Annotated in this window: 46 protein-coding genes and 1 riboswitch (1 of these 47 cut by a window edge); of the genes, 23 read left to right on the top strand and 23 right to left on the bottom strand. The window is 72.8% G+C overall.

Features of this window, described 5'->3' with window-relative positions:
* From ACIQTO_RS09015 to ACIQTO_RS09000, 4 genes are all read right to left on the bottom strand, one after another.
* Nucleotides 1-621, bottom strand: the 5' portion of a protein-coding gene (locus tag ACIQTO_RS09015) for a carbohydrate kinase family protein (protein WP_402384900.1). 306 nt of this gene lie to the left of the window's left edge; 621 of the gene's 927 nt are visible here — the first part of the coding sequence; it begins with the start codon at nucleotides 619-621; the stop codon falls past the left edge of the window.
* A gap of 106 nt (nucleotides 622-727) precedes the next feature.
* Nucleotides 728-2209 carry an MFS transporter gene (locus ACIQTO_RS09010; protein WP_402385249.1) on the bottom strand — a complete coding sequence of 494 codons (1482 nt, stop codon included), beginning with the start codon at nucleotides 2207-2209 and terminating at the stop codon, nucleotides 728-730.
* A gap of 378 nt (nucleotides 2210-2587) precedes the next feature.
* Nucleotides 2588-4291 carry a DUF885 domain-containing protein gene (locus ACIQTO_RS09005; protein ID WP_402384898.1) on the bottom strand — a complete coding sequence of 568 codons (1704 nt, stop codon included), beginning with the start codon at nucleotides 4289-4291 and terminating at the stop codon, nucleotides 2588-2590.
* Nucleotides 4292-4355: 64 nt separating this feature from the next.
* Complete coding sequence (locus tag ACIQTO_RS09000) at nucleotides 4356-5045, bottom strand: rhomboid-like protein (protein WP_402384895.1); 690 nt, start codon at nucleotides 5043-5045, stop codon at nucleotides 4356-4358.
* A 172-nt stretch (nucleotides 5046-5217) separates the two neighbouring features.
* Between ACIQTO_RS09000 and ACIQTO_RS08995 the strand changes: the two genes are divergently transcribed.
* A complete protein-coding gene (locus ACIQTO_RS08995) occupies nucleotides 5218-5952 on the top strand; it encodes a TetR/AcrR family transcriptional regulator (protein WP_402384893.1) in 735 nt (244 codons plus the stop codon).
* A gap of 127 nt (nucleotides 5953-6079) precedes the next feature.
* Here the strand turns inward: ACIQTO_RS08995 and ACIQTO_RS08990 are convergent, their stop codons facing one another.
* From ACIQTO_RS08990 to ACIQTO_RS08955, 8 genes are all read right to left on the bottom strand, one after another.
* The gene (locus tag ACIQTO_RS08990; RefSeq protein ID WP_402384890.1) at nucleotides 6080-6931 is read right to left on the bottom strand and encodes a fumarylacetoacetate hydrolase family protein; all 852 of its coding nucleotides are present in this window, start codon (nucleotides 6929-6931) and stop codon (nucleotides 6080-6082) included.
* 383 nt (nucleotides 6932-7314) lie between these two features.
* Nucleotides 7315-8529 (bottom strand): serine/threonine-protein kinase, encoded by a 1215-nt coding sequence (locus ACIQTO_RS08985; RefSeq protein ID WP_402384887.1) that lies wholly within the window; start codon nucleotides 8527-8529, stop codon nucleotides 7315-7317.
* A 93-nt stretch (nucleotides 8530-8622) separates the two neighbouring features.
* Nucleotides 8623-9612, bottom strand: a complete 990-nt coding sequence (locus tag ACIQTO_RS08980; protein ID WP_402384885.1) for an ABC transporter substrate-binding protein — start codon at nucleotides 9610-9612, stop codon at nucleotides 8623-8625.
* A gap of 42 nt (nucleotides 9613-9654) precedes the next feature.
* Nucleotides 9655-10407, bottom strand: coding sequence for an amino acid ABC transporter ATP-binding protein (locus ACIQTO_RS08975; protein WP_402385246.1), 753 nt, complete (start codon nucleotides 10405-10407; stop codon nucleotides 9655-9657).
* A gap of 20 nt (nucleotides 10408-10427) precedes the next feature.
* On the bottom strand, nucleotides 10428-11456 hold the full coding sequence (locus ACIQTO_RS08970) for an amino acid ABC transporter permease (RefSeq protein ID WP_402384882.1): 1029 nt from the start codon (nucleotides 11454-11456) through the stop codon (nucleotides 10428-10430).
* A gap of 40 nt (nucleotides 11457-11496) precedes the next feature.
* Nucleotides 11497-12447 (bottom strand): ABC transporter substrate-binding protein, encoded by a 951-nt coding sequence (locus ACIQTO_RS08965; protein WP_402384879.1) that lies wholly within the window; start codon nucleotides 12445-12447, stop codon nucleotides 11497-11499.
* 73 nt (nucleotides 12448-12520) lie between these two features.
* Nucleotides 12521-13024, bottom strand: coding sequence for a GNAT family N-acetyltransferase (locus ACIQTO_RS08960; RefSeq protein ID WP_402384876.1), 504 nt, complete (start codon nucleotides 13022-13024; stop codon nucleotides 12521-12523).
* Entirely contained in the window at nucleotides 13021-14190 is a 1170-nt protein-coding gene (locus tag ACIQTO_RS08955) for an LLM class flavin-dependent oxidoreductase (RefSeq protein WP_402384874.1), read from the bottom strand. The genes ACIQTO_RS08960 and ACIQTO_RS08955 overlap by 4 nt, the downstream gene beginning before the upstream one ends.
* A gap of 652 nt (nucleotides 14191-14842) precedes the next feature.
* Here ACIQTO_RS08955 and ACIQTO_RS08950 point away from each other — a divergent pair.
* The 3 genes from ACIQTO_RS08950 to ACIQTO_RS08940 all read left to right on the top strand — a co-directional run bounded on the left by ACIQTO_RS08950 (nucleotide 14843) and on the right by ACIQTO_RS08940 (nucleotide 20302).
* A complete protein-coding gene (locus ACIQTO_RS08950) occupies nucleotides 14843-15877 on the top strand; it encodes an amino acid ABC transporter permease (protein WP_402384872.1) in 1035 nt (344 codons plus the stop codon).
* Complete coding sequence (locus ACIQTO_RS08945) at nucleotides 15874-17784, top strand: FAD/NAD(P)-binding protein (RefSeq protein WP_402384869.1); 1911 nt, start codon at nucleotides 15874-15876, stop codon at nucleotides 17782-17784. Before ACIQTO_RS08950 ends, ACIQTO_RS08945 begins: the two co-directional genes overlap by 4 nt.
* 232 nt (nucleotides 17785-18016) lie before the next feature.
* The gene (locus ACIQTO_RS08940; protein ID WP_402384866.1) at nucleotides 18017-20302 is read left to right on the top strand and encodes an FdhF/YdeP family oxidoreductase; all 2286 of its coding nucleotides are present in this window, start codon (nucleotides 18017-18019) and stop codon (nucleotides 20300-20302) included.
* Between the two features lie 81 nt (nucleotides 20303-20383).
* Here ACIQTO_RS08940 and ACIQTO_RS08935 read toward each other — a convergent pair whose 3' ends face one another.
* Nucleotides 20384-22012, bottom strand: coding sequence for an NlpC/P60 family protein (locus ACIQTO_RS08935; protein WP_402384863.1), 1629 nt, complete (start codon nucleotides 22010-22012; stop codon nucleotides 20384-20386).
* 336 nt (nucleotides 22013-22348) lie between these two features.
* Here ACIQTO_RS08935 and ACIQTO_RS08930 point away from each other — a divergent pair, with 336 nt between their 5' ends.
* Nucleotides 22349-23530, top strand: a complete 1182-nt coding sequence (locus tag ACIQTO_RS08930) for an anion permease (RefSeq protein WP_402384860.1) — start codon at nucleotides 22349-22351, stop codon at nucleotides 23528-23530.
* A gap of 26 nt (nucleotides 23531-23556) precedes the next feature.
* Entirely contained in the window at nucleotides 23557-23811 is a 255-nt protein-coding gene (locus ACIQTO_RS08925) for a hypothetical protein (RefSeq protein WP_402384857.1), read from the top strand.
* Nucleotides 23812-23914: 103 nt separating this feature from the next.
* On the opposite strand, the gene ACIQTO_RS08920 is transcribed toward ACIQTO_RS08925, so the two are convergent.
* Nucleotides 23915-25465: an MDR family MFS transporter gene (locus tag ACIQTO_RS08920; RefSeq protein ID WP_402384855.1), complete on the bottom strand. Its 1551-nt coding sequence runs from the start codon at nucleotides 25463-25465 to the stop codon at nucleotides 23915-23917.
* 221 nt (nucleotides 25466-25686) lie between these two features.
* Entirely contained in the window at nucleotides 25687-26145 is a 459-nt protein-coding gene (locus ACIQTO_RS08915) for a MarR family winged helix-turn-helix transcriptional regulator (RefSeq protein WP_402384852.1), read from the bottom strand.
* Between the two features lie 111 nt (nucleotides 26146-26256).
* Here ACIQTO_RS08915 and ACIQTO_RS08910 point away from each other — a divergent pair, with 111 nt between their 5' ends.
* The gene (locus tag ACIQTO_RS08910) at nucleotides 26257-27300 is read left to right on the top strand and encodes an ABC transporter permease (protein WP_402384849.1); all 1044 of its coding nucleotides are present in this window, start codon (nucleotides 26257-26259) and stop codon (nucleotides 27298-27300) included.
* A gap of 45 nt (nucleotides 27301-27345) precedes the next feature.
* Here the strand turns inward: ACIQTO_RS08910 and ACIQTO_RS08905 are convergent, their stop codons facing one another.
* The 5 genes from ACIQTO_RS08905 to ACIQTO_RS08885 form a co-directional block, all read right to left on the bottom strand.
* A complete protein-coding gene (locus ACIQTO_RS08905; RefSeq protein ID WP_402384847.1) occupies nucleotides 27346-28560 on the bottom strand; it encodes an ROK family protein in 1215 nt (404 codons plus the stop codon).
* A 140-nt stretch (nucleotides 28561-28700) separates the two neighbouring features.
* Complete coding sequence (locus tag ACIQTO_RS08900; RefSeq protein WP_402384844.1) at nucleotides 28701-29222, bottom strand: GtrA family protein; 522 nt, start codon at nucleotides 29220-29222, stop codon at nucleotides 28701-28703.
* Nucleotides 29223-29312: 90 nt separating this feature from the next.
* The gene (locus tag ACIQTO_RS08895; protein WP_402384841.1) at nucleotides 29313-30755 is read right to left on the bottom strand and encodes a hypothetical protein; all 1443 of its coding nucleotides are present in this window, start codon (nucleotides 30753-30755) and stop codon (nucleotides 29313-29315) included.
* Nucleotides 30756-31081: 326 nt separating this feature from the next.
* Entirely contained in the window at nucleotides 31082-33490 is a 2409-nt protein-coding gene (gene lon, locus ACIQTO_RS08890; RefSeq protein ID WP_402384839.1) for an endopeptidase La, read from the bottom strand.
* A gap of 153 nt (nucleotides 33491-33643) precedes the next feature.
* A complete protein-coding gene (locus ACIQTO_RS08885; RefSeq protein ID WP_402384836.1) occupies nucleotides 33644-34432 on the bottom strand; it encodes a rhomboid-like protein in 789 nt (262 codons plus the stop codon).
* 547 nt (nucleotides 34433-34979) lie between these two features.
* Here ACIQTO_RS08885 and ACIQTO_RS08880 point away from each other — a divergent pair.
* The 7 genes from ACIQTO_RS08880 to ACIQTO_RS08850 all read left to right on the top strand — a co-directional run bounded on the left by ACIQTO_RS08880 (nucleotide 34980) and on the right by ACIQTO_RS08850 (nucleotide 45700).
* Nucleotides 34980-35717 carry a response regulator transcription factor gene (locus ACIQTO_RS08880; protein ID WP_209411241.1) on the top strand — a complete coding sequence of 246 codons (738 nt, stop codon included), beginning with the start codon at nucleotides 34980-34982 and terminating at the stop codon, nucleotides 35715-35717.
* A 78-nt stretch (nucleotides 35718-35795) separates the two neighbouring features.
* Nucleotides 35796-36926, top strand: a complete 1131-nt coding sequence (locus tag ACIQTO_RS08875) for a sensor histidine kinase (RefSeq protein ID WP_402384833.1) — start codon at nucleotides 35796-35798, stop codon at nucleotides 36924-36926.
* Nucleotides 36927-37287: 361 nt separating this feature from the next.
* A complete protein-coding gene (locus ACIQTO_RS08870) occupies nucleotides 37288-41037 on the top strand; it encodes a multifunctional oxoglutarate decarboxylase/oxoglutarate dehydrogenase thiamine pyrophosphate-binding subunit/dihydrolipoyllysine-residue succinyltransferase subunit (protein ID WP_402384830.1) in 3750 nt (1249 codons plus the stop codon).
* 257 nt (nucleotides 41038-41294) lie between these two features.
* Nucleotides 41295-43292, top strand: coding sequence for a serine/threonine-protein kinase (locus ACIQTO_RS08865; RefSeq protein ID WP_402384827.1), 1998 nt, complete (start codon nucleotides 41295-41297; stop codon nucleotides 43290-43292).
* Nucleotides 43293-43362: 70 nt separating this feature from the next.
* A complete protein-coding gene (locus ACIQTO_RS08860; protein WP_380576384.1) occupies nucleotides 43363-43542 on the top strand; it encodes a DUF6104 family protein in 180 nt (59 codons plus the stop codon).
* Between the two features lie 207 nt (nucleotides 43543-43749).
* Nucleotides 43750-44664, top strand: coding sequence for a DUF4097 family beta strand repeat-containing protein (locus ACIQTO_RS08855; protein ID WP_402384824.1), 915 nt, complete (start codon nucleotides 43750-43752; stop codon nucleotides 44662-44664).
* A 1-nt stretch (nucleotide 44665) separates the two neighbouring features.
* A complete protein-coding gene (locus ACIQTO_RS08850) occupies nucleotides 44666-45700 on the top strand; it encodes a PadR family transcriptional regulator (protein WP_402384821.1) in 1035 nt (344 codons plus the stop codon).
* A 79-nt stretch (nucleotides 45701-45779) separates the two neighbouring features.
* Here ACIQTO_RS08850 and ACIQTO_RS08845 read toward each other — a convergent pair whose 3' ends face one another.
* Nucleotides 45780-46742: a zinc-binding dehydrogenase gene (locus tag ACIQTO_RS08845; RefSeq protein WP_402384818.1), complete on the bottom strand. Its 963-nt coding sequence runs from the start codon at nucleotides 46740-46742 to the stop codon at nucleotides 45780-45782.
* A gap of 86 nt (nucleotides 46743-46828) precedes the next feature.
* Nucleotides 46829-48025 (bottom strand): NADP-dependent malic enzyme, encoded by a 1197-nt coding sequence (locus tag ACIQTO_RS08840; protein WP_402384816.1) that lies wholly within the window; start codon nucleotides 48023-48025, stop codon nucleotides 46829-46831.
* 594 nt (nucleotides 48026-48619) lie between these two features.
* Between ACIQTO_RS08840 and ACIQTO_RS08835 the strand changes: the two genes are divergently transcribed.
* The 5 genes from ACIQTO_RS08835 to ACIQTO_RS08815 all read left to right on the top strand — a co-directional run bounded on the left by ACIQTO_RS08835 (nucleotide 48620) and on the right by ACIQTO_RS08815 (nucleotide 53444).
* Complete coding sequence (locus ACIQTO_RS08835) at nucleotides 48620-49546, top strand: ABC transporter substrate-binding protein (RefSeq protein ID WP_402384814.1); 927 nt, start codon at nucleotides 48620-48622, stop codon at nucleotides 49544-49546.
* Nucleotides 49547-49999: 453 nt separating this feature from the next.
* A complete protein-coding gene (locus ACIQTO_RS08830; protein ID WP_402384811.1) occupies nucleotides 50000-50926 on the top strand; it encodes an ABC transporter substrate-binding protein in 927 nt (308 codons plus the stop codon).
* A 36-nt stretch (nucleotides 50927-50962) separates the two neighbouring features.
* Nucleotides 50963-51937, top strand: coding sequence for an amino acid ABC transporter permease (locus ACIQTO_RS08825; RefSeq protein WP_402384808.1), 975 nt, complete (start codon nucleotides 50963-50965; stop codon nucleotides 51935-51937).
* Nucleotides 51934-52734, top strand: a complete 801-nt coding sequence (locus tag ACIQTO_RS08820) for an amino acid ABC transporter ATP-binding protein (protein WP_402384805.1) — start codon at nucleotides 51934-51936, stop codon at nucleotides 52732-52734. Before ACIQTO_RS08825 ends, ACIQTO_RS08820 begins: the two co-directional genes overlap by 4 nt.
* 110 nt (nucleotides 52735-52844) lie before the next feature.
* Complete coding sequence (locus ACIQTO_RS08815; protein WP_402384802.1) at nucleotides 52845-53444, top strand: CGNR zinc finger domain-containing protein; 600 nt, start codon at nucleotides 52845-52847, stop codon at nucleotides 53442-53444.
* On the opposite strand, the gene sodX is transcribed toward ACIQTO_RS08815, so the two are convergent.
* Nucleotides 53441-53881, bottom strand: a complete 441-nt coding sequence (gene sodX / locus ACIQTO_RS08810; RefSeq protein WP_402384799.1) for a nickel-type superoxide dismutase maturation protease — start codon at nucleotides 53879-53881, stop codon at nucleotides 53441-53443. The genes ACIQTO_RS08815 and sodX overlap by 4 nt on opposite strands.
* Nucleotides 53882-54066: 185 nt before the next feature.
* On the opposite strand from sodX, the gene sodN reads away from it, so the two are divergent.
* The 4 genes from sodN to ACIQTO_RS08790 all read left to right on the top strand — a co-directional run bounded on the left by sodN (nucleotide 54067) and on the right by ACIQTO_RS08790 (nucleotide 57668).
* On the top strand, nucleotides 54067-54462 hold the full coding sequence (sodN, locus tag ACIQTO_RS08805) for a superoxide dismutase, Ni (RefSeq protein ID WP_063347853.1): 396 nt from the start codon (nucleotides 54067-54069) through the stop codon (nucleotides 54460-54462).
* 103 nt (nucleotides 54463-54565) lie between these two features.
* A riboswitch (cobalamin riboswitch) is annotated at nucleotides 54566-54685 on the top strand.
* Between the two features lie 103 nt (nucleotides 54686-54788).
* Nucleotides 54789-55865: a FecCD family ABC transporter permease gene (locus tag ACIQTO_RS08800; RefSeq protein WP_402384796.1), complete on the top strand. Its 1077-nt coding sequence runs from the start codon at nucleotides 54789-54791 to the stop codon at nucleotides 55863-55865.
* Complete coding sequence (locus tag ACIQTO_RS08795; protein ID WP_402384794.1) at nucleotides 55865-56665, top strand: ABC transporter ATP-binding protein; 801 nt, start codon at nucleotides 55865-55867, stop codon at nucleotides 56663-56665. The genes ACIQTO_RS08800 and ACIQTO_RS08795 overlap by 1 nt, the downstream gene beginning before the upstream one ends.
* A 10-nt stretch (nucleotides 56666-56675) precedes the next feature.
* The gene (locus tag ACIQTO_RS08790) at nucleotides 56676-57668 is read left to right on the top strand and encodes an ABC transporter substrate-binding protein (RefSeq protein ID WP_402384792.1); all 993 of its coding nucleotides are present in this window, start codon (nucleotides 56676-56678) and stop codon (nucleotides 57666-57668) included.
* Nucleotides 57669-57671 lie beyond the last annotated feature (3 nt).

Raw genomic sequence — 57671 nt, 5'->3', positions numbered from 1 at the left:
GCCCATCACCTCCGCGTGACGGCCCCGGCAGCCGGCCACCGAGAGGAAGACCAGGTCGGAGCCGAGCGCGTAGTCCCGGTGATGGGGGTCCCGGCCGTCCCAGTCGTGCAGATCGGTGGAACTGGTGCGGCCGAGCCGGTGCAGGTCCGGGTACATGTCGCGGTTGTGGCTGGTGATGGAGAGGTGCACGTGCCGGCTGCGCTCCACGTACGGCAGGTAGAAGGCGCGGGGCAGGCGCAGGTCGGCGGGGTGGCGGCCGTCGAAGAAGGAGAACCGGCGGCCGGCGGCGTCGACCAGGTTGACCGCGCGCGGGGTGCCGTGCGGCGAGACCAGGTGCGCGAACGGCAGGCCCACCCGGGCGTACTCGGCGAGGATCAGCTCGGCCTGCGGATCGTCCCCGAGGTAGTCCAGGAAGGCCGTACGCAGGCCGAGGTGGTGGGCGCCGAGGGCGACGCCGTTGCCGGTGTGGGCGACGTAGTCGCGGACCGGCCCCACGTACTGCGAGTCGGCGTCCGGGACCTCCAGCCGGTCGACCCGGACGATGGTGTCGACGCCGGCCCCGCCGACCACGAGCAGGTCGAACGCGGGCCCGGCCGGGCCGGACGACTCGGACTCCGACACGGCGGCGCCTCCTTGACTCCCTGGTGGTGGCCAGGAGTCAAGCAGGCGCCGGAGGGTGACTGCAAGACCTTGCGGCAAGTTTCAGGAGATGCCGGCGGGAGGTGGGTCAGGAGGCGCGTTGCCGCTGCCCCGGCGTCACCGCCCCCGCCTTGGCCGGCGCACCCGCCTTCGCCGCACCCGCCTCGGCCGACGCGGCCCCGGGCACGGCCTCCCCGGTGGCCTCGCCGGGCGCCGGACGGTGGTTGATCATCAGGAAGGCGATCAGCGCCGCCGTCAGCAGGATGCCCATCGCCACCCAGGTCGCGACCACGTACCCGTGCACCGCGCCCTGGGCCTGCACCTGGGGGTTGCCGGCGATCCGGGTGGCCAGATACGTGGCGGTGGCACTGGCCGCGATGGTGTTCAGCAGCGCCGTACCGACGGAACCGCCCACCTGCTGGGCCGAGTTGATGGTGGCCGACGCGGCGCCGGCCTCGTTCCGGGCGACCCCCAGGGTGGCCAGGCTCATCGCCGGCATGAACACCAGGCCCATCCCGAAACCGAGCAGCAGCTCGGCCGGGAGCACCATGCCGGCCCAGGGGCTGTCCACCTTCATCTGGGTCAGCCAGGCCATCGCGGCTCCGGCGAGCAGCAGCCCGGGCACGATCAGATTGCGCGACGGCACCCTCGTCATCAACCGGGCCGCGAAGCCGGTCGAACTGATCACGATGGCGGCCGTCATCGGCAGGAAGGAGACACCGGACATCACCGGCGAGAAGTGTTTGATCACCTGCAGGTAGTAGGTGAGGAAGAGGAACAGGCCGAACATGCCGACCATGGCCAGGCCGACCGAGAGCGCGGCACCGCCGCGGTTGCGCTCGCCGACGATGTGCAGCGGCAGCAGCGCGTGCGCGGTGCGCCGCTCCACCATGACGAAGACCACCAGCAGGAGCGCGCCGAGCACCAGCGAACCCAGCACCAGCCAGTCCACCCAGCCCCGGCTGACCGCCTCGCTCGTACCGAAGACGATGGCGAGCAGGCCGCCGCAGCCCAGGAACGCGCCGGGCAGGTCGAGTTTGACCCGGCGACCCTTGGCGACGTGGTCCGAGGTCAGGATGGAGAAGGCGGCGAAGGCCGTCGCGATGGCGATCGGGGTGTTCACGAACAGGCACCAGCGCCAGTTCAGGTACTCGGTCAGCAGGCCGCCCAGGAGCAGGCCGATCGCGGCGCCGCCGCCGGCGATCGCACCGAAGACGCCGAACGCCGTACTGCGTTCCCGTGGATCACTGAAGGTGGTGGAGAGCAGACCCAGCGCCGACGGGGCGAGAAGTGCGCCGAAGGCGCCCTGGAGGGCACGGGCCGCGAAGAGCATCGGCGCCCCGGTGGCCCCGCCGCCGATAGCGGAGGCGAGGGCGAACCCGAGCAGGCCGATGATGAAGACGCGTTTGCGGCCGAAGAGGTCGCCCAGCCGGCCGCCGAGGAGCAGCAGGCCACCGAAGGCCAGCGTGTAGGCGGTGATCACCCACTGCCGGTTGGCGTCGGAGATCCCGAGGTCCTTCTGGGCCGAGGGCAGGGCGATGTTCACGATGGTGATGTCGAGGACGATCATCAGCTGGGCGATGGCGATGACCGCCAATGCCCACCAGCGGCGACTGTCCGCCGCCCTATGACCGGTGGCAGGTTGGGCAGACACTGGGGGAGCCTTCCGCAGGGGATTCGGAGAGGTCGCGCAGTCGCCTTCAAGCCAAACTCGCCGCGCGGCGAATGGCAAGGAAAAAGCTCACCAAATCGTACGAATTGGGACCAATGAACCACCGGCCCGGGACCACGGGACCAGGCCCGCCCGGGCAGCGGAGGCCGGCCGCGCGGGCCCCCGGGTGTCCCCGCCACCCGGGGGCCGCCGTGCTGCCGCCGGCCGACGCCGTGCCGTGCCGTGCCGGACAGGGCCGGACAGGGCCGTGCTGTGCCATGTCGTGCCGGACAGGGCCTACAGCGCGGCCAGCTCCGCGACCAGGTCGTCCAGGCCCAACGAGCCCTGCGAGAGCGCCGCCATGTGCCAGGCCTTGAGGTCGAACTCCTCGCCGCGCGCCTCGTGCGCCGCCCGGGCCGCCGCCCGGCCGCGCAGCCAGGCCCGCTCGCCCAGCTTGTAGCCGATCGCCTGGCCGGGCATGCCCAGGTAGCGGACCAGCTCGCTGTCCAGGACCTCCGCCGACAGCCCGCAGTACCGGCCGAAGAACTCCCGCGCGGCGTCCGGCAGGACGGGCTCGCCCGGCCGGTACGGGGAGTCGGCGGGGAAGTCCAGCCCGGCGTGCATGCCGATGTCGACGATCACCCGCAGCGCGCGCATCATCTGGGCGTTGAGGTAGCCGAGCCGGTGGCCCGGGTCGGTGAGGTAGCCGAGCTCGTCCATCAGGCGCTCGGCGTACAGCGCCCAGCCCTCCAGGTTGGCGCTCACCCCGCCGATGCTCACCTGGTAGGTGGAGAGCCGGTCGGAGACGTAGTTCCACTGCGCCAGCTGGAGGTGGTGGCCGGGAACGCCCTCGTGGTACCAGGTGGAGACGAGGTCCCAGACCGGGAAGCGCTCCCGGCCGATGGTCGGCAGCCAGGTCCGTCCCGGGCGGCTGAAGTCCAGCGAGGGCGAGGTGTAGTACGGCGCGGCGGCGCTGCCGGCCGGGGCGATCCTCGACTCGACCCGGGTGACCGGCTCGGCCAGGTCGAAGTGGGTGCCCTGGAGGTCGCGGATCGCCCCGTCCATCAGGCCCTGGAGGTACTCACGGGTGGCCTCGGCGCCCTCGACGGCGGGGCCGTCGGTTTCCAGCCACTTCATCGCCTCCATCGGCGTGGAGCCGGGCAGCACCTTCTCCGCCTCCGCCTCCATCTCGGCGAGCAGGCCGTGGAACTCCTGCCAGGCCCAGCCGTACGCCTCGTCCAGGTCGAGGTCGGCGCCGGTCCAGTAGCGCACGAAGCGGCCGTAGCGCTCGCGCCCGGTGGTGTCGGGGGTGCCGGCGGCGGCCGGGCCGTAGACGTCGCGCAGCCAGTCGCGCAGGCCGGCCACCGCCTCGGCGGCGGCCGCGGCGGGCCCGGCCAGGCCGGCCCGCAGGCCCTCGGGGGCCTGCTGGACGAACACCCCGAACCAGCCGGCCGCGTCCCCCTCCAGCCACTCGCCGAACTGCTCGACCATGGTGGACACCTGGCGGGGGCCGGAGAGCAGGCCGCGCTCGACGCCCGCGGCGAGGGTCTCCCGGTACTGCTCCAGCGCGACGGGCACCCGGGCCAGCCGGCGGCCGATCACCCCCCACTCCTGCTCGGTGTCGGCGGGCATCAGGGTGAAGACGTCACGCACGTTGTGGACCGGCGAGGCCAGGTTGCGAACCGCGCGGTAGCCCTCCCCCGCGTCGTGGACGGCGAGCCCGGCGGTGAGCCGCTCGCGCAGCAGCCGGGCGCAGCGGCGCTCGGCCTCGTCCTCGGCGGCTCCGGCCCGCTCCGCGTCCGCGAGCCGGGCGAGCGTGCGGCGGCCGAGCTCGGCGAACGCCTCGTCACCGGCCGGGGAGAGGTCGGGGAGGCGGTCGTCGTCGAGGTTGAGCCCCAGGTACACCGCGGTCAGCGGGTCGAGCTCGGCCAGGGCCTGCACATAGTCGTCGGCAATACGGCGCGGGGTGGTGCCGCCGGAGCTGATCAGTTCTTCAACCATCCGGACATCATTTCGCGGCCCGGGCCGATTGCAAGCCCCTACCCTGTGGCATGGACCGGCCATTTCAAGCACCCGCCCGGTGCTCCCGTCGGCGCCTGAACAGCAGGGCCGGGTCCCAGGTGGGCCGGCCACGGGCGAACCGGAAGAAGCCGAGGCCGATCAGCACCGAGCAGAAGTGTCCGAGGTCCGTGAAGGTGTGCGAAGTGATCAGCGGTACCAGGTAGAAGACCAGCACCCCGCCCCCGTACAGCAGGCGCCAGTGGCCGGCGAACCGGTACGTCAGCACGGCGACCACCCCGGCCAGCGCGTACGAGACCCCGACGTCCACCGTGCCGGCCAGGCTCTCCTGCAGCCGGCCGTGCAGGATGCCGCGGGCGACCACCCCCTCGCTGACCAAGGTGGCCAGCACGTGCGCGGTGGCGGCCACCGTGAACCAGCGCAGCGTCCCGATCCAGCGCTCGGCATTGGCGTGGAAGAGGCTGAACAGCACGAAGTAGAGGAGAAAGCTCGACTGCTCCGTCCAGAGCGCGCTGGCCACCAGGACGTGCAGCGGGTCCGAGCGCAGGTTGTCCAGATTGGTCGAGCGGGCGGCCAGGAACCAGTCCAGGTTCGCCGGGTTCATCCGCGCCACCACGAAGCTGGTGACCGCCAGGACCAGCAGCCACACGTACGTCCCGGGCGCCGACCGGATCCACCTCAGGACCGCCCCCGGCACCCGGCGCACGGCGGCCGTCCACTGCTCTGCCCGCGCCATCCGGCGGCCCTCCTCGAAGCGGCGGAGACGATCCGTCCCATCCTCGGCGGCCGGCCGGCCGCGGGACCGCTCCGACCCGCCGGTGGCGGGCCGGCCCGACCGCAAACATCCGTTCGGGAAGATCGGTGCAGGCAAGGATCCGATCGGACCGGCGCCCATTACGCTGGCCGCCATGGAAGCCAGCTCAGCGCCCGTCCCACCCTCCCCCGAGGCCCGTCCGCGGCGTAGCGGGTACCGGCGGCTGCCGGTCCAGCAGCGCCGGGAGCAGCTGATCGCGGTGGCGCTGGAGCTGTTCGCCTCCCGGCCACCCGACGAGGTGAGCCTGGACGACGTGGCGGAGGCCGCCGGGGCCTCCCGCCCCCTGGTGTACCGGTACTTCGCGGGCGGCAAGCAGCAGTTGTACGAGGCCGCGCTGCGCACCGCGGCACAGGAGCTGACCAGCCGGTTCACCGTGCCGCTGGCCGGCAGCCCGACCGAGCAGCTGTCCTCCGTCCTGGAGAGCTACTTCGCCTTCGTGGCCGAGCACGACGCCGGGTACTCGGCCCTGCTGCGCGGCGGCTCGGTGGTGGAGACCCAGCGCACCTCGGCGATCGTGGACGACGTCCGGCGGGCGGCGCTCAAGCGGACCCTGCGCCACCTCGGCGTCCGCGAGGCCGGGCCGCGGCTGACGCTGCTGGTGCGCTCGTGGATCGCGGTGGTCGAGGGCACCTCGCTGAGCTGGCTGGACGAGGGCCGCGCGCTGCCGGTGGGTGAGCTGCGGGAGTGGCTGGTGGACCAGTTCATGGCGATGGCCGCGGCGACGGCGCTGCACGATCCGCAGACGGCGCGGGTGCTGAGCGCGCTGCTGGCGCTGGAGGGGCCGGACGCTCCGCGGGCCGCCCGGCTGCGGGAGGTGCTCACCGGCTGAGGCGCGGGGGCGCGGCGGATGCGGCGCGCTGCCCGGTGGTCGCGGCGCCCGGTGGCCGGCCGGGGCCGGGCCCGCCCGCGCGACCCCGACCCGACCCCCGTGCCCGGGGTCGGGGCGGGCCCGGGCGTCAGGCCTTGCCGAGCACCTGGCGCTGGCGGCCCAGCCCGTCGATCTCGATCTCCACGACGTCCCCCGGGATCAGGAACGGGGTGCCCGGGTGGCCCAGGGTGACGCCGGCCGGAGTGCCGGTGACGATCACGTCGCCCGGCTCCAGCACCAGGAACTGGCTGACGTAGCGGACGATCTCCAACACCGGGAAGATCATCTGCGCGGTGGAGCCGTCCTGCCGCTGCTCACCGTTGACCCAGAGCCGCAGCCCGAGCCCCTGCGGGTCGGCCACCTCGTCGGCGGTGACCAGCCAGGGGCCGAGCGGGGTGAAGGTCTCCGCCGACTTGCCCTTGTCCCACTGGCCGCCGCGCTCCAGCTGGAAGGCCCGCTCGGTGACGTCGTTGGCGATCGTGTAGCCGGCGATGACCCCGGCCGCCTCCCGGTGGCCCTCCAGGTACCGGGCGGTGCGGCCGATCACGATCGCCAGCTCGGCCTCGTAGTCGGTCTTCTCGCCGCCACGGGGCACCAGCACCTCGTCGTACGGGCCGACCACGGTGTTGCTGGGCTTGAGGAAGATCACCGGCTCGTCCGGGATCGCCGCGCCGGCCTCGGCGGCGTGGTCCCGGTAGTTGAGCCCGATCCCGACCACCTTGCCCGGCCGGACGACCGGAGCGCCGACCCGCTGTCCGGCGATGTCGGTCACCGGCAGCAGGCCGGCGGCCGCGTCGCGGGCCAGCGCGGCCGGGTCGAGCCCGGCCAGGAAGGCGCCGTCGATGTCCCGGGCCCGGCCGGAGAGGTCGTACGCGGTGCCGTCCTGGCCCAGCGCGATCGGGCGCTCGGCGCCCGGTGGTCCGACACGGAGGAGCTTCATCTGAGCGTCACCACCACTTTCGTCTCAGCTCGCCGGGGCGGCCGCACACACCGCACCGGACTCTTGTTGCGAGGTATATCAACGTCTGCCGCCCGCGAACCAGACAGCACAGGTCGGCGAATTCCTATCAATTCCCACAAGCGGGGACGGCACCGAATCGGGCGCCCGTACGGTTGACAGCCCCGGCCGGGCCGGGCCGCCCGCCCGGCGCAGGGCTCCGCCGTGGGCGAACGGTCCCGCGCCCGGGGTGACCGCGCGGGTGAGCGGCGGTTCGCCCGGGGCACGGTGACGAAGGCCGGCGGCCCGCGCGGGCTCGCCGAACCTCCGCCGGGGAGGCGGGGACAGCGGTGTCCGGGCATGGCGGCCCGGTCACCGCCGGGGGGTCAGCCGCTCCGCGGGCCGCCGAGGAGCCGGTCCAGCGGGAGCGCCCGGGCCGGACCGGGGCCGGTCGCATCCCGCTCCCACTCCCAGCGCTGCAGGTCGCGCAGGACGTCCGCGTGCGCCCGCTCCTCGCCGGCCAGGGCCGGGGCCAGCTCGCGCAGCAGCGCGGCGGCGGCGCCCGGGCTGCCGCCGCGGGCCAGCCAGAGGGCGAGGTCGTGGCAGGTGCGCAGGGTGCGGAGGTCGGCCGGTCCGAAGCTGCGGGCCAGCCGCGGGATCAGCTCGGTCAGCATCCGCACGGCCTCCTCGGGCCGGCCCTCGACGCCGTACTCCCAGGCCCGGTCGGCCCGTTGCCGCAAGGCCTCGGGCGGCTCGGCCGGCTCGGGCGGGGTGGTCCGGCCGAGCGGGATGTCGCGCAGCCGGCGGCGTACCTCGGCGGCGTCGGCGGGCCGGTCGGCCGGGTTCTTGGCGAGCATCTGGCGGATCAGGGCGGCGAGCTCGGGATACGGCGTGCGCACCGGCGGCGGCGGGTCGTTCAGGTGCTGGTACATCATGGTGACCGCCGACCCGGCGTTGAACGGGCGTTGCCCGGTGCAGAGTTGGAAGAGCACCACGCCCAGCGCGTAGAGGTCGGCCCGGCCGTCGATGGTGTCGCCGGCCCAGCACTCGGGCGCCAGGTACGGCGGGGTGCCGATGACGACGCCGGTGGAGGTGAGCCCGCTGCCGGACTGGGTGAGCAGCCGGGCGATGCCGAAGTCCAGCACCTTGGCCTCGCCGCTCTCGGAGATCATGATGTTCTCCGGCTTGATGTCCCGGTGCACCACGCCGGAGCGGTGGGCGGCGTCCAGCGCCTTGCAGACCTGCCGGACCCACTTCAGCGCGAGCGCCGGGTCGGGCGTGCCCTCCTTGAGCACCGCGGCCAGCGGGCGGCCGCGGACCAGCTCCATCACCAGGTAGTGGGTCGACCAGGCGCCCTGCTGGACCCGCCCGTAGTCGTGCAGGGTGGCGATGTGCGGATGGGACAGGCTGCCAGCGGTCTTGGCCTCGCGGATGAAGCGCGCGACCGCCTCCTCGTCGCCGGCCTTCTCCTCGGAGAGGACCTTGACCGCGACCGGCCGCCCGATGTTGCTGTCGTAGGCCGCCCAGACCACCCCGAAACCGCCCTGGCCGAGCATCCGGTCCAGCCGGTAGCGGCCGTCCAGTACCTCCCCAGCCCTCATGCCTCCCCCAACCCCCGCGTACGCCGGATTCGAACCGCGTCCACCGTGACCGGGGCCACCTTAGCGCTGGGGGAGGACATGGGGGTGAACGGGTTACGGCTTCGGCTTGGGCAGGCCGGGCGGGTTGATCTCGGAGGTCTGGACGGCCTCGCCGTCGAGCCCCCAGCGCTTCAACGCCTGGCCGTAGGTGCCGTTCTTGATGATCTCGTTGATCGCGCCGTTCAGCGCCTGGACCAGGCCGTTGTCCTTCTTGGTGGTCGCCGCGATCTTCCCGAGGACGTCCGCGCCGCCGCCGGAGTAGGTGCCGACCACCTCGGTCTCGCCGGTCTGCACGGCGTGGAAGGCCAGGCTCGGGTTGGGCCCGACATAGGCGTCGATCCGGCCGGAGGACAGCGCCAGGTAGTAGTCGGAGGAGGTCTGGAAGTACTTGATGTCGACCGGCTTGAGGCCGTTCTTCACGTTCTCCTCGTTCCAGCCGATCAGCAGCTTCTCCTGGTTGGTGCCGGAGGAGACGGCGATCGTCTTGCCGGCCACGTCCTTGGGGCCGGCGACCTTCCAGCCGGTGCCCTTCTTGGCCTCGAAGCCGAGGACGTCCAGCCGGTAGGTGGCGAAGTCGTACTTCTCCTTGCGGGCCTCGGTGACGGTGATGTTGGTCATGCCGACGTCGAACTTGCCGCTGTCCAGGCCGACGAAGACGTTCTCCCAGGAGACCGGGTTGAACTCCACCTTCAGGCCGAGGACGTTACCCACCAGCTCGGCGAGGTCCGGCTCGACGCCGATGATGGTCTTGTCGTCGTTCGCGTAGAAGTCCAGTGGCGGTGTGGTGCCCAGCGTAGCGGCGACCGTCAGGGTCCCTCTCTTTCTCACCTCCTCCGGAACCAGCGCCGCGATGGCGTCCACCTTGCCCGTGGTGATGCGGTTCTGATTCGGCGTCAGGTTCACCGTGGTGCCGTTCGGCGCGGTGCTGCCCTTGGCGGGGGCGAGCTCGGCGGAGGCGTCGGTGGAGCTGCCGCAGGCGGCCAGGGTGAGGGTGGCGGCGAGCGCGGCGGCGGCGGTCACGAGGGCGCGACGGGGTAGGGACATGGCGGAACTCCTGATCAGTGGAAGAGGGTCGGGGCGAGCGGGTCAGAGGACCTTGGCCAGGAAGGCACGGGTGCGCTCGTGCTGCGGATCGTCCAGGACGGCCTTCGGCGGGCCCTGCTCGACCACCACCCCGCCGTCCATGAAGACCACGGTGTCGGCGACCTCGCGGGCGAAGCCGATCTCGTGGGTCACCACGATCATCGTGGTGCCGGCCTTGGCGAGGTCCTTGATGACGTCCAGCACCTCGCCGACCAGCTCGGGGTCGAGCGCCGAGGTGGGCTCGTCGAAGAGCAGGACCTTCGGCTCCAGCGCCAGCGCCCGGGCGATCGCCACCCGCTGCTGCTGACCACCGGAGAGCTGGCGCGGGTAGACGTCCGCCTTGTCGGCGAGCCCGACCCGCTCCAGCAGCCGCAGCGCCGCCGCCCGGGCCTCGGCCTTGGGCCGGCGCAGCGCGCTGACCGGTGCCTCGATGATGTTCTCCACCACCGTGAGGTGCGGGAACAGGTTGAAGTTCTGGAAGACGAAGCCGATGTTGGTGCGCTGGCGCAGCACCTCGCGCTCCTTGAGCTCGTGCAGCCGGTCGCCGGCGCGCCGGTAGCCGATCAGCTCGCCGTCGATCGCGACGAAGCCGCGGTCGAGCTTCTCCAGGTGGTTGATCGAGCGCAGCAGCGTCGACTTGCCGGAGCCGGAGGGGCCGAGCACCACCGTCACCGAGCCGGCCGGCACGTCCAGGTCGACGCCACGCAGGACGGCGAGCTGGCCGAAGCTCTTGTGCAGGCCCCTGACCTGCACCATGGGTTCCACGACGGTGGTGGTCACGAGCGTCCTCCGGAAGCGGTGTCGACGGGGGTGCGGTCGACGGGGGTGCGGTCGGCCCGCAGGCCCTGGACGAAGGCCCGGGCCCGCTGCAGCGGGGTGGGCGGCGGGGTGCGTTCGGCACCCCGGGCGAAGTAGCGCTCGACGTAGTACTGGCCGATCGACAGCACCGTGGTCAGCAGCACGTACCAGACGGTGGCCACCATCAGCAGCGGCACCACCCGGCCGGTGCGGCCGTAGACGACCTGCACCTGGTAGAAGAGCTCGCCGATGGCCATCACGTAGACCACCGAGGTGCCCTTGAACAGCGAGATCACCTCGTTGGCGGCGGCCGGCAGGATGCCGCGCATCGCCTGCGGCAGCACGATCCGCCAGGCCTGGCGCCAGCGGGGCACGCCCAGCGCGGCGGCGGCCTCGCGCTGCCCGGAGTCGACGGAGATGATGCCGCCGCGGATGATCTCCGCGGCGAACGCGGCCTGGTGCAGGCCCAGCCCCAGCACGGCGGCACCGAGGGCGCTGAGCACCCCGACCGTCTCGAACTCGGCGAAGGTCGGACCGAACGGGATGCCGATCCCGAACCGCTTGTAGAGATAGGAGAGGTTGAACCAGAACACCAGCTGCACGATCAGCGGGATCGAGCGGAACGCCCAGACGTAGGCCCAGGCGATGGACTGCAGGATCGCGCTGCGCGACAGCCGCATCGCGGCCACCACGGCGCCCAGCAGGAAGCCCAGCAGCGTGCCGTAGAAGGTGAGTTCGATGGTGCGGCCGACCGCGCGCAGGATGGTGTCGGCGGAGAAGTAGACCTGGAAGGTGTCCCAGTCCCAGCCGGGATTGGTGTACAGCCCGTGGGCGAACTGGACGAGGACGACGAGGGCGGCCAGGCCGACCGCCCAGCGCAGCGGGTGGCGGGCCGGGACGGTCCGCAGACCGGCCAGCTCGCCGAGGTCGACGCGCCCGGCCGGGGCGGCCGGCGCCTTGGTGAGCGGGCCGGCCGGCGGGCCGGCCTCGGTGGTGGTGATGCTCATGGGGGGATTCCTCCAACAGGCCCGGGGCCCGGACAGGGGGTCACGCGTGCTCGGGCGGGCTGATCAGGGACTCCTTGATCGCCGAATCGGCGACCCCCCACTTCTTCACGATCTTGTCGTACGTCCCGTCCTTGATCAGCTGGTTGACCGCGGCCTGGAACGCGGGGGTGAGGGTGGAGCCCTTCTTGAACGCGAAGCCGACGTCCAGCCGGTGGAACTCGCCGAGGAACTTCGTCCCGGACGCCTCCTGGGACGCCTGGTAGCGCAGGCCGTTGATGGTCGACATCACGATGTCGATCCGGCCCTGCTGGAGACCGGTCAGCGTGGCGCCGTTGTCGCTGAACGCCTTGACCTCGTAGGGCTTCTTGCCGGCGTCGGTGCAGACGTTCTTCTTGTTGTTCAGCGTGGTCTCGAAGGTGGTGCCGGCGCCGGTGCCGATGACCAGCCCGCAGAGCTGGACGAGATCGGTGACCGGCTGGACGGTGGTGTTGTCCTTCTTGACCGCGAAGCCCTGGCCGTCGTCGATGTAGGTGACGAAGTCGATGGTCTTCAACCGGGCGGCGGTGACACCGAAGTTGCCGGTGCCGACGTCGTACTTGCCGCTGCCCAGCGCGGGCAGGATGGTCTCGAACGCGGCCTCCTCGCGCTCCACGGTCAGACCGAGCACCTTGGCCACCGCGTCGGTGAAGTCGATGTCCACCCCGGCCGCCTTCTTGGTGGCCTGGTCGGCGTAGAACGCGGCGGGCGGCGTCGCGATCGTCGAACCGAACTTCACCGTCCCGGCCTTGCGGACGTCCTCGGGCAGCAGCGCGGCCGCCGCGTCCGACTTCGGGATGGCGGAGATGAGGTCCTGCGCGGCGGCGTCGACCGCCGCCTTGCCCGCGCCCGACTGGGCGCCGGTCTTCGGGTCCGAGCCGCACGCGGCCAGTGCCAGGACCGGCAGCAGGGCGGCGGTCGCGAGCAGACGGCGTCGGACGGTGGTGGTTCTCACGGGAGTTGGGCGCCTTTCGGGGTTGGTGCGTGGTGGGGTCGGTCGCCGGGGCCTGGGCCCGGTCGCCGGCAGATCAGTCGTGGGCCCGGGGCCGGGCCGGCAGGTGCTTCTCGAACGCCAGCGGGCCGATCGTCAGGGGATCGGCGTCGACGTCGAACAGCGCGGTGTAGCCGGTCGCCAGGTAGAGCCCCTTGGCCTCGGGCTGGCGCGGACCGGTGGTGAGGTAGATCCGGGTGTACCCGGCCGCCGACGCGGCCCGCTCCAGCTCCACCAGCACCCGGCTGGCCAGCCCCCGGCGGCGGTGCGCGGAATGCGTCCACATCCGCTTCACTTCGGCAGTACGTTCGTCGTACCGCTTATACGCACCGCCGGCCACCGGCTCGCCGTCCTCCAGGAGGAGGAGCAGTACGCCGGCCGGCTCCGCGAAGGCGTCCCTCGGGTACCGGCTCATCTCCTCCCGGGCGTCCGGCCCGTAGCGGGTGACGTACTCCTCGGTGAGCTCCCGCAGCAGCGGCTCGACCAGGGGGTCGTCGATCGTGACCCGGCGGACCTCGATCGCCAGGCTGGTGCCGCTCACGCCTGGACCGCGATCAGCTGACGGCGGTCGCGCTCGGCCCGGGCCTCCCGCTCGGCCGCGTCGGCCGCCTTCGCGGCGTCCCGCTTGGCGACCTCCTCGCGCACGATCGGGATGACGTGACGGCCGAAGTCGATCGCGTCGTCGAGCAGCGCGTAGCCGCGCGCGGAGAGGATGTCCACGCCGAGGTCGTAGTAGTCGAGCAGCGCCTGGGCGACCGTCTCCGGCGTGCCGACCAGGGCGTTGGAGTTGCCGGCCCCGCCGGTGACGGCCGCGGTCGGGGTCCAGAGCGCCCGGTCGTAGCGCTCGCCGGCCGCGGCGATCTCCAGCAGTCGCTGGGACCCGGTGTTCTCCGGCGTCCACTCCTGCGACTGCGCCCCTCGGCGGACCAGGTCGCCGGACTCCTTGCGGGCCCGGATGGTGTCCACCGTCCGGTACGCCTTCTCCCAGGCCAGCTCCTCGGTCGGCGCGATGATCGGCCGGAAGGCCACCTGGATGCGCGGCACGTCCGCCCGGCCGGCGGCCCGCGCGGCCTCCTTCACCCGCTCGATCTGCTCGGCGGTCCGGGCCAGCGGCTCGCCCCAGAGGCAGTAGATGTCCGCCTCGGCCCCGCCGGCCGCGTAGGCGGCGTCCGAGGAACCGCCGAAGGAGACGCCCGGCCGGGGGGCCTGGACGGGGAAGACGTCCGAGACGAAGTCGTTGAACCGGTAGTACTCGCCCTCGTGGTCGAAGGCCTCCTTGCTGGTCCACGCCTTCTTGACGATCCCGATGTACTCACGGGTGCGGGCGTAGCGCTGGTCCTTGGTCAGGAAGTCGCCCTCGCGCTGCTGCTCGTGGTCGTTGCCGCCGGTGATGAAGTGGACGGTGAGCCGCCCGTCGCTGATCCGGTCCAGGGTGGCGAAGGTCTTGGCCGCGTAGGTCGGGTAGGAGACGTTCGGCCGGTGGGCCAGCAGGATCTGGAGCCGGTCGACCCGGGCCGCGAGGAACGCCGCGGCGGCCGCCGGGTCGGGGGCGCCGGCGCCGTAGGCGAACAGCACGCGGTCCCAGCCGTAGTCCTCGTGGGCGCGGGCCAGCCGCAGGGTGTAGTCGCGGTCGAAGGCCGCCGTGGAGCGGGGGGTGGTCTCCGAACCATCACCGGTGGCGGCGATGCCGAGGAATTCGACGGGCATGGTGGCTGAACCTTTCGGGTCGTACGGAATCCGGCGGCTGCGGGTGGGCAGACCGGAAGAGGCCGTGGCAGGGCCAGGCTTCGAACACGGAACGGGAGCGCGGCACGTGACGGTGGCGACGGAGAAGGCGACGGAGAACTGCCGGAGTGCAGTGGGGTGCAGAAGGCTGAAGGCGGCAGCGTGCGCCTGAAACGGCCGTCCGTACGGGACTGGACGGCCTACCCGGCCCGCGACGGGGCACCGAGGGAGAGGTCTCCGCGGGAGGGGTCTCCGAGGGAGGAGGCTCCTAGGAGGACAGGGCCGGCTGGACGGCCCGCTGCCGGGTCAGCCGCGACACGCCGCGGACCACACCCGACCGAAGTCGATGTGGTCGCGGGTGACCAGGAGCTGCTCGGCGTACATGAGCACAAGTTGAGCAGTGAAGGATGCACGGCGTCAACCACCGTCCATTACCGCTCTGTTGCGATCACTTGTCGTCATGTGCACCGGCGGCACCACCCTTGACAGGCCACGTTCGCGCATGCGTACGATCAATGCGGAGTGCAGTGCAGAGCCGGCCGCGTTGAGGGACGCGGGCCGGCCCGACGGCCGTACGTGATCACACCCGTACCTCCCGCCTGCCTGCCCGCAGCTTCCGCCTGGAGTCCTCCTCATGGCCACCCCGCAGGACGTCCTTCCCGCGCCCGTCCGCACCGAGAAGACCGCGTACGACCCCGGACCGCCCACCGGCGCCGCCCCGGACCCCTCGGCCCGGCTCGTCGCCCGCCGCCGCCCCGGCCAGTGGGTCTCCGCCGCCGTCGCCCTGCTGCTGTTCGCGATGGTCGTCAACTCGGTGATCCGCAACAAGGCCTTCCAGTGGGACGTGGTCGCCGACTGGTTCACCGCCACCTCGGTCCTCAACGGCCTCACCCTCACCCTCTGGCTGACCGCCGTCACGCTCGGGCTCGGCTTCGTGCTCGGCACCGTGCTCGCCACCATGCGGCTCTCCGCCAACCCGGTGCTGCGCACGCTCAGCTGGGTCTACATCTGGATCTTCCGCTCCACCCCGGCCCTGGTGCAGCTGCTGCTGTTCTTCAACATCGGCGCGCTCTACCCGACGCTCGGCCTCGGCATCCCGTTCGGCCCGGAGTTCATCACCGTCAAGACCGTCAACCTCTTCGGGCCCACTCTGACCGCCCTGGTCGGCCTCACCCTGCTGGAGGCCGCGTACGCCGCCGAGGTGGTGCGCGGCGGGATCCTCTCCGTCGACCGCGGCCAGCTGGAGGCCGCCTCGGCGCTCGGGCTGAGCCGGTGGCGGGTGCTGCGCCGGATCATCGTCCCGCAGGCGATGCGCTCGATCGTCCCCACCGCGGGCAACATGCTGATCAGCGCGCTCAAGGGCACCAGCATCATCAGCGTGCTGGCCGTCTCCGACCTGCTCTACTCGGTGCAACTGGTCTATCTGCAGTCCTACCAGGTCATCCCGATGCTGATGGTCGCCACCATCTGGTACATCGTGATCACCACCGTGCTGTCCATCGGCCAGTACTACGTGGAGCGGTACTACGCCAAGGGCGCCACCCGCGACGGCCTGCCGCCCACTCCGCTGCAGAAGGCCCGCGCGGCCTACCGCCGGCTGCGCGCCGCCGCCGACGCGGACAGCGGTGCCCAGGCCGGTGCCGCGCTCACCCCCGGGGAGAAGCGTTGACCACCCTGGTGATCGTCGGAGCCGGCCCGCGCGGCACCGGGCTGCTGGAGCGGATCGCCGCCAACGCGGCCGAACTCCTCCCGCCGGACCAGCCGTTGGAGATCCACCTGGTCGACCCCCACCCGCCCGGCGCGGGCCGGATCTGGCGCTACGACCAGTCCCCGCTGCTCCGGATGAACTCGATGGCCGAGGACGTCACGATGTTCACCGACGAGCGTTCCACCATCGACGGCCCGGTCCGCCCCGGCCCCTCGCTGGCCGAATGGGCCGCCCGCAGCGAGGAGTTCGAGCCCTACCGGGAGGTCGCCGACCCGTCGGTCCGGGCCGAGCTGCGCACCCTGGCGCCGACCGACTTCCCCACCCGCCGGGCCCAGAGCGCCTACCTGGACTGGGTGTTCCGCCGCGCCGTCGCCGACCTGCCGCCGCACATCACCGTCACCGTGCACCGGGACACCGTCCACCGGATCGAGGGCCCGGAGGACGGCCCGCAACTGGTCCACCTCGGCGACCGGGTCCTCACCGCCGACCACGTCACCCTCACCCTCGGCCACCTCGACTCCGCCCCGCACCCCCGGTACGCCGCGGACACCGAGTTCGCCGCCCGGCACGGCCGCTTCCACCTGCCGCCCGCCTTCTCCGCCGACGCCGACCTGAGCGGCATAGCCGCCGGTGAGCAGCTCGTCCTGCGCGGCTTCGGGCTCGCCTTCGTCGACCTGGTCGCGCTGCTCACCGAGGGCCGCGGCGGCCGCTTCGAGGAGACGCCCGACGGCCTGGCCTACCGGCCCTCCGGCCGCGAGCCGGTGATCCACGTCGGCTCGCGGCGCGGCGTGCCGTACCACTCCAAGACCGGCTACCGGCTCCAGGGCCCGCCCGCCCCGCTCCCCCGCTACTTCGACGCGGCCGCCGTGGACGCCGTGCTCGACCGGCCCGGACCACTCGAACTGCGCCGCGACTTCTGGCCGTTGATGGCGAAGGACATCGGCTTCGGGTACTACCACGAGCTGTTCCACGCCCACCCCGAGCGCACCGCACTGCCCTGGGCGGACTTCCTGGCCGGCTACGACGCGTACGGCTGGTACGCGCCCGAGCTCGCCCGGCTGATCGCCCGGGCCGTCCCCGACCCGGCCGACCGGCTGGACTTCGAACGGCTGGACTTCCCGCTGGCCGGCCTCGAACTCGGCTCCGCCGAGGAGCTCCAGCGCCACCTCCGCGGCTACATCGCCGACAACGCCGACCGCCGCGCCGACCCCGCCCACAGCGCCGACCTCGGCGCCTTCCTGGCCCTGCTCTCGCTCTTCGGCCAGGTGCCGCGCATCCTCGCCGCCGACCGGCTCACCGCCCGCTCGGTCGGCGAGGAGGTCGACGAGTGGTTCTTCGGCTACTTCAGCTACCTCGCCTCCGGCCCGCCCGGCTTCCGGCTGCGCCAACTGCTCGCGCTCTCCGAGGCGGGCGTGGTCCGCTTCCTCGGCGCGGGCATCCGGGTCGAACGGGACGAGGCCACCGGCACCTGGCGGGCGTCCGGCAGCACGGTGCCCGGGTACCGCGTCAACGCCACCGCCCTGATCGAGGCGTACCTGCCCAAGCACGCGTTGGCCCGCACCCACGACCCGGTGCTGCGCGACCTGCACCGCGCCGGGCGGATCGTGGAGGAGGTGGTCAGCGACGAGGAGCACACCCACCGCTCCGGGCTGCTCACCATCCGGCCCGGGGACAGCCGGGTCCTGGACCCGGCCCTGAGCGGCGGCCCGCACCCGCGGCGCACCGCCCTCGGCCCGCACACCAGCCTCCGCGCGGCGGCGGCCTTCGCCCGGCCGCGCACCGACTCCCCCGGCTTCCGCCAGAACGACGCCGCCGCCCGGGCCATCCTGCGCGCCCTGGCCGGCGTCCCGGCGGCGCTGGCGGCCTGAGCCGGCCCGCCCGGGGCCCACCGCACGGCCGCGGCCCCGGGCAGCCGGCGCAGGGTCGCGGCCCCGGGCCGCCGGCTCAGGGCCCGAACAGCGGTCGCACTCCACCGACGCCCGGTCGGGGTCGGCCGAACGCGGAACCCGGGATGGTCCGTACGACTCGAACGGGTGGAAGGATGGACGGCAGGCCCCGCGACGGCGCGGCGGCCGACCAGCACAGCCGAGGAGCGCAGTCATGGCCAAGCGGGCCCCGCAGAGCGATCCGGCGCAGGACGCCCCCCAGGTGTCCGCGCCCCAGCACGCCGCGGCCGGGCTGCCGGCGGTCGGCCACAGCCTCCGGATGGCCACCGAGCAGATGGGCGCCCGCCGCACCCTCGCCACCCTGCGCAAGGTCAACCAGCCGGACGGCTTCGACTGCCCCGGCTGCGCCTGGCCCGAGCCGGGCAAGACGCACACCGCCGAGTTCTGCGAGAACGGCGCCAAGGCCGTCGCCGAGGAGGCCACCGAGCGCCGGATCCGCGCCGAGTTCTTCGCCGCCCACCCGGTGGCCGAGCTGGCCGACCGCTCCGGCTACTGGCTCGGCCAGCAGGGCCGCCTCACCCAGCCGATGCTGCTGGACGAGGGCGCCACCCACTACACGCCGATCGCCTGGGACGACGCCTTCGCGTTGATCGCCGAAGAGCTGCGGGCCCTGGACACCCCGGACGGCGCGGCCTTCTACACCTCCGGCCGGACCAGCAACGAGGCCGCCTTCGCCTACCAGCTGTTCGCCCGCCGCCTGGGCACCAACAACCTGCCCGACTGCTCCAACATGTGCCACGAGTCCTCCGGCTCGGCGCTCACCGAGACGCTCGGCATCGGCAAGGGCAGCGTCAGCCTGAAGGACCTCTACCAGGCCGACCTGATCATCGTGGCCGGCCAGAACCCGGGGACCAACCACCCCCGGATGCTCTCCGCCCTGGAGCGGGCCAAGCGCGCCGGCGCCACCGTGGTCAGCGTCAACCCGCTGCCCGAGGCCGGCCTCGAACGGTTCAAGAACCCGCAGAACGCCCGCGGCCTGGTCGCCCACGGCACCAAGCTGACCGACCTCTTCCTGCAGATCCGGCTCGGCGGCGACCTCGCCCTGTTCCGCGCGCTCAACCAGCTGATCCTGGACGCGGACGGCGGTGTCGACGAGGCCTTCGTCGCGGAGCACTGCCACGGCTTCGAGGAGTTCGCCGCCGAGGCCCGGCAGACCCGCCGCGAGGAGGTGCTCGCCGCCACCGGCCTGCCGTGGGAGCAGATCGAGGAGCTGGGCCGCGTGGTGCTCTCCTCCCGGAAGATCATCGTCTGCTGGGCGATGGGCCTCACCCAGCACAAGCACTCCGTGCCGACCATCCGCGAGGTGGTCAACTTCCTGCTGCTGCGCGGCAACGTCGGCCGCCCGGGGGCCGGGGTCTGCCCGGTGCGCGGGCACAGCAACGTCCAGGGAGACCGGACGATGGGCATCTTCGAGCGGCCGTCCGCGGCCTTCCTGGACGCGCTGGGCGGCGAGTTCGGCTTCGAACCGCCGCGCGAGCACGGCCACGACGCGGTGGACACCATCCGCGCGATGCGCGACGGCCGGGTGAAGGTGTTCTTCGCGATGGGCGGCAACTTCGTCGCCGCCACCCCGGACACCGAGGTCACCGAGGCGGCGATGCGCCGCTGCCGGCTCACCGTGCACGTCTCCACCAAGCTCAACCGCTCGCACGTGGTGACCGGCGCCCGGGCGCTGATCCTGCCGACCCTCGGCCGCACCGACCGGGACGTCACCGCCAAGGGCGCCCAGTTCGTCAGCGTCGAGGACTCGATGGGCCAGGTGCACTCCTCGCGCGGCGGCCTGCGCCCGCCCGCGCCGGGGCTGCTCTCCGAGGTGGCGATCGTCTGCCGCCTCGCCCGCGCCACGCTCGGCCCGCGGGACAGCGTCCCGTGGGAGGACTTCGCGACCGACTACGACACCCTGCGGGACCGGATCGCCCGGGTGGTGCCGGGCTTCGACAACTTCAACGACCTGGTCCGCCGGCCCGGCGGCTTCACCCTGCCGCACGGCCCGCGCGACTCCCGGACCTTCCCGACCGCGACCGGCCTGGCCAACTTCACGGTCAACCCGCTCACCGCGCCCGAGGTCCCGCCCGGCCGGCTGCTGCTGCAGACGCTCCGCTCGCACGACCAGTACAACACCACCGTCTACGGCCTGGACGACCGCTACCGCGGCATCACCGGCGGCCGCCGGGTCGTCCTGGTCAACCCCGCCGACGCCGCCGAGCTGGGCCTGGCCGAGGGCGGCTACGTCGACCTGGTCGGCGAGTGGAAGGACGGCGCGGAGCGGCGCGCCCCCCACTTCAGGGTGGTGCACTACCCGGTGGCGCGCGGCGGCGCGGCGGCGTACTACCCGGAGACCAATGTGCTGGTGCCGCTGGACTCCACCGCCGACATCAGCAACACCCCGACCTCCAAGGCGGTGCTGATCCGCTTCGAGCCGGACAGCGGCGAGAGCTGAGCCGGCGGCAGGCCCCGGGCCCGGCGCGAACCGGGCCCCGGGGCCTGCCGCCCGTCGTGCCGCCGGGGCCGGGCCCGGGTCCTAGTTCTGGCCGGACGGCAGCGGCGTCGCCGAGATGGAGCCGGAGGCCGAGGCGGCGGCCGAACCGCTGCCGGTGCTGCTGGGCGTGCCGGCCGGGGTCCCCGTCGGTGTCCCGGTGGGCGTACCCGTCGGTGTGCCGGTCGGCGTCCCCGTGGGCGTGCCGGTGGGCGTACCCGTCGGTGTCCCGGTGGGTGTACCCGTCGGTGTGCCGGTCGGCGTCCCCGTGGGCGTGCCCGGGTCGGTCGGTGTACCCGTCGGCGTCCCGGTGGGCGTACCCGGGTCGGTCGGCGTCCCCGTACCGGGCTGCGGGGTACCGGGCGTCGGCGTCCCCGGGGTGGGTGTGCCGGGCACGGTCGGCGTACCGGGCGCGGGGCTCGTGGTGTTCGGGTCGACCGGCACCTGGTTGACCGGGCTCGGCGCGATCGGGGTGACGGTGTCCCAGCCCGCCGGGAGGTCCGGCACCTTCCAGGCGCCGCCCGCCTCGTCCGACGCCGTCTCCGGGTCGGGCCGGACGGCACCGAGGATCGGCATCGAGCCGATCGGCGACACCTTGATCACGGCGCCCGGCCGGGGCGCCTGGACGACCAGCCCGCCGCCGATGTAGAGCGCGACATGGGTGGCGCCCTCGAAGTAGATGACCAGGTCGCCGGGGCGCAGCTGGTTCAGCGCGACGTGCTGGAGCTGGGCCCACTGCTCCTGGCTGGTGCGCGGGATCGGCTTGCCGGCGTGCAGCCAGGCCTGCGAGGTGAGGCCGGAGCAGTCGAACATGTCCGGCCCGGCGCCGCCCCACAGGTACGGCTTGTTGAGCTGCGCCAGCGCGTAGGCGACGGCGGCGCGGCCGGCCAGCGACGGGGTGCGCTCGCCCTTGCCGAGCGCGCCGGAGGCGAGGAAGGCCAACTGGGCCTCGTCGGCCTTGGCCTTCTCCAGCTGCTCCAGCTCGGTGCGCTGGGCCCCGGTCAGCGAGGAGACCAACTGCTCGACGGCGGCCAGGTCGGCGGCGACCTTGACCTTGGCGGCGTCCTGCTGGGCGACCAGCGCCTGGGAGCTCTTCAGCGCCTCCTCGCTCTGCTTCTGCAGACCGGTGAGCGCTTCGCGGTCGAGCTTGAGCCGGTCCAGGAACTCGGACTGCGAACGGCTGGCGGTGGCGAGCAGTTCGGCGACGGTGACGGCCTCGTACGGGTCCTTGGAGAGCAGCAGTTCGGCGTAGGCCGAGGCGGCGCCGTTGCGGTACTGGGCAGCGGCGAGCTGGGCGGCCACGTCGGTACCGGCGTCCACCTGCTTCTGCTGGCGGTCCAGCCGGTCCTTGAGGTCGGTGACCGCGGCCTGCTGCTCGGCGACCTTGGCGACGGCGGCGTTGAACTGCTCGGTCGCGGCCTCGGCCCCCTTGTACAGGTCGTGCAGCTGGTCGAGCAGCGGTCCGAGGGTGGCCTTGGCCTCCGCGAGCGGGTCCGCGCCGGGCGCGACCGGGGCGGTGCGGCCCGGGGTGCCCGGATCGGGGGCCGCGAAGGCGGCCTGGGTGGCCAGCGGAAGCGCGAGCGCGGCGGCCGCGAGGACGGCTCCGCAGCGCAGGGCGGCCCGCACCCACGGTCGTGTTCCCGCGGACTCCGCGTGCTGTGCAGCCCCACCCATGGATTCGTCCTCCCCGCCCCTGCCCGGCCCCCGGATTGCCCGGATCCTCGCCGATCCTGTCATGGGTTACTCACCAGAAACAGACCGCACCCGTACGGGTCGGTGAATTCTTCGGTCGGCTGTGAGACAGGTCTCAGCAAAACGGAGCGAACCGGGGCGTTCTGCGCCAATGCCCAGTTCAGCGAGCCCGGAGACATCTTCTGGCAAGGTCATGGCAACCCCTCGGACACGTCCGGAACCCCGAAGCCCGTCTCAGTTCACCTTCCGTTCACCGAGCGTCCCTACCGTCGCGATCGACACCAACGTCAGTGCGACAACTACGACGATTGTTTGGGTATGGAACACATCTCGTTCCTGGTGGCCGTTGTGATCATCACGGCGCTCGCCTTCGATTTCACCAACGGGTTCCACGACACCGCCAACGCGATGGCCACCTCCATCGCCACCGGAGCCCTTCGGCCCAAGGTCGCGGTCACCATCGCGGCCGTCCTCAACTTCGCCGGGGCGTTCCTCTCCGTGAAGGTCGCCACCACCATCTCCGGCGGCATCGTCAACGAGAAGGCCGGGATCCACCCGGAGATCATCTTCGCCGCACTGGTCGGCGCGATCCTGTGGAACCTGCTCACCTGGCTGAGAGGCCTGCCGTCCAGTTCCTCGCACGCGCTCTACGGCGGCCTGATCGGCGCCACCGTGGTCGGCGTCGGCGTCAACGGTGTCAACTTCGACACCGTGGTCACCAAGATCCTCATCCCGGCGATCGCCTCCCCGTTGGTCGCGGGCCTGGCCTCCTGGGGCGCCACCAAGCTGGCGTACGCGATCACCCGCAAGAGCGACGGCGCGACCGTCACCAAGGGCTTCAAGACCGGCCAGGTGTTCTCCTCCTCGCTGATCTCGCTGGCCCACGGCACCAACGACGCCCAGAAGACGATGGGCATCATCACCCTGACCCTGGTGTCGGTCGGCGCCCTGCCGAAGGGCGCGCTGCCCCCGACCTGGGTGATCATCTCGGCCGGCGCGGCGATCGCGCTCGGCACCTACATGGGCGGCTGGCGGATCATCCGCTCGATGGGCAAGGGTCTGGCGGACATCCAGGCGCCGCAGGGCTTCGCCTCCGAGTCGGCCGCCGCGACCGTCATCCTGACCTCCTCGCACATGGGCTTCGGCCTCTCCACCACCCAGGTCTGCTCCGGCGGCATCATGGGCGCCGGCCTCGGCGGCCAGAAGGGCGAGCTGCGCTGGAGCCTGGTGCGCCGCATGGTCTACACCTGGGGCCTGACCCTGCCCGCCGCCGCCACGGTGGCCGGCATCGCGGCCTTCCTGGTCGAGCAGGGCACCTGGGGCGTGGCCGTGGTCGGCGCCACCCTGGTGGCCGGCTCGGGCGCGATGTGGCTGATCTCCCGCCGCCAGCCGGTCGGCGCGGACAACGTCAACGACGTCAGCGACGTCACTCCGGTCGAGATCACGCCGACCGCCGCGCCCACCACCCCCACCCCCGCCTCGACCACGGTCGCGGCCTGAGCGCCGACGGCTGAGGAGCACACAGCATGCACATCAAGTGGACCGCCCTGGCCCAGACCGCCGGCTTCAGCTTCGGCATCACCGTCGCGGTGGTCACCGTCTTCGCGCTCGGCATCCTGGCCCTCTCCCGCCGTGAGGCCGCGCTGACCGCGCAGCGCTCGGCGGCGGGCGCCGACACCCCGGCCGGCGGCGGCCGGCTGGCCCTCGCCGGCGCCTACGCCTGCTTCGCGGTCTGCGGCGCCGCCGTCCTCTACGGCCTGACCCTGATCGCCGGACACTGACGCCGGTGTCCGGGCCCGCCCGGACACCGGCACCGTACGGCGGAGGCCGGGGAGTGGACCACCACTCCCCGGCCTCCGCCGTACCCCGCGCCGACCGGACCGGTCAGTCCTGCTGACCGGTGCGCAGCGCCGTCTCGCGGATGCACAGCACCGTGACGAAGGCCAGCAGCGCGAACGGCGCCGCGACCAGGAAGACCACGCCCACCCCGTGCCCGAAGGCGTCCGTCACCAGCGGGACGAGCGGGGCGGGCAGCTTGTGCAGGTCCGGGATGCCGCCGCCGGCCGCGGCGCCGGAGGCCGGGATGTGCGCGGCCGCCAGGTTCTCGGTCAGGTAGTGGCCGACCCGGTTGGTCATCAGGGCCCCGAGTGCCGAGACGCCCATCGCGCCGCCCATGGTGCGGAAGAAGGTGACCACCGAGCTGGCCGCGCCGAGTTCGTGGCGGGGCACGGTGTTCTGCACCGCGAGCACGAGGTTCTGCATGGTCAGGCCCAGGCCGATGCCGGTGATCGCCATGTAGACCGAGAGCAGGACGTAGTCGGTGTCGGCCCGCGCGGTGCCGAGCAGCCCGAACCCGATGGCCAGCATCAGGGTGCCGGCGACCAGGTAGGCCTTCCAGCGGCCGTACTTGGTGATCAGCTTGCCCGCCACGGTGGAGGCGACGGCCAGCCCGAGGATCATCGGCAGCGTCATCAGGCCGGCGATGGTCGGGGACTTCTCCTTGGCCAGCTGGAAGTACTGGCTCAGGAAGGTGGTCGCGCCGTACATCCCGATGCCGACCAGCACGCTGGCCAGCGCCGCCAGGGTGACGGTGCGGTGGCGGAAGAGGCTCGGCGGGATGATCGGCTCGGCGGCGCGCTTCTCGATCACCACGGCGAGCGCGCCCAGCACCAGGCCGCCGCCGACCATGGCCGCGGTCTGCCAGGAGAGCCAGGCGTAGTTCTTGCCGGCCAGGGTGATCCAGATCATCAGCAGGCTGACGGCTCCGGTGATGACCAGGGCGCCCAGGTAGTCGATCTTCACCTTGCGCTTGACCACCGGCAGCTTCAGGGTGCGCTGCAGCACCGCGATCGCGGCCAGCGCGAACGGGATCCCGACGTAGAAGCACCAGCGCCAGCCCAGCCAGGAGGTGTCCACGATGACACCGCCGATCAGCGGTCCGCCGATGGTGGCGAGGGCGAAGACCGCGCCGAAGTAGCCGCTGTACCGACCGCGCTCGCGCGGCGAGACCATCGCCGCCAGGCAGATCTGGGCCAGCGCGGTGACACCGCCCGCGCCGATGCCCTGGAGGGCGCGGCAGGCGATCAGCTCGCCGGTGTTCTGGGCGAGGCCGGCCAGTGCCGAGGAGGCGATGTAGATGACCAGGGCGATCTGCAGCAGCAGCTTCTTGCTGGCGAGGTCGGACAGCTTGCCCCAGATCGGGGTGGAGGCGGTGAGGGTGAGCAGGGTGGCGGTGATGACCCAGGTGTAGGCGGACTGGCCGCCGTGCAGGTCGGTGAGGATGCGCGGCAGGGCGTTGGAGACGACCGTCGACGAGAGCACGGCCACGAAGAGGCCGAGCAGCAGGCCGGACAGCGCCTCCATCACCTGGCGGTGCGTCATGGGTCGGTCGTCGGCGGTGGCGGCTCCGGTCGCGACGTGGGTGGTGACGGTCATCTGGGTCCTTCGGCGGGTGCGGGGCGGAAGCGGGGGGCGGCAGACGGGGAGCAGGGAATCGTTGCCTTAAGCAACCATAGGATCGATGGTTGCTCAAGGCAACTTTCTTCAAGCCCAAGTAAAGTCCGCTGTTACTCGCCCACTCGCCTACGGCGCGCCCCTTCGGCTCGGGGCGGGTTCGCCTCCGGGCCGCTCGGCCCGGGGCGGGGCTTCGGACGCCCTCAGGTCCCGACGGCCTCGCCGACCACGTCGTTGAAGCGGTGCAGCAGCCCGGCGAAGCGGATCACGTCCTCCTCGGACCAGTTGGCCATCAGCTCGCGCACCCGCTCGATCCGGGCGTCCCGCGCCCCCAGGTAGCGCCGCCGGCCGTCGTCGGTGAGCGAGACCAGCGCGGCCCGGCGGTCCAGCGGGTCCGCCTCCCGGGTCACCAGGCCCAGCTCCTCCAGGGCCCGGATCTGCCGGCTCACCGTGGCCTTGCCCACCGCGAAGTGCACGCCGACATCGGTCACCCGCACCCGCCCGGCCTGCTCGATGTAGCCGAGCATGCTGTACGCCACCCCCTCCAGGCTGGGGTGGACCCGGCGGGAGAGCTCCGCCACCCGGGCCCGGCCCCGCCGGAACATCAGCGCGACCTCGCGCTCCACCGCCAGCAGGGGTTCCTCGTCATTCGCCGCACTCACCGCGCAAGTATCGCGCAGCACAACGCACCGGACTGCGGCGCGGGGAATCGGGAAAGCGAACTACTTGATGATATGAAGTATCCGATTTTCCCGATACGCAAGGAGATGTGGATGACCGCCCCAGGGCAGGGACCGAAGCCCGGACTCGTCGCCGAACTGAAGGGAGCGGTCACCCCGCGCGCGGCGCTGCTGGTGATCGCCGTGCTCCTGCTCCAGCTCGGTTTCATCACCTCGTACGTCGGGGCCCTCCACAGCCCCACCCCGCACGAACTGTCGATCGCGGTGGTCGCCCCGCCGCAGGTCTCCCCCCAGCTGGTCCAGGCCCTGGAGGCGGTGCCCGACGACGCCGTGCGGGCCGTCACCGCGCCCGACGCGGAGACCGCCGCCGCGCAGATCAAGGACCAGAAGATCTACGCCGCCCTGGTGGTGAACCCGGCCGGCACCGAGGACACCCTGCTGGTCGCCAACGCCCGCGGTCCGGCCGCCGCCAAGGCCGCCCAGACCATCGTGACCGCGCTCGACCAGGCCCAGGGCCGGACGGTGCGGACCGAGGACACCATCCCGCTGGCCAAGGGCGACACCAACGGCCTCTCCTCCTTCTACCTGGTGATCGGCTGGTGCGTCGGCGGCTACCTGGTCGCCTCGATCCTCGGCGTCAGCGCGGGCGCCAAGCCCGCCAACGCCTACCGGGCGCTGATCCGGCTCGCCACCCTGGCGCTCTACTCGATCGCGGCCGGCATCGGCGGCGCGGTGATCGTCGGGCCGGCACTGAACGCGCTGCCCGGCTCCTCCTGGGGCCTGTCCGCCCTGGGCGCCCTGGTGGTGTTCACGGTCGGCGCGTTCACCATGGCGCTGCAGTGCCTGTTCGACATCATCGGCATCGGTGTCGCGGTGCTGATCTTCGTGGTGCTCGGCAACCCCAGCGCGGGCGGGGTCTTCCCGCCACCGATGATGCCCCCGTTCTGGCGGGCCATCGGCGCCTGGATCCCGAACGGCGCCGGGACGGACGCGGCCCGCTCGATCGCCTACTTCGGCGCCACGAACCTCGTGATGCCGCTGCTGGTACTGCTGGTCTGGGCGCTGATCGGTGTCGCGGTCACCTTCGCCGCGGTCATGCGCCGGCCGCGCGGCGGCCGTGAACTGGTCCACCCGTAGCCCCGGCCGCTGCCCGGCCCGGGCCGGTCCGGCGCACGGCCACCGCTACGCGTCCAGCCGGCCCGGGTCCGCGACGACCGCCCGGACCACGCCGACCGCCGCTCCCAGCAGCGGGCCGCGCCGGCCCAGCCGGGAGACCGTCAGCCGCTCGTCCGACCAGGGGCGGACGGTCACCCGGGCCGCCAGCTCGGCCCGCATCCCCGGCAGCAGCCAGGGCGCCAGCCGGGCGTAACCGCCGCCCAGCACCACCTCGGCCGGGTCGAGCAGATTGACCGCCCCGGCCGAGGCGATCCCCAGCGCCGCACCGGCCCCGCCCAGCGCCTCCCGGACGTCCTCGTCCCCGGCCTCGGCCCGCTCGGCGAGCAGCGCCACCCAGTCGCCCCGGATCCCCTCCAGGCCCGCCGCCCGCATCACCGCCGTCTCCCCCGCGTACTGCTCCAGGCAGCCGTACGCCCCGCAGGCGCAGAGCGGTCCGTCCGGATGGACCGGCATGTGCCCCAGCTCACCGGCGTACCCGTGCGCCCCGCGCATCAGCCGGCCGCCGACCACGATCGCCGAGCCGACGCCGGCCTCGGCCGAGACGTGCAGGAAGTGTTCCGGGGCGCCGCCCAGCCAGAGCTCGGCGAGCCCGCCCAGGTTGGCCTCGTTGTCCGCGCCGACCGGCAGCTCGGCCAGTGCCTCCGCGTTGGCCGCGCGCAGCGCGAGCCGTAGTTCGGCGGCCAGCGAGACGTCCTCCCAGCCGAGGTTGGCGGCGCGCCGGAGCACCCCGCCGCCGTCCCCGACCAGGCCCGGCACGGCCAGCATCAGCCCGGCCGGGCGCAGCCCCGCGTCGGCGACGGCCCGGCGCAGCAGCTCGGCGAGGTCGGCCATCACGGCGGCGGGCCGCCGGTCCCGGTTGCGGATCTCCTGGCGGCGCCAGGCGCGGACGTCACCGCGCAGGTCGACCACACAGGCGCCGAGGTGCTCCACCCCGATCTCGGCCCCCAGTCCGGCCGGCCCCTCCGGGTTGAGGCCCAGGGCGGTACCGGGCCGGCCGACCTTGCCGCTGGGCGCGGCCGGACCCTCCTCGACCACCAGCTCGGCCGCGATCAGCTCCTCCGCGAGCGAGGACACCGCCGCCCTGGTCAGTCCGCTCTCGGCGGCCACCTCGGCGCGCGAGCGCGGGGCGCTCGCGATCACGCCGAGCACCAGCGCCAGATTGGCCCGGCGCATGCCCTGCTGGCTGGCCGGTCCGGCCCGAAGGCCGTCCGTCTCGCGCATCGCGCTCACCCCGCTCGGCTTCCGCCCGCCCCGCCGGTGGGCGGTTCCCGCGGTTCCGGACGGGTGTTTGCAGCGTAACCGCGTTCGGCCGCCCGTTCCCGGCGGGCCCGAGCGGGCGGCCGAACGCGGCCGGCCGCCCGCTACGGGATCCGCTGCGGCTGCTCCACCCGGGTGACGGCGGGCTCGACGAAGCGGGTGAAGACCCAGCGCTGCATCGCCCAGAAGCGGAACAGCATCGCGACGAAGGTGCCGACGACCATCCCGCTCAGGAAGTCGGCGACCTCCTGGGTGAAGGCCGTCACCTGGGGCTCCCGCAGGTCCAGGAGGTAGCGCGAGGCGACCAGCGGGAGATCGTTGACGCCGATCGCCACCACGCTGACCAGCAGGAACAGCAGTACCTCGCGCCGGTGCCCACGGGCCCGGAAGGCCCAGCGGCGGTTGAGCACGTACGAGACCGCGGTGGCCACCACGGTCGCGACGGTGAGCGCCACCACCGGCTTCTGTTCCAGCAGGGTGAACTTCAGCGAGTAGTTGATCACCGTCGTCAGCACGAAGCAGGTGCTCCCGACCAGCAGGACCTTCACCAGCCTGCGGTGCTTGACCAGGAACGGCCGCAGCCCGGCCGGCACCTTGGCCAGGGCGCGCTGAGTGGGGGACGGCATCTTCGCAGTCTCCCGCACGCGGCCCGCCGACGCTCCCTCCGGCGGCCGGGCGGAGGCAACGCCGACGGCCCCCCTCCGCCCGGCCGGGCGCTACCCGGCGGCGGTGATCCGCAGCACCCCGGTGGTGGTGCCCTGGTAGACCACGCCGCCCGGCGCGATCGAGCCGACCATCTGCAGCGTGTCGAAGAGGAACCCGGCCCCGGTGTACTCGGTGCGCACCACCGCGCCGGTGCGCGGGTCGATCTCCGCGTAGTAGTAGGGGTCCAGCACCGAGGTCGCGTCGGTCCCGGGGATGACGGGCTCGCGCAGCACCGTGTGGAGCAGGCCGTCGGCGGTGGAGAGCCGGGGGACGGCCGCGGATCGCACCCGGTTGTCCCAGACCAGGTCGCAGCCGGAGCCGTCGGCCCGGACGTCCACCCGGCTCAGGCCGCCCCGGAACCCGCCCGACGAGGGCACGCCGGGCCCGGCGTCCTCGGGCAGCTTGGGGTACGGGTAGCCGTAGGTGGAGGCGACGAGCACGGTGTTGCCGACCGCCACCGGGGAGTTCTCGCTGCCGCTGCCGCCGGCCCGGAGCACCGGCACCGAGCAGACCTGCGAGCCGTCGCCGGCCCGGTAGACCAGCAGGTTCACGGTCGGCGCGGCGTTGTCGACCACGGTGACGTAGTCCGTGCCGGTGCCCGGTCCGAAGAAGGTCGGCGTCGAGCCGGTGCCCCAGCTGAGCTGTCCGGGCTTGCGGCCCGGCCCCCGGTCGTACGCCCGGCGCCAGGCGATCCGCGGGGCGCCGTCGGCGTCGGCGGTGAGCAGGTAGGTGGCGTGGGTGGTGGCGACGGCGGTGCCGGCCGGGGCGGTGGAGATCGAGTTGGCGATCCGCTCACCGGCGGGCAGGGCCAGCGCGCGGACGACCCCGGTGCGGTCGTCCGCGGTGCCGACCACGCCACCGCCGGTGGCGAACCAGACCCGGCCCTGCCAGTCGGGTGAGATCCCGGTGACGGCGTCGCCGGCCGGGACCGCGCCGGCCAGCGGGAGCCTGCTGTCCACGGTCAGCGCCCAGGCCCCGGCGGCGGTGCGGTGGTGGCCGATCCGCAGCAGCGCGCCGTCACCGTCGACGGCGACCAGCCGGTCCCGCTGGTCCAGGTAGGCATAGACACCGCCGAGCAGCGAGCCCTTGGCCAGCGGCAGCTCGGCGAGCGAGCCGCCGTCGGCCGGGTCGAGCAGGTGGACGGTCGGAGTGAGGCCGAAGATCGTGGTGCAGAGCGCGACGGGGTAGCCGTCGGAGCCGACCAGGACGGTCGGGCAGGCGGACTGCAGTGCCACCCGGTCCGAGGCGAGCGGTCCGGGCCGGGGGCCGGGCAGCGGGGTGACGTCCGAGGAGCCGGTGTCGCCGTGCATCGTGGCGGTGCCGTCGGGCCCCGCGTAGGGGTTGTGCGGCGGCAGCGGGCCGTAGCCGGTCTCGGCCCGGGCCGGGCCGGCGGCGGCCAGCAGGAGAGCGGCGGCCGCGAGGACGGCGGCGCGCGTGGGCAGCGCGAAGCGCATGGTGGTGTCCCATCGGATGAGTGGAAACGGTGGACCGCGCACGGCGGCGCACCACCCGGCTGGGGTTCCCGGCGGGGGCGCCGGGCGGTTCACCGCACTGGTCAGACAGTGCGGCGACAGATCGCGGAGCACGCGTACGCCAGGTCGACGTCGAGTCGACGGCTCAGGTACGCGTGGCGAATCACCCGGCCAGCGTGGCGCACTGACGGTCCGTCTCACAAGCACCGTCTCAGCAGACGGGCAACGGCCCGGCGGAGCACCACGCTCCACCGGGCCGCCGCCCTGCCTTCCCTGCCCTGCCCTGCCTTTCCCTGCCCGCACCACCGTCAGGCGGCGACCAGCACCTCGGCCGGCTCCAGGGCCAGCTTCAGCACCTCCCGCACGTCCGCGACCGGGTGGACGGTGAGCCGCTCCAGCACCTCGGCCGGGACGTCGTCCAGGTCGGCCTCGTTGCGCTTGGGGATGATCACCGTGGTGACCCCGGCCCGGTCGGCGGCGAGCAGCTTCTGCTTCACCCCGCCGATCGGCAGCACCCGCCCGGTCAGCGACACCTCGCCCGTCATCGCCACGTCCGTGCGCACCCGGCGGCCGGAGAGCAGCGACGCCAGCGCCGTGGTCATGGTGATGCCGGCGCTGGGCCCGTCCTTGGGGACGGCCCCGGCGGGGACGTGCAGGTGCACGCCCCGGTCGCGCAGCGAGGTGACCGGCAGCTCCAGCTCGGCGCCGCGCGAGCGCAGGTAGGAGAGCGCGATGTGCGCGGACTCCTTCATCACGTCGCCCAGCTGCCCGGTGAGGGTGAGCCCGGTGCCGCCCGTCTCGGCGTCCGCCAGCGAGGCCTCGATGAACAGGACGTCACCGCCGGCGCCCGTCACCGCCAGGCCGGTCGCCACCCCCGGGACGGCGGTGCGCCGCTCGGCCGGCTCCTGGGCGGCCTCCGGGACGTGGTGCGGCCGGCCGATCAGCGCGCGCAGGTCCCCGGCGCCGATCGCGGCGGGCAGCTCGCGCTCGCCCAGCTCGGACTGGGCGGCGACCTTGCGCAGCACCCGGGCGATCGAGCGCTCCAGGTTGCGGACGCCGGCCTCACGGGTGTACTCGCCGGCGAGCCTGCGCAGCGCGTCCTCCTCGACCGCCACCTCCTCGCCCTTCAGCCCGGCCCGCTCCAGCTGGCGCGGGAGCAGGTGGTCCCGGGCGATGACGACCTTCTCGTCCTCGGTGTAGCCGTCCAGCCGGACCAGCTCCATCCGGTCGAGCAGTGCCTCGGGGATGGCCTCCAGCACGTTGGCGGTGGCGAGGAAGACCACGTCCGAGAGGTCCAGCTCGACCTCCAGGTAGTGGTCCCGGAAGGTGTGGTTCTGCGCCGGGTCCAGCACCTCCAGCAGGGCGGCCGCCGGGTCGCCCCGGTAGTCGGAGCCGACCTTGTCGATCTCGTCGAGCAGGATGACCGGGTTCATCGAGCCGGCCTCCTTGACGGCGCGCACCAGGCGGCCGGGGAGCGCGCCGACGTAGGTGCGCCGGTGGCCGCGGATCTCCGCCTCGTCCCGGACGCCGCCGAGCGCCACCCGGACGAAGGTGCGGCCCATCGCCCGGGCCACCGACTCGCCCAGCGAGGTCTTGCCGACGCCGGGCGGCCCGACCAGGGCCAGCACCGCGCCTCCGCGGCGTCCGCCGACCAGCCCGAGCCCCTGGTCGGCCCGGCGCTTGCGGACCGCGAGGTACTCCACGATGCGGTCCTTGACGTCCCCCAGGCCGGCGTGGTCCGCGTCCAGCACCGCTCGGGCGCCGGCGATGTCGTAGGCGTCCTCGGTGCGCTCGTTCCACGGCAGCTCCAGGACGGTGTCCAACCAGGTGCGGATCCAGGAGCCCTCGGGCGACTGGTCGGACGCCCGCTCCAGCTTGTCGACCTCCTTGAGCGCGGCCTCGCGGACCTTCTCCGGCAGGTCGGCGGCCTCGACCCGGGCGCGGTAGTCGCCCTCCTCGTCGGCCGGGTCGCCGTTCAGCTCGGCCAGCTCCTTGCGGACGGCCTCCAGCTGGCGCCGGAGCAGGAACTCCTTCTGCTGCTTGGCCACACCCTCCTCCACGTCCTTGCGGATGGTGTCGTTGACCTCCTCCTCGGCGAGGTGGTCGCGCAGCAGCGTCAGCGCGTACTCCAGGCGGGCCACCTGGTCGGCCTCCAGCAGCACCTTGAGCTTCTGCTCGGCGGTGGCGAAGGACGCGTAGCCGATGTTGTCGGCCAGCTCGCCGACGCCCTCGATCTGGGCCACCCGGTCGACGATCTGCCAGGCACCGCGCTGGCGCAGCCACTGGGTGGAGAGCGCCTTGTACTCCCTGACGAGCTCGGCGGCGCGGCCCGCCACCGGCGTGCCCACCGAGGACTCCCGGAACGGCGTGGTCTCCACCCAGAGCGCGGCGCCCGGCCCGGTGGTGCCGACGCCGATCCTGACCCGGCGCACGGCACGGACCAGCGCCGCCGGCTGGCCCACCCCGTTGGGGCCGTCGGCCAGCCGGCCGACCTGCTCGACGGTGGCGAGGGTGCCGACCGCCGCGTACGAGCCGTCCACCCGCGGCACCAGCAGCACCTGGGGCTTGGCGGCGTCGCCGGCCGCGGCCCGCGCGGCCTCGACGGCGGCCCGCACCTCGGTGTCCTTCAGATCCAGCGGAACGACCATGCCCGGGAGCACGACCTCGTCGTCGAGCGGCAGTACGGGCAGGGTGAGCGGTGCGGACGTCGATGCCATGATCTCTCCCCAGTCAGCGAAGTTGAGCTGACCTGACTAAGGTTTGACGGCCGCCGAATGTTCCCCCCGCCATGTTCGCCATGAGCGAACAAGGAAGGCCGCGGGAAGGCCCGTCAAAAACGCCCCGGCCGCCCCCCGGGTCGCCGTCCGGAGCTACGCCCGGTCCAGCACCGCGGCCGGCCCGCCGGAGGTCTGCGCCGAGCCCTGGGGGCCGGCCGGGGCCGCCTCGGAACGACGCCGGCGGCGGCCGGGCCCGCGCCGGAGCCAGGGCCAGAGCGCCACCCCGGTCAGCAGCGCCGCCGGGTGGCCGATGCCGGTGACCAGGTCCCGGTCGCCCACGATCTGCTCGGCGATCAGGAGCGCGGCGGAGCCGAGCGCCAGCAGCCGCCCGCGCGGTGACAGCAGTCCGGCCAGCGCGCCGAGACTCACCAGCACGCCGTAACTGACGCCGATGTCCAGGAAGTCCAGCGCCTCCGACTCCATCCGGCCGGTCGCCACCGCGGCGATCACCACCGACTGGGAGAGCACCGTCGCGGTGATGTGCCCGATCGCGAAGACCGCCGCGGCGCGGGCGGCGCCCACCCGGCGCTCCAGCGGCGCGACGGTGAGGGCGAAGGCCCAGAGGTACGGCATCCAGATCGTCCCGGCCACCCAGAAGCCACTGAACAGCAGCGCGCGCAGCGGGTGGTGCACCAGGTTGTGCCCGTCCGAGCTGGAGGCCTCCTGCAGCCGGAGCACCAGCTCCGGGTCGGCCAGCTTGGCGAAGGTCGTGGTGGCCCCGACCACGGCGAGGTAGCCGAGCGCGAAGGGGTTGCGCCGGGGCGTCGGCACCCGGGCGAGCACCCACGCGGCCACCCCGGTCCGCAGGCCGAGCCGCAGCATCCCGTACGGCGGCCCCGGACACGGTCCGCTCCGCGCAGCACTCCCGCGCAGCTCCGCCATGCCGCCTCCGCTCCAGACCCGCCGCTCCGGCCCCCGTCCGGTGCTCAACGTACCGGCGCACGCCGGAAATCCCACCTCTGCGACTTGTCGTGACCACGGTACGTCGGACTCCTGGGAGCCAGCTGGGAATACCCCGTGAACATCGCGCGGCCCGGGACTCCGGGATTGGTACAGACCTGCACTCCGTCTACGCACGAGTACGGGCTCTGACCGGCGGCTTGGCGTCAACTGGAGTGCATACGTACCGTTACGGAGTGAAAAATCGCCGGGTAAGGTACTGGCCCGTGCCCACTTCCGAGTGGGTCCGACGGGCGGCCGGACGGCCGGCCCACGGGCCGGAAACGTCCGGTCCACCTGCCGGGAAGCAGCCGTTGTCCGTACGCTGCGAAGTGTGCGGGAAAGGCGGGCAGTCCACACCTGTCCTCCGCTTCCGCACGCGCTACGGGACGGCGGACCCGGCACAGTCCACGACGGAACAAGACTACGAGCGGAGCCTCGCCATCCCCACAGGTGGCCGGCCCGCAGCCCTGGGGGCGGTGGCGTGACCGTGACAGAAATTCAGCAGGACAACCAGAACAGCGGCGGCACGGTGAGCAGCCAGCGCAGAGTGCTGGTGGTGGAGGACGAGCCCACGATCGCCGAGTCGATCGCGGCCCGGCTGGGCGCGGAGGGCTTCAAGGTCGCCGTGGCCCACGACGGACCGGGCGCGGTCGACGGCTTCCACACCTGGCAGCCCGACCTGGTCGTGCTCGACATCATGCTGCCCGGCTTCGACGGCCTCGAGGTGTGCCGCCGGATCCAGGCCCAACGCCCGGTGCCGGTCCTGATGCTGACCGCGCGCGACGACGAGACGGACCTCCTGGTCGGCCTCGGCGTGGGTGCCGACGACTACATGACCAAGCCGTTCTCCATGCGGGAGCTGGCGGCCCGGGTCAATGTGCTGCTGCGCCGCGTCGAGCGCGCCCAGCAGGCGGCCCGCACACCGGCCCTCGGCTCGCTGCGCTTCGGCGAGTTGGAGATCGACCACGTGCAGCGCCGGGTCCGGCTCGCCTCGGGCGACGTCCACCTGACGCCGACCGAGTTCGACCTGCTCGCCTGCCTGGCCGCGCAACCGCGCGCGGTGCTCACCCGCGAGCAACTGCTGGCCGAGGTCTGGGACTGGACGGACGCGTCCGGCACCCGCACCGTGGACAGCCACGTCAAGGCGCTGCGCCGGAAGATCGGCGCCAGCTGGATCCGTACCGTCCACGGGGTCGGCTACGCGCTGGAGGCCCCGCTCTCCTAGCGGCGCCTCGGGCACCGGGCCTCCGGGGGGCCCGTGTCCCGAACCGCCGCGCGGACCCGCGGGGATCACAGGGGACCAATGACCTTTCCACAGCAACGCAACGGCGACGCCGACGGCGCCGACCGGCCCACGCTGGCCGCCCGCGCCGCCCACCGGGTCTGGGCCGACATCCGGCCGCTCGACCCGGTCCGCTCGATCAAGGGCAAACTCGCCCTCCTGGTGATCGTCTCGGTCTTCCTCGCCACCGGCATGGTCGTGGTGGCGATCCGCTCCGAGACGCAGATCCGGATCATCATGGTCTTCTCCATGATCGCTTCACTGCTCTTCATGCAGTTCCTCGCGCACGGGCTGACGGCCCCGCTGCGCGACATGACCGCGGCGGCCCGCGCGATGGCCTCCGGCGACTACAGCCGCCGGGTCGAGGTGAACTCCCGCGACGAGATCGGCGAGCTGGCGGCCACCTTCAACCAGATGGCGGCCGACCTGGAGGCCGCCGACCGGCACCGTCGCGAGCTGGTCGCCAACGTCTCCCACGAGCTGCGCACGCCCATCGCCGCGCTGCGCGCCGTACTGGAGAACGTGGTCGACGGCGTGGTCCAGCCGAACCCGGCGACCCTGGGCGCCGCGCTGGAACAGACCGAGCGGCTCGGCCGGCTGGTCACCCACCTGCTCGACCTTTCCAAGATCAACGACGGCGTGGTCGACCTGGACGCCCGCCCCTTCGAGGTGCGCGAGTTCCTGGACGGCGTGCTGCGCGGGGTCACCGTGGACGGCGCGACGGCCGGCGGGGCCTTCTCCCGGCGCGGCGACGTCCGGCTGGCCCTGGAGGTCAGCCCGGTCGGCCTGACCGGCGTGGCGGACCCGGAGCGGCTCCACCAGGTGGTCGCCAACCTGGTCGACAACGCCTGCAAGCACTCCCCGCCCGGCGGCACCGTGACGGTCCGGGCCCGGCCGGGCGGCGAGCCCGGCGCGCTGCTGCTGGAGGTCGAGGACCAGGGGCCGGGCATCCCGGCGGCCGACCGCACCCGGGTCTTCGAGCGGTTCAGCCGCAGCGGCACCGCCACCGCCCAGGGGCCCGGCTCCGACGGCGGCACCGGCCTGGGGCTGGCCATCGCCCGCTGGGCGGTGGACCTGCACGGCGGGCGGATCGAGGTCGCGGAGGCCGCGCCCGGCTGCCGGATCGAGGTCAGACTGCCCGGCCCCCGGTAGTGCCCGTCCGGCACCTCCGTGCGCGGGCCGCCGACCGGGCCCGCGCACGGCCCGGGACGGCGGCCCGCGGCGCACGGACTTCGCCCGCATGTCACAGAAGCGACACAGACGTGGACGGACGATCCAGAGGCCCCCGAGCAGTGATTTGTCCGATTTCGTCGGTATATGGTGGCTGATCGGAAGTGATCGCTTCCCCTCCGAGGCGGCTTTCTAACGCACATTTTCAGCCAACCTGCAGGTCAGGACTGTGATCTGGGCGACGCCTGAGCCCTGGGGACTGCGCGATCACTGGTCAGGGGCGTAGCCTTAATCCCCGCTGTCCAAACATCCCAAAAGGAAGCGGAAGAGGGCGGTTGCCGCCGTGTCGCCACAGTCCCAAGAAACCCCCAACAGCTCGGCAAGCTCCACTGGCTTCGGCCCCAATGAGTGGCTCGTCGACGAGATCTACCAGCAGTACCTCCAGGACCCGAACTCGGTCGACCGAGCCTGGTGGGACTTTTTCGCCGACTACAAGCCCGGTACCGAGGTGACCCCAGTGACCCAGGCCGCGACCCAGGTCGGCCCCACGCCGATCCCCGTTGCCGCCCCCGCGCCCGCCGCTGCTGCTCCGGCCGCACCCGCCCCCGCCGCACCGGTCGCGCCCGCGCCCGTTGCCGCGGCCCCGGCGCCCGCGCCCCTCGCCGCAGCCCCTGCCGCGCCCCCGGCCCCGAAGGCCGCCGCCGCAGCGCCGGCCACGCCCGCCGAGACCGGCCCCGAGCTGGTCCAGCTCCGCGGTCCGTCGAAGGCGGTGGCGACCAACATGGACGCCTCGCTGGAGGTGCCGACGGCGACCTCCGTGCGCGCCGTGCCGGCCAAGCTGTTGATCGACAACCGCATCGTCATCAACAACCACCTGCAGCGCGCCCGCGGTGGCAAGGTCTCCTTCACGCACCTGATCGGCTACGCCCTGGTCCAGGCCATCAAGGCCTCGCCGGGCATGAACCACAGCTACCAGGTGAAGGACGGCAAGTCGTACCTGGTCAAGCCCGAGCACGTGAACCTGGGCCTGGCCATCGACCTGGTGAAGCCGAACGGCGACCGCCAGCTCGTGGTCGCGGCGATCAAGAAGGCCGAGACCCTCGACTTCTTCGGCTTCTGGCAGGCCTACGAGGACATCGTCCGCCGGGCCCGCGCCAACAAGCTGACCATGGACGACTTCACCGGCGTCACGGTCTCGCTGACCAACCCGGGCGGCATCGGCACCGTGCACTCCGTGCCGCGCCTGATGCAGAACCAGGGCACCATCGTCGGCGTCGGCGCCATGGAGTACCCGGCCGAGTTCCAGGGCTCCGCCCCGGAGACGCTGTCCCGGCTCGGTGTCTCGAAGATCATGACGCTGACCTCGACCTACGACCACCGCGTCATCCAGGGCGCGGCGTCGGGCGAGTTCCTGCGCGAGATCCACCGGCTGCTGCTGGGCGAGAACGGTTTCTACGACGAGATCTTCGAGTCGCTGCGGATCCCGTACGAGCCGGTCCGCTGGGCCACCGACGTGGCCACCACGCACGACGACGAGGTCAACAAGACCGCGCGCGTCATCGAGCTGATCCACTCCTACCGGGTCCGCGGCCACCTCATGGCCGACACCGACCCGCTGGAGTACAAGCAGCGCAAGCACCCCGACCTGGACGTCACCACCCACGGCCTCACCCTGTGGGACCTGGAGCGCGAGTTCGCGGTCGGCGGCTTCGGCGGCCAGCGGATGATGAAGCTGCGCGACATCCTCGGCCTGCTGCGCAACACCTACTGCCGCACGGTCGGCATCGAGTACATGCACATCCAGGACCCGACGCAGCGCAAGTGGCTGCAGGAGCGCCTGGAGAAGCCGTACACCAAGCCGGAGCGCGAGGAGCAGCTGCGCATCCTGCGCCGGCTGAACTCGGCCGAGGCCTTCGAGACCTTCCTGCAGACCAAGTACGTCGGGCAGAAGCGTTTCTCGCTGGAGGGCGGCGAGTCGCTCATCCCGCTGCTGGACGCGACCATCGACTCGGCGGCCGAGCACCGCCTGGACGAGGCCGTCATCGGCATGGCCCACCGCGGCCGCCTCAACGTGCTGGCCAACATCGTCGGCAAGCCGTACGGCAAGATCTTCGGCGAGTTCGAGGGCAACCTCGACCCGAAGTCGATGCACGGCTCCGGCGACGTGAAGTACCACCTCGGCTCCGAGGGCACCTTCACCGGCCTGGACGGCGAGACCATCAAGGTCTCGCTCGCCGCGAACCCCTCCCACCTGGAGGCCGTGGACCCGGTCGTCGAGGGCATCGCCCGCGCCAAGCAGGACATCCTGGACCAGGGCGGCACCACTTTCCCGGTGCTGCCGATCCAGATCCACGGCGACGCGGCCTTCGCCGGCCAGGGCGTCGTCGCGGAGACCCTGAACATGTCGCAGCTGCGCGGCTACCGCACCGGCGGCACCGTGCACGTCGTGGTCAACAACCAGGTCGGCTTCACCGCCGCGCCCGCGAGCAGCCGCTCGTCGATGTACTGCACCGACGTGGCCCGCATGATCGAGGCGCCGATCTTCCACGTGAACGGCGACGACCCGGAGGCCGTGGTCCGCGTCGCGCGGCTCGCCTTCGAGTTCCGCCAGGCGTTCCACAAGGACGTCGTGATCGACCTCATCTGCTACCGCCGCCGCGGTCACAACGAGGCCGACAACCCGTCGTTCACCCAGCCGCTGATGTACGACCTGATCGACAAGAAGCGCTCGGTGCGCAAGCTGTACACCGAGGGCCTGATCGGTCGCGGCGACATCACCATGGAAGAGGCGGAGCAGGCGCTCCAGGACTTCCAGGGCCAGCTGGAGAAGGTCTTCGCCGAGGTCCGCGACGCCGCCCAGGCGCCGGCCCCGGCCGCCAACGGCAAGCCGCAGGCGGACTTCCCGGTCAACATCCAGACCGCCATCTCCCAGGAGATGGTCAAGCGGATCGCCGCCTCGCAGGTCAACCTGCCGGACTGGCTGACCGTCCACCCGCGACTGCTGCCGCAGCTGCAGCGCCGCGCCGCCTCGGTCGAGGACAACACCATCGACTGGGCGATGGGCGAGACCCTCGCCATCGGCTCGCTGCTGATGGAGGGCCACCCGGTCCGGCTGGCCGGCCAGGACAGCCGCCGCGGCACCTTCGGCCAGCGCCACGCGGTGCTGATCGACCGGGTCTCCGGCGAGGACTACACCCCGCTGCTGTACCTGACCGAGGACCAGGCCCGCTACACCGTGTACGACAGCCTGCTGTCCGAGTACGCGGCGATGGGCTTCGAGTACGGCTACTCGCTGACCCGCCCGAACGCGCTGGTCATGTGGGAGGCGCAGTTCGGCGACTTCGTCAACGGCGCGCAGACCGTGGTGGACGAGTACATCGCCTCCGCCGAGCAGAAGTGGGGCCAGCACTCCGGCGTCACCCTGCTGCTGCCGCACGGCTACGAGGGCCAGGGCCCGGACCACTCGTCCGCCCGCCCGGAGCGCTTCCTGCAGCTGTGCGCGCAGAACAACATGACGGTCGCCATGCCGACCCTGCCGTCGAACTACTTCCACCTGCTGCGCTGGCAGGCGCACAACCCGCACCACAAGCCGCTGGTCGTCTTCACCCCGAAGTCGATGCTGCGTCTGAAGGCCGCGGCGAGTGCCACCGAGGAGTTCCTGTCCGGCTCGTTCCGCCCGGTCATCGGTGACACCACCGTCGACCCGGCGAACGTCCGCAAGGTCGTCATCACGGCGGGCAAGTTCTACTACGACGTCGCGGCGGCCCGCACCGAGCGCGGAGTCACCGACACCGCGATCGTCCGGGTCGAGCGGCTCTACCCGCTGCCGGTGGCCGAGCTCCAGGAGGAGCTGGCCCGCTACGGCGACGACGTCCAGTTCGTCTGGGCGCAGGAGGAGCCGGCCAACCAGGGTGCCTGGCCGTTCATCGCGATGAACCTGGTCGACCACCTGCAGGTCGTCGTCGGCCGCAGCGCCAACGGCTCGCGACTGCGTCGCGTCGCCCGCACGGCCTCCTCGGCCCCCGCGGTCGGCTCGGCCAAGCGTCACGGCGCCGAGCAGCAGGCGCTGCTGGAGGAGATCTTCACCATCTGAGCCCGCTCCGACTCCGGTCGGGCTCGAACGGCCCCGGCCCCCGCGCACACCGCGCGGGGGCCGGGGCCGTTCCGGTGGGCCGGGGCCGCCCGGTGACGCCGCGCCAAGGTCGCAGCTCTGCAACCAAACGGCCACCGACCTGCGAGCACACCTGACGGATCGATAGGTTATGCCTCGCCGGACCGACGCCCGGGCGCCCGTCAACGCGCCCGCGGCCGGACGGACGGACCTCACCGCTCTCCCAGGGGGATCACCGCATGACCGCCGACACACCACGGGACGCCACGGCCTCGCCGCTCCCGCCGGTCTTCCAGCCGCTGCACCCGGACGACCCCCGCGAGGTCGGCGGCTACCGGCTCTTCGCCCGCCTCGGCGCCGGCGGCATGGGCCGGGTCTACCTGTCGTACACCCCGGGCGGCCGCCCGGTGGCGCTCAAGGTGGTCCGCCCGGAGTTCGCCGAGGACGGCGAGTTCCGCCGCCGCTTCGCCCAGGAGGTCAGCAACGCCCAGCGGATCCACGGGCTCTACACCGCCCAGGTGATCGACTCCGGCGGTCTGGACTCCGACGCCCCCTGGCTGGTCACGGCGTACGTGCCGGGCCCGTCGCTGCAGCAGGTGGTCCGCGAGAACGGCGCGCTGCCGGTGCGCACCGTGCTGCTGCTGATGGGCGGCATCGCCGAGGCGCTGCAGGCCATCCACAGCGTGGAGGTGGTGCACCGCGACCTCAAGCCGGCCAACGTGCTGGTGGCCGGCGACGGCCCGCGCGTGATCGACTTCGGCATCGCCCGGGCCGCCGACGCCACCGCGCTGACCGGGACGGGCTACCGGATCGGCTCGCCCGCCTTCATGTCCCCGGAGCAGGCCCAGGGCCGCCCGGTCACCCCGGCCACCGACGTCTTCGCGCTCGGCGCGCTGGCCGCGTACGTCGCCGGCGGCACCGCGCCGTTCGGCGACGGCCCCGACACCGCCGTGCTCTACCGGGTGGTGCACGAGCAGGCCGACCTGGACGCCGTCCCGGCCGACCTGCGCGAGCTGGTCATGCGCTGCCTGGCGAAGTCCCCCGAGGACCGCCCGAAGCCCGCCGAGATCATCGAGATCGCCCGCAACCACCCGTCGGTCGGCGGGCAGCTGCGGTTCGCCGACGACTGGCTGCCCCGCCAGGTCAACACCGAGATCACCCGCCGCTCGGACCTGCCGAAGACCCCGCCGACGCCGCTGCCGGCCGCGCCGGCCACGGCACCGACGCCGCCCCCGAGCGGCCCGCCCACGATTCCGCCGCCGCCGCTCGCGCAGCCGGCCCACCCGGCCACCGCGCCCGCCTTCGGCGCACCGGACTTCGGCACCCCCGGCCCGCAGCCGGTCACCCCGCCGCCCGGCTTCGCCCCGCCGCCGCTCGGCGCGTACGGCGCCCCGCAGCCCGGCTACGAGGCGCCCACCGCACCGGTGCTGCCCTCGCCGCCGACCGTGCGGCTGCGCCAGGAGCCGCCGTCCTACGACACCCCGCCGCCCGGCCCGGTGGTGACGGACGCCCCCGCGCCCGCGCCGGAGCCCCGGCGCAAGGGCGTCTCCTGGAAGGCCCTGCTGGTGGTCGCCCTGGTGATGGCCCTCGGCGGCACCGTGGGCGGCGTGCTGCTGGTCAAGCAGCTGGACAAGAAGAACGACGACAAGGCCAGCAGCGCCTCGTCGGGCGGCCCGGCCCCCGCCCCGGCCTCTCCCGTGCCGACCACCGCGACCGACACCCCGGCCTCGGCGAGCAGCTCACCCAGCACGTCCTCGGGCAAGGTGACGGCCGCGCCGTCGACCTCGGCCGGCGGGGTGACCGCGCCGTCCCGGCCCACCGGCTACACGCCGCTGCTCGACAAGAAGCCGCTGACCGTCCCCGGCACCGAGGCCTACTACGACTCCTACCGGATCGACCTGGACGGCGGGACGGTCGTACCGCGCGGCACCGACCTCAAGTGGGGTCTGGGCGTGACCGCGACCGGCAGCAGCAGCAAGGCCAACGCCTTCGTCACCGCCGGCGACAGCAAGTCGGACTTCGCGGTGATCACCGAGTCGAGCGTGACGCCCGACCAGTGCGCCGCCGCGATCGACTCGCGGCCCGACACCGACCTGTCCTTCAACCGGGTCTCGCCCGGGCGCCTGCTCTGCATCCGCGACCGGGTCACCCGCAACATCGGGATCGCCGTGGTCGAGGTCTCCGACGTCACCACCGGCACCGTCAAGATCACCCTGAGCACCTGGCGGGCCGCCTAGGGCAGCGCCGGACCCGGCACCGCCCGGACTATCCTGACCAGGTCGAATCCCCACCGGACCGGAGCGAACCGTGTACTTCACCGACCGCGGCATCGAGGAGCTGGCGAACCGGCGCGGCGACGAGGAGGTCACCTTCGAGTGGCTGGCCGAGCGCCTGCGCGAGTTCGTCGACCTCAACCCGGACTTCGAGATCCCGGTCGAGCGACTGGCCACCTGGCTGGCCCGGCTCGACGACGAGGACGACGAGTGACGCGGTAGGCCGTACAGGAAGGGCCCGGGAGGCAGCGACCTCCCGGGCCCTTCGCGCGCCCCGACCCGTAGGGGACGCCTCGGGGTCCGGTCCGGGTCCGCTCAGGGTCGGGCTGGGGGGCCGGACCGCTTGACTTCGCCGTCACGCGATATATCGTCTTTGGAAGAAGACGCGATACATCGCGAGTCGTAACGGGAGGCGGCAGACATGAGCCAGTGGACGGTCGAGGGCCCTGACAGGATCACCATCGACGGGGAGGTCGACACCCTCCACGTGCGGATCGTCGGCGGCGCCGTGAACGTGGTGGCAGCCGAGGGCCCGGCCCGGCTCGAAGTCACCGAGCTGGAGGGCGAGCCGCTGCACGTCACGCTCACCGACGGGGTCCTGACGGTCACCTACAAGGACCTCAGCTGGAGCGAGTTCGGCGAGTCGGTCAAGTCGGTGCAGTCGATCAAGTCGTTCTTCGGCGGCCTGCGGCGCACCCGCCGGGCCGTGGTCTCGCTGGCCGTGCCGGCCGGCGCCAAGGTCAAGGCGGGCACCGTGTCGGCCGACGCCACCGTCTCCGGCATCACCGCGCCGGTCTCGGTGCACAGCGCCGGCGGCGACGCCACCCTGGTCGGGCTCACCGGCCGGACGGAGGCCAACACCGTCTCCGGGGACGTCGACGCCCAGTCGGTCTCCGGCGACCTCAAGGTCAACACCGCCTCCGGGCAGGTCACCCTGCTGGCCGGCACCTCCGACAACGTGCAGGTCCACTCGGTCAACGGGGACGTCACCCTGGACCTCGACGTGGCCACCCCGTCGGAGATCAGGGTCACCACGGTGAGCGGCTCGGTCGGCGTCCGGCTGCCCTCGCTGGTCGACACCAACGTCGAGGCCGGCACCAACAGCGGGGACGTCACCAGCACCTTCGAGCAGCTCAAGGTCGGCGGCTCCTGGGGGGCCAAGCGGCTCTCCGGCAAGCTCGGCTCCGGCCAGGGCAACCTGGTCGTGACCACCGTCTCCGGCGCGGTCACCGTGCTGCGCCGGCCGGAGACCGAGGACGACGGCCCGGTGATCATCAAGGAACTCCCGGCCGGCCCGGACCTCGGCAAGGGCCCCGACCTCAGCAAGGAGGTCTGAGATGACCCCCGTCTTCGGCCACGGCCGGCTCCGCCTCTACCTGCTGAAGCTGCTCGACGAGGCCCCGCGCCACGGCTACGAGGTCATCCGCCTCCTGGAGGAGCGCTTCCAGGGCCTGTACGCGCCCTCGGCCGGGACGGTCTACCCGCGCCTCGCCAAGCTGGAGCAGGAGGGCCTGGTGACGCACAGCACCGAGGGCGGCCGCAAGGTCTACCGGCTCACCGAGGCCGGCCGGAGCGAGCTGGCGACCCGCCAGGGCGAGCTGGACGAGCTGGAGCTGGAGATCCGCGACTCGGTGGCCCAGCTCGCCGGGGCGATCCGCGAGGACGTCCGGGACAGCGCCAAGAGCCTGCGCGAGGAGCTGTGGGGCGCGGCGAAGCAGGCACCCCGGCCGGAGGGCGCCGAGAGCGGGGACCCGTGGGCCGGCCCGTGGGGGGACAAGGACGCCTGGCAGCGCGCCAAGGACGAGTTCGCCCAGTTCAAGAAGCACGCCAAGGAGCAGGCCAAGCGCGCCAAGGAGCAGGAGAAGGCGGCCAAGGCCAAGGCGAAGGCCGCCGAGGACGAGGCCCGCCGTCTGCGCGAGCAGTCCCGGGCGGCGCGGACGGCGGCCCAGCAGGAGGCGCTGCGGATCAAGCGCCGGGTCGAGCAGCAGGTCCGCGACCACGCGGCGCGGGGCGACTGGCCGACCGGGCTGGCCGAGGGGCTCTCCGAGCTCACCAAGGGCCTGGCCGGGCTGGCCGACGCGGCCCGCTGGGGCCACCCGGCGGCGGACGCCGACGCACCCGCCGAGAAGGTCACCGTGACCCGGATCGACCTGGACGAGGGCGAGCCGGCCGGGGCACCGGCCGACCTGCCGCCGTGGGCGGCGACCGACCCGGCGGGCGACCCGGCCCGGGAGCTGGAGCGGCTGCTCGACCGCTTCCGGGACCAGGTCAGGGACGCGGCCCGGGACGGCGGGGTGACGGCCGAGCGGCTGGCCGAGGCCCGCTCGGTGCTGGGCGCGGCCGGCGAGCGGCTGCGGCGGCTGCTGGGCTGAGCGGCTGCCGGCCGGGCGGCACCGGCCGGGGCCGGAGTTCGTGGGCCGGCGCTCCTCCGGGAGCGCCGGCCGGCGGCGTTCAGGGGGTGAGCACGATCTTGCCGAAGACATCGCCCTCGGCGAGCCGGGCGAAGCCCTCCCGGGCCCCGGAGAGCGGCAGCACCGAGTCGATCACCGGCCGGACGCCGGTGGTGGCGCAGAGCGAGAGCAGTCCGGCCAGCTCCTCCTTGGTGCCCATGGTCGAGCCGACCACCTTGAGCTCCAGGAAGAAGATCCGGTTCAGCTCGGCGGTCTTCGGGTTGGGGCCGGAGGTGGCCCCCGAGATGACCACGGTGCCGCCCGGACGCAGCGACTTCACGGAGTGCGCCCAGGTGGCGGCGCCGACCGTCTCCATCACCGCGTCCACCCGCTCGGGCAGCCGGGCCCCGCTCTCGAAGGCGGCGTCGGCGCCGAGTTCGACGGCCCGGGCGCGCTTGGCCCCGTCCCGGCCGGTGACCCAGACCCGCAGTCCGGCGGCCTTGCCGAGGACGATCAGGGCGGTCGCCACACCGCCGCCGGCGCCCTGCACCAGGACGGTGTCACCGGGCTTCACCCCGGCGTTGGTGAAGAGCATCCGGTAGGCCGTCAGCCAGGCGGTGGGCAGGCAGGCGGCCTGCTCGAAGCTGATCCCGGCCGGCTTGGGCAGCAGGTTCCAGGTGGGCACCGCCACCCGCTGGGCGAAGGTGCCCTGGTAGCGCTCGGTGAGGATCGAGCGGGGCTCGTCCGGGCCCACCCCGTGGCCGCTCTGGCCGATCACCGAGTGGACGACCACCTCGTTGCCGTGCTCGTCGACGCCGGCGGCGTCGCAGCCCAGGATCATCGGCAGCTTCCCGGCGGGCAGACCGACCCCGCGCAGCGACCAGAGGTCGTGGTGGTTCAGGCTGGCGGCCCGGACCGTGACCACGCTCCACCCGGGGCGCGCCTGCGGTTCGGGGAGTTCGCCCAGCTCCAGCCCGCTCAGCGGGTCGTCGGCGTCGATTCGTGCGGCGTAGGCAGCAAACATGGTCCGGACGATAGCCCCGACGGCCGGGGCCCGGAACCACGCGTGACTGTGACGCGCGTCCCGGGCCCCGGCCGTGGCGGTACCGATCAGCGGCGGGCGACGCCCTCGGCGCGGGCGGCCTCGGCGACGGCCTTGGTGACGGCCGGGGCGACCCGCTCGTCGAACGGCGAGGGGATCACCTTCTGCGGCGTCAGCTCGTCGGCGACCACGCCGGCCAGCGCCTTGGCGGCGGCCAGCTTCATGCCCTCGGTGATCCGGCTCGCGCGGACCTGCAGGGCGCCGGCGAAGATGCCGGGGAAGGCCAGCACGTTGTTGATCTGGTTCGGGAAGTCGCTGCGCCCGGTGGCGACGACCGCCGCGTACTTGTGCGCGACCTCGGGGTGGATCTCCGGGTTCGGGTTGGCCATCGCGAAGATGAACGCGCCCTCGGCCATGGTGGCCACGACCTCCTCCGGCACGGTGCCGCCGGAGACGCCGATGAAGACGTCGGCGCCGGCCAGCGCGTCGGCCAGCGAGCCCTTGAGACCGGTCCGGTTGGTCTGCGCGGCGATCTCGGCCTTGACGTCGGTCAGGTCGCCGCGGCCCTCGTACACCACGCCCCGGCGGTCACAGACCGCCACGTCGCCGATGCCGGCGGCGACCAGCATCTTGGCGATGGCGATCCCGGCCGCGCCCGCGCCGGAGATGACGGCACGCAGCGTGCCGATCTCCCGGCCGGTCACCCGGGCCGCGTTCCAGAGCGCCGCGGTGGTGACGATCGCGGTGCCGTGCTGGTCGTCGTGGAAGATCGGGATGTCCAGCGCGTCCTGGAGGCGGCGCTCGATCTCGAAGCAACGGGGTGCGGAGATGTCCTCCAGGTTGACGCCCCCGAAGGAGGGCGCCAGCCGGACGACGGTCTCGACGATCTCGTCCACCCCGGTGCAGGCGAGCGCGATCGGGACGGCGTCCACACCGCCGAACTGCTTGAACAGGATGGCCTTGCCCTCCATGACGGGCAGCGAGGCCTCCGGGCCGATGTCGCCGAGGCCCAGCACCGCGGTGCCGTCGGTGACGACGGCGACCGTGTTGGCCTTCCAGGTGTAGTCGTTCACCAGCTCGGGCTGCTCGGCGATGGCCGTGCAGACGCGCGCGACGCCGGGGGTGTAGGCGAGGGACAGGTCGTCCGCGTCGCGCACCGGAACGGTCGCCCGGACCTCCATCTTGCCGCCGCGGTGGAGCGCGAAAACGGCGTCGACCGGATCGTCGGTGTCCTGGGTGCTGCTGTGGATGATCTCCGCTGCCACGATGACCTCTTCGTCATTGATCAGCGAGGACGCGTGGCCGACGGGCGGACGACCCGGCCGGAAGCTTGGAACCGGGTACGCCGAGGCGGCCCCGGGAAGGGCTGGACCGGGGCGCTGCCGTCGGGGCCGCGCCCTCGGATGAGGGTTTTTGTAACTGTTGAGCCTGAGCTGTGCTGCTTCTTCTTCCGGGCCGAGCGTAGGTCGGACGACGGCATCGCACCTATGCCTTTTCGTCCTCGTCGCACGCGCTCACTCCGCATCGCGGCCAAAATCCGGCGTCCGGCGTCTGGGACTCCGGACCCCGGTGGCGGCAACAGCGAACGAGCACGCGCACTCTCAGGGGTGAACCAGGACACGACGGGGAGGCGGTGCCCCGGATACGGAGTCGGCGTCGTGGACTTCCGTTCCTGCGCACCCCGAGCCTGTCGCGACTCGGTGGTCCGGTTCGAGCTTCGGGGGTCACCCGGTACCGAATTCTGACACACCCGCCGCCGGGACCGGCAGGTCGGGATGGGAGGATCCCTTGTTCCGCCGTCTCGCGTACACCTCCGCGACGGCGCGGCGACACCACGTACCTCCCACAGGAGCACCCTCATGCACCACCGTGCCCACCCCCGCCGCCCGGCCGCCGCGACCCTCTCCCTGGCCACCGCGGGAGCCCTGCTGCTGACCGGCTGCGGCGGCGGCGAGCAGGCCACCGCGAAGGACCCGGCCCAGGACCTCCGCGGCAGGATCCCCAAGGCGCAGCACGCCGCCGGGGTGCTCCGGATCGGCTCCGACCTCAACTACGCGCCGGTGGACTTCCGGGGCACCGAGGGCAAGCCGGACGGCATCGACCCCGACATCGCGAACGCCGTCGGCAAGATCCTCGGCCTGCGGATCGAGGTCGTCGACACCCCCTTCGAGAAGCTGATACCGAACCTGCAGGCCAAGCAGTTCGACGTGGCGATGTCCGGTCTGAGCGACATCCGCCAGCGCCGCGACGGCCTCGACGACACGGGCAAGCAGGTCACCCCGGGCGTGGACTTCGTGGACTACTTCATCGCCGGCACCTCGATCGTCGTCCAGAAGGGGAACCCCAAGGGCGTCCACACCCTGGACGACCTGTGCGGCCGGATCGTCGCGGTGCAGCAGAACACCACCCAGGACGAGATCGTCGCCCGCCAGGTCCTGGCCTGCGGCCGCGGCGGCAAGCCGCTGACCGTCCACAAGTTCGACAGCGACGCCAAGGCGCTGGCCGAGGTCGCCTCCGGCGCGGCGGCGGCCGGCCTGAACGACTTCCCGGTGGCCGCCTACGCGGCGAAGACCACCGACGGCGGCAATCGCTTCGAGGTGGCCGGCGCGCAGTCCCAGTCCAACCCGTACGGGATCGCGCTGCGCAGGGAGGACACCGAGCTGCGCGACGTGCTGGCCAAGGCGGTGGACCAGCTGATCCGCAGCGGCGAGTACGACAAGATCCTCGCCAAGTGGAACGTCAGCGCGGGCGCGGCCCAGAACGCGGTCGTCAACGGCGGGATCTGAGCGGGCCGCGTGGGCGGACCAGCGCGGCGGCGCCATCCGGCGGGCGCGCGGGCGGGCCTCCGGGCAGAGCGCAGGGGGATCTGCATACTTATACGCAGGGTGACAGGGACACGGTATTGGTCCGAATAGCGGACAGTGTGACCCCCCGTTATCCGATTTTGATCTGAATGAGGGCCATCCGACCGTCATCAGATGGCAGGATTCCCCCCATCTCCGATCGGGCCGGCCACTGGTCGAGGCGGTTCGATCAACGTCCACCTCGGCGGAGGGTGGCGGATGACGTATCACGCACCACCCTGCGCGACCCCTGCCCAGGCTCAGCACGACCGGCTCTGCCCGTTCGACGACGTACAGCGGCATTCACCCGTACAGCGCCGTACGGCCTGCTGCCCCGGTGTGCCGCTCCCCGCGGCGCGCTCCGCCCGACCTCTCCCTCAGGAGGAGATCCCCCTCATGACCGTCCGTACCCAGCGCACCCGTCTCCTCGCCGCCGGCGCGGTACTCGCCTCCGTCTCCCTCGCCCTGACCGCCTGCAGCAGCAGCAAGGACGGGAGCACCGGGGCACCCAACGCCAGTGCGACCGTCAACGAGGTGAAGGTCGACGACAAGCTGGCCGCCCTGGTGCCCGCCGACATCAAGTCCGCCGGAAAGCTCGCGGTCGGCTCGGACGCCTCGTACGCGCCCAACGAGTTCAAGGCCGACAACGGCAAGATCGAGGGCATGGACGTCGACCTGATCACCGCCGTCGCGGCCAGGCTCGGCCTCAAGGTCGACGTCCAGGACTCCGGTTTCACCGCGATCATCCCGGGCATCCAGTCGAACAAGTTCCAGATCGGCATGTCGTCCCTGACGGACAACAAGGAGCGCGAGCAGACCGTCGACATGGTCACCTACTTCAACGCGGGCAGCGCCATCGCGGTGAAGAAGGGCAACCCGGACAAGATCAACGCCGACGACCTGTGCGGCAAGAAGGTCGCCGTCCAGACCGGCACCACGCAGGCGCAGGAGATCACCGACACCCGCAACCCCGCCTGCGCCAAGGCCGGCAAGCCGGGCATCGTCAACGACGGTGACAAGTTCGACCTCCAGACCGACGTCACCAACGCGGTGGTCTCCGGTCGCGACCAGCTCATGATGGCCGACTCGCCGGTCGTCGACTACGCGATCAAGCAGTCCGGCGGCCAGCTGGAGAAGCTCGGCGCCACCTACGACGCCGCCCCCTACGGCATCGCCCTCGCCAAGGGCTCGGCGCTCACCCCCGCGGTCCAGGGCGCCGTCCAGTCGCTGATCGACGACGGCACCTACAAGCAGATCCTCACCAAGTGGGGCGTCGAGGCCGGTGCGCTCGACAAGTCGACCGTCAACGGCGCCGTCAGCTGACCCTCCGCCTGACTCTCTCTCCCCCGAGGCCACACCGTGAACTCTCTGGACAAGGGGAAGGCGACGAAGGGACGGCCTGAGACCATCAAGGCCGTCCCCGTCCGCCACCCCGGACGCTGGGCGGGCGCCGTCGTCATCGCCCTGCTCGCGGCGATGCTGCTGAGCGCCCTCTTCACCAATCCCGCCTTCAAGTGGGACATCGTCGGGAAGTACCTCTTCCACGACAGCATCGTGCACGGCATGCTCGTGACACTGGAGCTGACCGCGCTCGCCATGATCATGGGCGTGGTCGGCGGCATCATCCTCGCGGTGATGCGGCTCTCCCCCAACCCGCTGCTCTCCGGCACCGCGTGGATCTACATCTGGATCTTCCGCGGCACGCCGGTCCTGGTGCAGCTGGTGTTCTGGAACTTCCTCGGCCTGATCTGGGCCAAGCTCTCGATCGGCGTGCCGTGGGGACCGGAGTTCTGGTCCGAGTCCACCAACGTCCTGATCCCGACCTTCGTCGCCGCCCTGCTGGGCCTGGGCCTCAACGAGGCCGCCTACATGGCGGAGATCGTCCGGGGCGGCATCCAGTCGGTCGACGAGGGGCAGAGCGAGGCCTCGCACGCGCTCGGCATGAGCCGGTTCCAGACCATGCGGCGGATCGTGCTGCCGCAGGCCATGCGGGTGATCATCCCGCCGACCGGCAACGAGACCATCTCGATGCTCAAGACCACGTCGCTGGTCAGCGTGATCTCCCTGGAGGAGATCTTCCGGGCCGGCCAGGTGATCTACTCTCGGAACTACCAGAACATCCCGCTGCTGATCGTGGTCAGCCTCTGGTACCTGTTCTTCACGTCGCTGCTGACCATCGGCCAGTACTACATCGAGCGGCACTACGCCCGCGGCTCCAACCGGACGCTCCCGCCCACGCCGATCCAGCGGCTGCGGAGACTGTTCGCCGGGAAGCCCACCCCGAAGACCACCCCCGACGTGGTCCCGGGGCTCGAGGGAGGTGGTCACGTATGACCGATCTGACCAAGACCCCCGCCGACGCCGGCAACGGCGGCCCGATGGTCCGGGCCGAGGACGTCCACAAGTCCTACGGCGCGGTCCAGGTGCTCAAGGGCATCGACCTGGAGGTCAAGCAGGGCGAGGTGTTCTGCCTGATCGGCCCCTCCGGCTCCGGCAAGTCGACCTTCCTGCGGTGCATCAACCACCTGGAGAAGATCAACGCCGGCCGGCTCTGGGTCGACGGCGAGCTGGTCGGCTACCGGCAGAAGGGCGACCGGCTCTACGAGCTCAAGGAGAACGAGGTCGCGCTCAAGCGGCGCGACATCGGCATGGTGTTCCAGCGCTTCAACCTGTTCCCGCACATGACCGCCCTGGAGAACGTCATCGAGGCGCCGGTGCAGGTCAAGGGCGAGTCCAGGGCGAACGCCCGCAACCGCGGGATGGCCCTGCTGGAGCGGGTCGGCCTGGCCGACAAGGCGAAGAACTACCCCTCGCAGCTCTCCGGCGGCCAGCAGCAGCGGGTGGCGATCGCCCGGGCACTCGCCATGAAGCCCAAGCTGATGCTCTTCGACGAGCCCACCTCGGCACTCGACCCGGAGCTGGTCGGCGACGTCCTGGACGTCATGCGCGGCCTCGCCGAGGAGGGCATGACCATGGTCGTGGTGACCCACGAGATGGGCTTCGCCCGCGAGGTCGGCGACGCGCTGGTCTTCATGGACGGCGGTGTGGTGGTCGAGTCCGGCAACCCGCGCGACGTCCTCACCGACCCCCAGCACGAGCGCACCCGGGCGTTCCTGTCCAAGGTGCTCTGAGCGCACCGTCACGGCGCCCGGCAGGCCGGTCCTGCCGGGCGCCGACGTTTTCCCCGCCCGGGTAATAGGCTGGAGCCAATCAGCCCGTTACCGAATTTGGAAGGACCACCGTGGAGCTCGCCTCGTACGCCGATCTGGCCGTCCGGCTGGTGAACACCGAGGAGCCCGAGCGCGGCACCGACTCACTGACCTCGGTGGACGCGGTGCGGTCGCTGTTCTCCGACTCCTCCCGGGCCGCCGCGCTCGCCGACGAGGCGGACCTGCCGCGGCTGCGGGCCGTCCGGACCAGGCTGCGCGGGGTGTTCGAAGCCGCCGCCGAGGGGGACGAGATCCGCGGCGTCGACCTGCTGAACAGCCTGCTGATGGAGTACCCGGTCAGCCCGCTGGTCTCCGGGCACGACTACCTGGACGACGCCGGGCGGCCGCGCTGGCACCTGCACCTCGCCGAGAACTCCCCGACCGCCACCGCGCACTTCAGCGCCGTCGCCTGCATGGGGCTGGCCGTCCACCTGACCGAGCTGGGCGCCGACCGGCTCGGCATCTGCCAGGCCGCGCCCTGCCGCAACGCCTACCTGGACACCTCCACCAACCGGTCCCGGCGGTACTGCTCCGACCGGTGCGCCACCCGGGCCAACGTCGCCGCGTACCGGGCCCGCAAGCGGCAGGAGGCCCAGGAGGCGTCCGCCCTGGCCGGCCAGGGCCAGGCCTAGCGGCCGCCCGGGTCGACCCAGACGCCCAGCCGGCGGGCCAGTCCCGGGACCCGGCCGGGCCGGCCGGTCAGCAGCAGGCGCTCCAGCCGGCGGCCGGGGGCCAGCCAGGCCGGGCGCGGACGCAGCCGCAGCAGCACCCGGCCGAGCACCAGCTCGTCCGGGACGGCTCCGTAGCTGCGGCTGTCGCTGTCCACCGGCCGGTTGTCGGAGAGCAGCCACCACCCCTTCGCGCGCCGCTCGACGGCCCGCTTCACCACCAGCAGGTCCTGCTGGAAGGGGTGACGGAACACCACCACCGATCCCGGTCTGATCCGCGCGCCGTACCGGACCAGCAGCTGGTCGCCCTCACGCAGGGTCGGCGCCATCGAGGGCCCCGCCACATCGATCAGCCCGAACGGCGCGCCACCCCCCGGGGTGCCGCCCTCCGGTTCCGCCATCCGCGCCACGCCTCCTCCTCCCGGCTCGCCGCGTCCCAGTCTGCCGTACGGGCCGCCATCGGCCGATGCCCGAATTGGCCCGGTTCCGGCTCCACCTTTTGCCCTAGGCCCGCCGCCCGACCGCGAAACCCGGTGACCGGAAGGGTAATCTCGGGCGCGGGAAGACGATCTAAGGAAGGACTCCCATGTTCTCTCGTCTGTTTGCACCGCGCGCCACCGCCCACGCCCACTGCGACCTGCCCTGCGGCGTCTACGACCCCGCACAGGCCCGGATCGAGGCCGAGTCGGTGAAGGGCACCCAGGAGAAGTACCAGGCCAACGAGGACCCGGCGTTCCGCACCCGTGCCCTGATCATCAAGGAGCAGCGCGCCGAGGCCGTCAAGCACCACATCTCGGTCCTGTGGAGCGACTACTTCAAGGCCCCGCACTTCGAGAAGTACCCGCAGCTGCACCAGCTGATCAACGACACCCTGAAGGCCGCCTCGGCCGCCAAGGCGTCGACGGACCCGGCCACCGGCCAGGCCCTGCTCGACCTCATCGCCGAGGTCGACAAGATCTTCTGGGAGACCAAGCAGGCCTGATCGCCGATCAGGCACCGCCGACCGCCCCCGTCCGGACCGCCGGACGGGGGCGGTCGCGCGTTCCCGCACGCGGGACCCCCCGGTAAGGGGTGCCGGGCCCCCGTGCTTGTTATGCTGCCAGGGCGTCCCAGGGAGAAGTCCGGTGTGAATCCGGCGCTGACCCGCAACGGTGGGCGGGGCCCCGTGCCCCGCGAGCCCGATCGCCCCGGGACGCGGATCTCCCGACAACTCGCCGTGGACTGCGAGGGGATGGCGCCCCGGCAGCAGTGCGGCCCGGGCGCGCCGCCTCGCTGCCGTCGACGGCCCGAGGCGAAGGCGCGCCGCCCGTGAGCACCGCAGTGACCGCACCGGCCCCCGAACGGACGGCCCGTCGAATACCCGTCGTGCCCCTGGCCGCCGGCCTGGTCGCGGCCCTGCTGCTCTCGCTGGTCTGCGGAGTGGCGCTGGGCTCCACCGGGCTCGGCTGGACGCGCGTCCTGCGGCTGCTCGGCGCCGGGCTGACGGGTGGCCGGCTGGAGGCCGGGGAGGCGGCCGCGTACGCGATCGTCTGGGAGATCCGGCTGCCGCGCACCGTGCTGGCCGCCGTGGTCGGCGCCGGGCTCGCGGCCACCGGCGTCGCGGTGCAGGCGATGGTCCGCAACGCGCTGGCGGACCCGTTCGTCCTGGGCATCTCCTCCGGCGCCTCGGTCGGCGCCAACGCCGTCCTGCTGCTGGGCGCCTTCGCCTCGCTCGGGGTCTGGGCGATCTCGGTCTCCGCGTTCGCCGCCGCGCTGCTGGCGATGGTCCTGGTGTACGCCGCCGCCCGGACGGCGTACGGGCTCACCCCGCTGCGGCTGGTGCTGACCGGCACCGCGATGTCCTACGGCTTCTCGGCGGTGACGGCGCTGATGGTGTTCGGCGCCGCGCGCGGCGAGGCCGCCCGCAGCGCCATGATGTGGCTGCTCGGCAGCCTCGGCGGGGCCACCTGGGGGTCCGTCCCGATCGCCGCCGCCACCGTGGCGGCCGGCCTGGCCTACCTGGCCTGCGCCGCCGGGCGGCTGGACGCCCTCGCCATGGGCGACGAGACGGCGGCCTCGCTCGGGGTGGACGGCGACCGGCTGCGCCGCGAACTGTTCGTGGTGACCGCGGCCGTCACCGGCACCGTGGTCGCGGTCAGCGGCGCGATCGGCTTCGTCGGCCTGATGGTGCCGCACCTGACCCGGATGCTGGTCGGCGCCGGACACCGCCGGGTGCTGCTGGTCGCGCCGCTCGCCGGCGCCCTGCTGCTGGTCTGGGTGGACATCGTCTCCCGCACCCTGCTGGCGCCGGCCGAACTGCCGGTCGGGGTGGTCACCGCCGTCCTCGGAGTGCCCTGTTTCCTGCTGCTGATGCGCCGTCGCGGCTACACCTTCGGAGGCCGCTGATGGATCTCGCCCTCGACGCCGTCTCGGTCGACCTGGCCGGCACCCGGCTGGTCCACGACGTCACGCTCGGCGCCGCCGCCGGGCAGGTGGTCGGCCTGGTCGGGCCGAACGGCAGCGGCAAGTCGACCCTGCTGCGCTGCGTCTACCGGGCGCTGCGGCCCGCCGCCGGCGCCGTCCGGCTGGACGGCGAGGACCTGCACGCGCTCGCCGCGCGCGAGGCCGCCCGGCGGGTGGCCGCGCTGCCGCAGGAGCACTCCGCCGAGTTCGACTTCACGGTGGCCGAGGTGGTCGGCATGGGCCGGTTGCCGCACCGCGGCGGGTTCGCCCGGCCGACCGCGGCGGACACCGGGCGGTGCGCCGGCGCGCTGGACCGGGTGGGCGCGGGCCACCTGGCCGGGCGCGGCTTCCTGAGCCTGTCCGGGGGCGAGAAGCAGCGGGTGCTGATCGCCCGCGCGCTGGTCCAGGAGCCCCGGGTGCTGGTGCTCGACGAACCCACCAACCACCTCGACATCGCCCACCAGTTGGAGGTGCTGACGCTGGTCCGGGAGGCCGGTCCGACGGTGCTCACGGCGCTGCACGACCTCAACCTGGCGGCCGGCCACTGCGACCTGCTGTACGTCATCGCGGCCGGCCGGATCGTCGCCTCCGGGACGCCCGCCGAGGTGCTGCGGCCCGCCCTGCTGGCCGAGGTGTTCGGCGTCCGCGCGACCCCCGTGAAGCACCCCGGGACCGGCGCCGTCCAGCTGCTCTTCGACCGGCTCCGCCCGTCCTCCCCCGTCCCCGCCGACTCCCCCCGCTGAGGAAACCCCCATGCGCACCAAGGCCGTTGCCACCGCCGCCCTGCTCACCCTCGCGCTGACCGGCTGCGGCGCCGAGATCGCCCCCGCCGGGGACGCCGCCGGCTCCGCCCACTACCCGGTGACCGTCGACAACTGCGGTTCCGAGGTCACCTTCGAACGGAAGCCGGCCCGGACGGTGACCAACGACGTCGGCATCACCGAGCTGATGCTCGCGCTCGGCCTCGCCGACCGGATGGCCGGCTACGTGATGCCCGACGACAAGGGCCGGGTCGACCAGGTGGCCTGGAAGGACGGCTACCAGCAGACCACCTGGCTCTCCAAGCAGCAGATCACCAAGGAGATCGCCCTGGAGGCCAAGGCCGACCTGGTCTTCGCCGGCTGGCACTACGGGTTCGACGAGGCCGGCGGCTTCACCCCGCAGGCGCTGGCCGGCCTGGGCATCGACTCCTACGTGCTCAGCGAGTCCTGCCGCAGCGGCAAGGGCCCCGAGCGCGGTGTGATGTCCCCGCTGGACGCGCTCTACACCGACCTGGCCAACCTCGGCGAGATCTTCGACGTCCGGGACCGGGCCGACAAGCTGATCGCCGAGTTCCGGGCCCAGGTCGCCGCCGTCCCGCGGCCCGAGCGCCGGCCCCGGGTCTTCCTGTACGACAGCGGCGAGGACAAGCCGTACACCTCGGGGAAGTTCGCCGCGCCCGAGGAGATCATCGCCAAGGCCGGCGGGCAGAACGTGATGGGCGACCTCGCCGACTCCTGGACCACCGTCGGCTGGGAGAGCGTGGTCCAGCGCGACCCCGAGGTGATCGTCATCAACAACTACGGCTCGCCCGACGCCGAGGCCAAGCGGAAGTTCCTCAAGTCCTTCCCGCCGCTGGCGGGCGTCGCCGCCGTCCGCGACGACCGGATCTTCGTCCTGGACTACGTCGACCTGGTGGAGAGCCCGCGCAACCCGGCCGCGATCACCGCGCTCGCGGCGTACCTGCGCGGTGTGACGACCGGCTGAGCC

Origin of the sequence: Kitasatospora sp. NPDC091207 (genome assembly GCF_044768625.1) — a bacterium.
Taxonomy (GTDB): domain Bacteria; phylum Actinomycetota; class Actinomycetes; order Streptomycetales; family Streptomycetaceae; genus Kitasatospora.
This window is presented reverse-complemented; position numbering and strand designations above follow the sequence as displayed.

Coding starts and splice junctions, on each gene's coding strand:
- ACIQTO_RS08990 (WP_402384890.1), bottom strand. CDS start 6,931: ATGAAGCTCCTCCGTGTCGGACCACCGGGCGCCGAGCGCCCGATCGCG.
- ACIQTO_RS09010 (WP_402385249.1), bottom strand. CDS start 2,209: ATGATCGTCCTCGACATCACCATCGTGAACATCGCCCTGCCCTCGGCC.
- ACIQTO_RS08980 (WP_402384885.1), bottom strand. CDS start 9,612: ATGTCCCTACCCCGTCGCGCCCTCGTGACCGCCGCCGCCGCGCTCGCC.
- ACIQTO_RS08830 (WP_402384811.1), top strand. CDS start 50,000: ATGACCGTCCGTACCCAGCGCACCCGTCTCCTCGCCGCCGGCGCGGTA.
- ACIQTO_RS08925 (WP_402384857.1), top strand. CDS start 23,557: ATGCACATCAAGTGGACCGCCCTGGCCCAGACCGCCGGCTTCAGCTTC.
- ACIQTO_RS08985 (WP_402384887.1), bottom strand. CDS start 8,529: ATGAGGGCTGGGGAGGTACTGGACGGCCGCTACCGGCTGGACCGGATG.
- ACIQTO_RS08820 (WP_402384805.1), top strand. CDS start 51,934: ATGACCGATCTGACCAAGACCCCCGCCGACGCCGGCAACGGCGGCCCG.
- sodX (WP_402384799.1), bottom strand. CDS start 53,881: ATGGCGGAACCGGAGGGCGGCACCCCGGGGGGTGGCGCGCCGTTCGGG.
- ACIQTO_RS08885 (WP_402384836.1), bottom strand. CDS start 34,432: ATGGCGGAGCTGCGCGGGAGTGCTGCGCGGAGCGGACCGTGTCCGGGG.
- ACIQTO_RS08935 (WP_402384863.1), bottom strand. CDS start 22,012: ATGGGTGGGGCTGCACAGCACGCGGAGTCCGCGGGAACACGACCGTGG.
- sodN (WP_063347853.1), top strand. CDS start 54,067: ATGTTCTCTCGTCTGTTTGCACCGCGCGCCACCGCCCACGCCCACTGC.
- ACIQTO_RS08930 (WP_402384860.1), top strand. CDS start 22,349: ATGGAACACATCTCGTTCCTGGTGGCCGTTGTGATCATCACGGCGCTC.
- ACIQTO_RS08875 (WP_402384833.1), top strand. CDS start 35,796: ATGACCTTTCCACAGCAACGCAACGGCGACGCCGACGGCGCCGACCGG.
- ACIQTO_RS08865 (WP_402384827.1), top strand. CDS start 41,295: ATGACCGCCGACACACCACGGGACGCCACGGCCTCGCCGCTCCCGCCG.
- ACIQTO_RS08910 (WP_402384849.1), top strand. CDS start 26,257: ATGACCGCCCCAGGGCAGGGACCGAAGCCCGGACTCGTCGCCGAACTG.
- ACIQTO_RS08905 (WP_402384847.1), bottom strand. CDS start 28,560: ATGCGCGAGACGGACGGCCTTCGGGCCGGACCGGCCAGCCAGCAGGGC.
- lon (WP_402384839.1), bottom strand. CDS start 33,490: ATGGCATCGACGTCCGCACCGCTCACCCTGCCCGTACTGCCGCTCGAC.
- ACIQTO_RS08950 (WP_402384872.1), top strand. CDS start 14,843: ATGGCCACCCCGCAGGACGTCCTTCCCGCGCCCGTCCGCACCGAGAAG.
- ACIQTO_RS08895 (WP_402384841.1), bottom strand. CDS start 30,755: ATGCGCTTCGCGCTGCCCACGCGCGCCGCCGTCCTCGCGGCCGCCGCT.
- ACIQTO_RS08790 (WP_402384792.1), top strand. CDS start 56,676: ATGCGCACCAAGGCCGTTGCCACCGCCGCCCTGCTCACCCTCGCGCTG.
- ACIQTO_RS09005 (WP_402384898.1), bottom strand. CDS start 4,291: ATGGTTGAAGAACTGATCAGCTCCGGCGGCACCACCCCGCGCCGTATT.
- ACIQTO_RS08850 (WP_402384821.1), top strand. CDS start 44,666: ATGACCCCCGTCTTCGGCCACGGCCGGCTCCGCCTCTACCTGCTGAAG.
- ACIQTO_RS08795 (WP_402384794.1), top strand. CDS start 55,865: ATGGATCTCGCCCTCGACGCCGTCTCGGTCGACCTGGCCGGCACCCGG.
- ACIQTO_RS08955 (WP_402384874.1), bottom strand. CDS start 14,190: ATGCCCGTCGAATTCCTCGGCATCGCCGCCACCGGTGATGGTTCGGAG.
- ACIQTO_RS08970 (WP_402384882.1), bottom strand. CDS start 11,456: ATGAGCATCACCACCACCGAGGCCGGCCCGCCGGCCGGCCCGCTCACC.
- ACIQTO_RS08920 (WP_402384855.1), bottom strand. CDS start 25,465: ATGACCGTCACCACCCACGTCGCGACCGGAGCCGCCACCGCCGACGAC.
- ACIQTO_RS08855 (WP_402384824.1), top strand. CDS start 43,750: ATGAGCCAGTGGACGGTCGAGGGCCCTGACAGGATCACCATCGACGGG.
- ACIQTO_RS08975 (WP_402385246.1), bottom strand. CDS start 10,407: ATGGTGCAGGTCAGGGGCCTGCACAAGAGCTTCGGCCAGCTCGCCGTC.
- ACIQTO_RS08835 (WP_402384814.1), top strand. CDS start 48,620: ATGCACCACCGTGCCCACCCCCGCCGCCCGGCCGCCGCGACCCTCTCC.
- ACIQTO_RS09000 (WP_402384895.1), bottom strand. CDS start 5,045: ATGGCGCGGGCAGAGCAGTGGACGGCCGCCGTGCGCCGGGTGCCGGGG.
- ACIQTO_RS08845 (WP_402384818.1), bottom strand. CDS start 46,742: ATGTTTGCTGCCTACGCCGCACGAATCGACGCCGACGACCCGCTGAGC.
- ACIQTO_RS08900 (WP_402384844.1), bottom strand. CDS start 29,222: ATGCCGTCCCCCACTCAGCGCGCCCTGGCCAAGGTGCCGGCCGGGCTG.
- ACIQTO_RS08940 (WP_402384866.1), top strand. CDS start 18,017: ATGGCCAAGCGGGCCCCGCAGAGCGATCCGGCGCAGGACGCCCCCCAG.
- ACIQTO_RS08995 (WP_402384893.1), top strand. CDS start 5,218: ATGGAAGCCAGCTCAGCGCCCGTCCCACCCTCCCCCGAGGCCCGTCCG.